This window comes from Paraburkholderia sp. UCT70 (assembly GCF_050434085.1).
GTDB lineage: Bacteria > Pseudomonadota > Gammaproteobacteria > Burkholderiales > Burkholderiaceae > Paraburkholderia > Paraburkholderia tuberum.
Map to the genome: position 1 here is coordinate 171257 of NZ_JBNPVZ010000002.1, position 56441 is coordinate 227697.

A 56441-nucleotide genomic window follows, 5' to 3' on the forward strand; every position below is an offset into this window, starting at 1 on the left:
GCTTCGTTGAGACGAAAAAAAGCCCTGTTCCGCGAGGAACAGGGCTGACAGGATGGAACGGCCGAGCAGGCGCGTGGATGCCTGCCAACCTATAACCACCTAACCTGCAAAGCTATTGCTTACGTGTACTGCACCGGCAATTTCTACCGCTCGACAGGAAACTTCAAACTGCCGATTCAAACTACCACTTCAATTGCGACTGCATGTGGGCCGGTCCTCGCTATCTGCTACTTCTGGCCGCTACCCCTGTTGCTTCGCGCTCGTGCTCGATGCATTGCGCGCTTGTATTGCGTCAACTGCGGACTGCCAACTGCCAGATACGCACTGCGAACTGCGAACTGCAGACTACTTATCAACGGTACGGTTCAAATCCGACACGAGGGGAAGATCGCATCGATGGAGGTCGATGATTCCTCGCTCCATGGAAAAGAGTGTATGCGCGCACATGCGAAAGCAATTGAGCGAAACGAAGCGCTTTGGTGGGTTAATTTGGCGAATCGATGTAACAGCGGGCCTACGGAGCGCTCGATGTGAAAATCAGCGATTGCACCGAAACGGTGCTGCGAAAACCTGAGAGAAAAACGGGAAGTGCGAAGCCGGCCGGGTTCAGGCCGAGCGGAGCCAGTGCCGTCGCGCCCGCCGCGTCATCGCATGTGCGGCGTCGAGCGATAACGCGCGCCACGCCACGCACGTCAACCGCGTGTGGAGAAATCGTCGATCGTCAGCAAGACCTTCTCACCGGGACGCGCGAGCATTTTTCGTTCGGCGATCGCCGTAATACGTTTGCGCCCATCCGCGAACGTCTTCAGAACGCGCGCCTCACCCGCGCCGCGTTGCAGCCAGAAGTGCTGCTCGAGCGCCTCGCGCGTGACCGCGCATTCAAGGTCTCGTCCCTGCGACGAAAGCTGGAAAATCACCGCGCGTCCATCTGCCGAGACGCTGGGTACCACCTCGATCATCGTCATAGCCCACCTCGCAACGTTGATTACGACGTTCGCCACATAACGCGAACGTCCCCGGATAATCATCTGGACGCTCGCCGCAGCGGGTGACGCGGGAAGCGGACGTTCGCGCGCCAATCGTCGGAGGCCTCGTCTTGTCTGTTCGTACGGTGGTGCGGATAGCGCGGCCGCGATGGGTCGACGACCGTGCCCGCGAAAAGCGAATCAACCTGGAGCAAAGCGCATGCCACACAACGCAGCAAGCGGCGCCTCGCCGCATCGAGCGTTCGCCCTGCATCGCAAAGTGAGAAGACTGCAACATAGCCGCGTGGTAAAAAAGCGCAGCCGGCGCGACAATCGACGACAATTCTTACTCGCGCTTCGCACGTTCATCGCGCGCCACCACCTTGCCGACATGTCCGCCCAACTCCCCGACCAACGATCCGGGTTGACCTTGCGCCCCGCGCAACCCGACGACGAAGCCTTCCTGCTCGAACTGCGCAAGACGACGATGACCGAACACCTGGCGCGCGCCGGCGAGCCGACCGACGACGACGCCCATCGCGCGCGCCTGTTGCATCGCTACGACGCGGCGCAGGTGGTCTGCATCGACGGCGCGCCCGCGGGCTTGTTGAAGGCGCATCGCAACGACGTCGAATGGTTCGTCGTGCAGTTGCAGATCGCGCCGGCGCTACAGGGTCGCGGCATCGGCGAGCAAGCGCTGCGCACGATCCTGCGCGCCGCCGCGGCCGAAGCGTTGCCGGTCAGCTTGCAGGTGCTCAAGGGCAATCCCGCCAAACGGCTGTACGATCGTCTTGGCTTCGAGATCGTCGGCGAGGATCAGACACAGTTTCACATGCGCCTTGCAGCGCGCGCGCCGGCGGAAAGCGAAGCAGAACGAATGTCGGATAAAGACTGATACGGAACGAGCCTGGCAATGAACCCTGATATGACTTTTCGCGCTGCTTCAGCGATACAAAGCTGGCACGCGCACATCTACTTCGACCCGGCGAGCCGCGACGCCGCCTGGGCGTTTCGCGAGCAGATCGACGCGCATTGGGGCGACAAACTGCAGATCGGGCGCTTCCACGAACGGCCGGTCGGGCCGCATCCGATGTGGTCGTATCAACTCGCCTTCGCGCACACGCAGTTCGCCGACGTGGTCGGCTGGCTCACGCTCAATCACGGCGCGCTCGATGTCTTTCTGCATCCGAACACCGGCGACGCGCTGCGCGATCATCGCGACGCCGCCGTGTGGATTGGCCACTCGCACGAACTCGTGCTGAAGGCGCTGCTATAGCACCGCTGCGAACGCTACGGCGGCGTGCTCAAATATTCGTATACGCGCTGCACCAGCCGCGCGACGCGACCTGTTTAGTGCCGAACAGCGTGCAGCCGCCGTATGCGTCCGATGCCTTGCCCTGGAACAGCGAGCAGTTCGCGCACGATTGCCCGGCCGCGAAGTTCGGAAATCTGGCCTTGTCGACCTTCGACGCATCTTCGGTATAGCCGACCGCCTGCGCCTGGGGATCGCTCTCGCTGAGCGCATTGGGAACGGTCGCGGCGAACGCGACCCGAGACAGCGCGAGCGACGAGCCGACTCCCGCGCTGACCAACAGGAAATGGCGCCGCGATGTTTTCATTTTCGTTTGCCTCTGGGTGGGGACTGAGGGATGCGTTCAATCGAGAAAGCGCGCGAAGCGCTCGACCGGTTCGCGCTCGGGGCGCAGCGTATTGACCGGCGCGTTGGGGTCGCCGAAACCGAGCGACATGCCGCACACAAATTGCTCGTTTTCGGGCATGCCGAGATGTCCGGCAATCAGTCGATGAAACTGCATGAACGCGGCCTGCGGGCAGGTGTCGAGACCGCGTCCGCGCGCGGCCGTCATGATCGCCTGCAGGAACATGCCGTAGTCGAGCCAGCTGCCGCGCTCGAGGCTGCGATCGATCGTGAACAGCAGGCCGACGGGTGCGTCGAAGAAACGGAAGTTGCGCGAGTGCTGTTCGTGCATGCGCGCCTTGTCGCCCTTCTCGATGCCGAGCAGGCTATACATGTCCCAGCCGATCTTGCGACGCCGGTCGATGAACGGCGACTGCCACTGGCGCGGATAGTACGCGTACTCCTCCTGGTAAAGCTCGTCGCGCTGCGGATCGTCGTAGGCCGCGAGCAGATCGCGCGACAGACGCGCGAGCGATTCGCCCGTCAGCACGTACACCTTCCACGGCTGCGTGTTGGTGCCCGACGGTGCGTGGCTGGCGGCTTCGAGAATCGCTTCGATGTCGGCGCGCTGCACCGGTGTCGGCAGAAAGGCGCGCACCGAGCGCCGCGTGGTCAGCGCGGTGTCGACGGGGTTCGCGGGAGAGGTCATCGGCGAATGGCGGCAGAGCCTGCGGAGTAGGTCTGCGACGATTCTAGCGCGGACCGCTCAAAGCCTGCCCGCCAGCGCGCAGGCGTCGCCCGAAGCGTTGCGCTGCGCCCTTACATCGTCCCCAACACCACCGCCGCCGCAATCGATCCGACCACGAGCGCGAGCCCCACCGTCTTGCGCTTGTTCAACTCGGTCCACAACAGCACGCCCGTCAACGATAGCAGGATCAGGCTGCCCGCGAGCGTATCGATCAGCAGCACCCAACCGACGCTCAAGCCCACACCCTTGTGCATGTTCGTCAGCATCGCGAGAAAGGTGTTCGCGCTGCGCTTGATCGTCACGGTGTTGTTGCCGACCCAGTATTCGGCCGACGTGTTTTCCTTCGGCGACGCGAAATTCAGTTGCCAGTGCTCGGGCTGCACGACGCTGCGATCGCCCCACGCCACCGGATGCTCGGTTTCCTTCTGCACGCGCCCCGGATTGCCGGCGATCTTCAGCTCCTGCTTGAGCCACTTCGCGAGCTCGCGCGGCGATTGCGGCGCCGGTTGCGGCAGCGGCACCTGCATCACCGACACCTGCGGCTCGCCGGTCGAGACGCGCAGCGGACCGCCGCGATGATTCAGAAAGAGGCCCGTCGTGCCGAACAGCAGACCGAGCGCCGCGCCCCACAATCCGACCCAGCCATGCACCTTGCGCAGCCACTTGATGAAGGTCGCGCGACGCGAGCGCTGCTGGCGCGATTTCAGTTCATGGTCATCGAGCCGACGCGGCTCCTGCGCGTCATGTTCGCCGGGCGCGGGCGGTTGAATGTCGAGGGTGTCCGATACGCTCACGTTTCACTCCAGGTGCGCAGCAGATTGTGATAACAACCGACGAGGTTGCGTCGCGCAGCTTCGTCGGCATGGGTGGCATTGAGCCGTTGAATCGCGGTGTCCATGTCGAACAGCAGCGCGCGATGCGTGTCGCTGCGCACGAGGCTCTGCACCCAGAAGAAGCTCGCCACCCGCGCGCCGCGCGTGACTGGCGTCACCTGGTGCAGACTCGTCGCCGGATAGACGATCATGTCGCCGGCCGGCAGTTTCACCTGCTGCACGCCGTAGGTGTCCTCGATCACGAGTTCGCCGCCGTCGTATTCGTCGGGCGCGCTGAGAAACAGCGTCACCGACACGTCGGTGCGCAGCTTCACGCCGTTCGGCAGCACGCGCACCGCGCCATCGACGTGGCTGCCGAACTGCATGCCGCCCTCGTAGCGGTTGAAGAGCGGCGGATAGACCTGATTGGGCAGCACCGCGCTGATGAACAGCGGATTGCGTTCGATCGCCGCGAGAATCACATCGCCGAGTTCGCGCGCGAGCGTCGAGTGCTCGGCAATCTGCTGATTGCGCTTGACCGGCGCGCCCTGATAGCCCGCGGTCGCGCGGCCATCGACCCACGCGTCGCCGGCTCGATCGAGCCGCTCGCGCATGAAGCGCAATTGCCCGGCGTCCAGTACCTTCGGAATGTGCAGCAACATAGTGTGTCCTTCGCGTCGGCTTGCCGTTTGCAGAAGCGGCAAGCCGTACGCATGCGCTCAGTGCGTATCAAAAGCGCGTATCAAAAGCGGTAGTTGAACGTCGCGAGCAGCGTGCGGCCGATGCCCGGCACCGAACGTCCGCCGTCAGACGGAATCAACGCGTCGTAGTAGTACTTGTTGGTGAGGTTCAGCAGGTTCAGGCGCACGTCGTACTTCTTCGCGTGATAGGCCGCGGTCGCGTCCCAACGCGTGTAGCCCGGCACCTTCACGTAGTTCGTATTCGACGCATAACGTGGCGACATGTAGATCGGACCGCCGCCGATTTCCCAATGCGGCGTGATTGCGTACGTGGTCCAGAACGTCAGCGTGTTGCGCGGCGTGTTGGCCGGCGTGTGGCCCTGCGTGCCGTCGGCCGCTTTCAGGATCGTCGCGTCCATGTACGTGTAGCCGCCGAAAATCTGCCACTTGTCGGTGATGTGCCCCGTCACGCCCGCCTGGAACCCGTCGACGCGAATGTTGCCGGCCAGCTGGTACTCGGTCGGTGACACCTGCGTGCGCGCGTTGTCCTTTTCCTCGCGGAACAACGCCGAGGTCACCGACATGTTGCCGCCGAACAGATCCCACTTGCCGCCGATTTCATACGACTTCGTCGATTCCGGCGCGAGGTTCTGAGTGAGGTTCGTGACCGTCAGGTTTTCGAGCGCCGGGTTGAACGATGTGCCGTACGACACGTAATACGACTGCCAGTCGGTCGGCTGATAGATGACGCCGGCGCGCACGCTCGTGAAGTAGTTGGTCTGGCTCGCGTAAGCCGGCGCGCTAATCGTATTGCGGATTCCCGCCGAGAAACGATCCCAGCGCACACCGCCGATCAGCTTCCAGTGCGGCGTCAGCGTGATCGTGTCGTTCAGGTAAGCGGCAATTTCGTTCGCGCTCGAATCGGCGTAGTTGCCGACCGTCGTCGTCACGTTCGACGGCGTGCCCATGATCGGCGGATTGAGCATCGGCACGATCGGCAGGTTGTTGCGCGTGTACGCCTGGTTCGTATAGCTGTCGTGGCCCACTTCGACACCGGCGATCAGGTCGTGCCTGATCGGTCCGGTGTCGAATTTGTATTCGAGCATCGTGTCGTTGTAGATCGCATGATTCTGGATCACGCGGTCATGACTCTGCAGCTTGATGAACAGCTGCGACGGCGACAGCGTCGTGAAGTTGCCGTTGGTCAACGCTGTGCTGGACGACAGCGGTCCGGTCAGCACCGCTTGCGGCGCCGTTTCGCGCGCGTCGGTCATGGAGTGCGAGATCTGCGTCTGGTTCGTCAGCGTCAGGTCCTCGGAGAACTTGTGCTTGATCGCCGCGGTAAAGATCTGCACGTCCTGGATCGTGCGGTCGCTGGTCAAACCGTAAAACGTGTTCTTCGGTACCGGCGACGGGCGGCCGTTCAGCGCCTGGATGCCGTAGTCGGGCATGTCGTGGTTGCGCTGGATCAGCGCCGACAGCGTGATCTCGGTCGGCGTGCCGATGCCGAAGCGCAGTTCCGGCGCGACGCCGAAGTCCTTGTTCTTCATCACGTCGCGCGTAGAGCCGAGGCTCTGGCCGAATGCATTGAGGCGGATCGCCGAGGTGTCGGTGAGCTTGTGATTCACGTCGACGGTGGAGCGGTAGCGATCGTCGGTGCCGATCATGCCGGAGACTTCCGCCGAGTCCGTCAGGTTCGCCTTCTTGCTGACCTGGTTGATCACGCCGCCGGTCGAGCCGCGGCCGAACAGCATCGACGACGGACCGTACAGCACTTCGAGCGATTCAAGATTGAACGTGTCGCGGTAGTACTGATTGCGGTCCCGAAAGCCGTCCAGATAGATGTCGTTCTGCGCGGTAAAGCCGCGCAGATTGATGTTGTTGCCGATCTGGCCGCCTTCGGCCGCGCCGATCGTCACGCCGGGCGCGTTGCGCAGCGCGTCCGTAAACGACGTCGCGCCCTGCGAGGCGAGCAGGTCGCGATTGATCACGGTGACGGTCTGCGGAATGTCACGCAGCGCGGTCGGCGTCTTCGCGCCGACGGTCGCCCGGTCGGCCTGGAAGTCCTGCTGAACGGCCTGAGCCTGCACGCCGATGGTCGGCAGCGTCTGCGCGGCGGCGGGTGTGTTGTTCCGGGCGTTGGTTTGTGCGTTCTGCGGCGCGCTTTGCGCGAGCGCCGGGGTCGCCAAAGGAATGGCAAAAGCGAGCGCTAGCGCTGTCGCGAGCGGCGTGTGATTGAGCATGGAAATCCCGTCAGAAATGCGTTTGTCAAATTCGCATCACTGACGTCGAATTCATGACAAAGCCGCAAATGGCTGGCTGCCGCTCTCCGTAGTGTGAGATGGAGATGACGGGATGGCTGGCTAGGTTTAAATGAGAATCGCTATCATTTCATATCTACTGGAAGTCAGCAATCCCGGCGTGCGTCAGGCACACCGAATCGCGACTCGGTTTATCCTTTTTACAACAATGTAGTTTCATCGCTTCGGCAGCGCTTTCCTTCCTTCAGGAGTCGACTTTATGCAATATCGCCAATTCGGCCGCACCGGCCTGACCGTTTCGCGCCTATGCCTCGGCACCATGACCTTCGGGCTGCAAACCGAGGAAGCCGCATCGCACCGCATCCTCGACACAGCCGCGGACGCCGGTGTCAATTTCATCGATACCGCGAACGTCTATCCGCTCGGCGGCGACGAAAATCTGGCCGGACGCACCGAGGAAATCGTCGGACGCTGGCTGAAGGGCAAACGCGAGCGCTTCATCGTCGCGACCAAGGCGGTCGGCAAGATGGGGCCCGCCGCGTGGGACCAGGGCGCGTCGCGCAAGCACCTGCTCGATGCGATCGACGCGTCCTTGCAGCGCCTCGGCACCGACTACGTCGACCTGTACCAGCTCCATTCCGACGACGCGAAGACCCCGCTCGACGAGACGCTCGAAGCGCTCGATGCGATCGTGCGCTCGGGCAAGGCGCGCTATATCGGCGTGTCGAACTTTCTCGCGTATCGGCTCGCGCGCGCACTGGGGCGCGCGGACGTGCTACGCGTCGCGCGCTTCGTGTCGGTCCAGCCGCGCTACAACCTGCTGTTTCGCCAGATCGAGCGCGAGCTGCTGCCGCTGGCCGCCGAGGAGCAACTGGCCGTGATGCCGTATAACCCGCTCGCGGGCGGGCTGCTGAGCGGCAAGCACCGTCTCGACGCGACGCCCGCCGAAGGGCGCTTCACCGAAAGCGTCGGCAAGGCTGGCGCGATGTATCAGGAGCGCTACTGGCATGAGCGCGAGTTCGACACGATCGAAAGGCTGAAGGCGATCGTCGCGCCGACCGGCGAATCGCTGACGAAGGTGTCGCTTGCGTGGGTGCTCGCGAATCCGCTGATTACGTCGGCGATCATTGGTGCGAGCCGCGTGGAGCAGTTGAGCGATACGCTCGCGGCGGCCGAGTTCACGCTCGACGCCGCGATCAAGACCCAGCTCGATGAAGCGAGCGTGCAGTATCGTTGGGGGGACGCGGCGCGGTAGGCGCCCGCCGGCAGATCAAGCGCGGCCCGGCGTTCGGCCGCGCGTCTTCATCGTCCGTAGCGCAGCACGGTGCTCGTCGCGGCGAGCACGTGATCCTTGATCGCGGCGTGGAACGCGTCGCGCGTCAAGCCGGCCGGCAATGCGTCGGGCGGCAGATCGAGCGCATAGACCTGCGCCACGTAGTGATGCGGTACCTCGCCGACGGGCGGACACGGGCCGTAATAGCCGGGGCCGCCGGTGCGATTCGTGCCGGCGACGCTGCCCGCCGGCGCGGCTTCGCCTTCGGCGAGTCCGGTCGTGGTAGGCGCGATGCCATAGACGATCCAGTGCACGATGCCGAGGCCTTTCGCGCCGTCGGGGTCGAAGATCGTCACCGCGAAACTTTTCGTCCCGGCCGGCGCGTTATGCCATTGCAGCGCCGGCGACACGTTGCCGCCGCCGCAATTGTTCGCGCTCGCCGCGTGGCTTGCGTTGAGCGTGCCGCCATCGGCCAGTCCCGGCGACGACACCGCGAAGGCCTGTGCCGTATACGCATGCGCGCTCGCGTAAGCGAGCAGCGCGCACGCGCCGACGGAGAGGAGGCGCCGCGCGAGGGTCAGGTGGATGCGAGTCATTGGGAGTCTCCGGGGTTGGATGTGCCGTTGAGAGCTTTGCAGTTCAGAGAGCAACTATAACGAGAATGTTGTTTTGAGATGGAAGAGGCGGCATATTGCGCATGGGGCTACGCGAATCAAACAGATAGCGATCCTACGTGATCGATTGATTAATTCGTTCTCCCCCTTTGTCGTTCAAAGAAAGAAATGGAGTTGCCTGAATGTCTACAAAACACGCCCACTCGCATCGCCCGACGAAAACTGCGCCGCCGCAATGGAAAGAGAAGCCGGCAAGCATTGTGCCGCTCACGGTTCAGAATGCGCTGAAAGGCGCCATGCGCACCGAGCGCATTCCAGACACGGATTTCAGCGTCTGCTATGGATCATGGCTCAGGAAGCCGCCGGTGTCGTCGATGCGCGCAACGGGACTTCAACAGCACGTAGCCTGTTTCAACTGCTGCGCGCGCAATACAGCTTGAACCCCCGCGGAGAGGCATCATTCGGTAATGCGAAGGAGGAGTGCCAAGGCGGCATCCGTTACATTTATGGCCGCTACCATTCCGCAAATATGGCCAGAGGATTCTGGCAACAACACCACTGGTATTAAAACGATGCGTCTTTCGTCCTGACTTATTGCCACATTGATGTTCGGCGCAGTATCCGGTTTGGCCCTTGCGGAATCGGTTCTCAGGTTTGAGGATTGTCCCGCCAATGTCGAGTCCAGGCACGCTGCGATGCCACGCATGATATTCACGGACGAGACGGCACGTCATTACCGCAGCATTCTTCGTGAAGCCGCAAAGGAGCCGATTAACTTCGCGGGCCACTACGTTCTCGCTACGTGGGGATGCGGTGCTGGCTGCGTCATGGCGGCGGCAATCGATACAAACTCGGGCCGCGTCACTTCGCTGCCGTTCACGGTTTCCGATTGGCCGCTGGACATCACGGATCCGCTTGCCTATCGCGCAGACAGTTGCCTGCTGATCGCTCACGGTAGCCGCAATGAAAACGCCGAGCACGGAACCTACTACTACGCGTTCGACGGCAAAACATTTACCTTGCGCGCGAGTACGACAAACGTCGGGCGTTAGACAAACCGCGGAAGCAGTGAACGAGACCGTCACCCCGTGCACTGTCTCTGAGTTTGCGGCAGCCACAGATATGCAACGACAATAGATTTCGTCACAAGACTCGGTTCACTCGCTTGCGTGTGAACCACTTGAACGTTGACGGATGGGCATCTACGGCGAGAGGTGTATCAAACTTTACTTGATCAGAATGGACAACTGGATTGCGCGAAAACTACTGTTACGACCACTGCTATTTCAACGAACCTGAGGCGAAGTATCGCACTGACCGTGCGAACTTCTGGAGTTTGCCGTGAAGAAGGTCGGGGTTGGCATCCTAACTGGTTTTGCCCTCATCTTCGGCATGTCTGCTTGCTATGCAAAAGGCGATCAACGTGCGACTCCACAAGCTGAAGCTCGTACTTATGCACAGAATTACAAAGACATGGTTCTGGCTACTTGTATAGCGAACGCCTACAGGAACGACAAAGATGGTGCTATGGATGCGGGAAGCAGCGTCAGTGCATTGCGAGACTGGACTTACTACGACTTGGAGAAGGCTCCAGACGCGATCAAAGCCTTGGTGGACAATTATTTGGCGCGAAATTATCAAAATCCGCTGGTTGAATCGGAAACTGAAGGTGTCCGTTTCGATTTCCTGAAGTGTCTGGACCTGTATCACAGTAAGGAATTAGACGCACAGGTCAAGCGTTTGGTCATTAACCCCAGGCGCACTTACAGACAGGATAATCCGTTGCCAGCAAAGCCGAAGTAGTTATGAGCACGTCCAGCGTCGAAGCGCTGACCAGTGCTCAGGCACGGATCGCCTTGGCAATCGTTGATGGGTTGATATGAACCCTTGGACGTGGAGCCGCGGCACTGGATACGTGATGGCAGCGGCAATCCACCGCCTCACTTCGGCTTGAACCGCCCCGTCTTCTGCGTCGCCTCCGGATACTGTCGCGTCTCGCGCACCGAAAGCGGATGCCACAATTTCGCGCCGCCCTCGATCCCCGCGTCGTTCGATACGGTCGCCACGTTCGCCGGCAGCGAAAACTTGATGCGCGCCGCGTTGCCGCCGCCGATCCACAGCTTGTCGTAATTGACCAGTGACTCGAGAATGCCGATCACCTTCTCGACACGCCGGCTCCAACGCTTGTTGCCGATCTGCTCGCGCGCGGCTTCGCCGATGTATTCGTCGTATGCGACGCCCTTCTTGCTGACCGGATGATGCGCGAGCTCCAGATGCGGCATCAGCTCGCCATCGCGAAACATCGCGGTGCCGGCGCCTGTGCCGAGCGTCAGCACGAATTCGAGGCCGTGGCCTTCGATCGCCGCGAAGCCTTGCATTTCGGCGTCGTTGATCATCCGCACCGGCAGTCCGCCCAGGCGCTGCGCGAGCGAATCCGCGAGCGCAATGTCGTGCCATCCTTCGATGCCGAAGTGCGGCGCGGTCAGAATGCGGTTGTTGCGCACGACACCCGGAAACCCGATCGAGATACAGACTGGCCGCACCTGCTCGATGAGCGGAGCTACGAGTTGCGCGAGCGCGTCCACCAGCTGATCCGGCGTGCACGGATGCGGCGTCGCAACGCGCACGCGCTCCGTTTTCATCTGCCCGTCGGCGTCGATGATCGCGGCCTTCAGGCCCGTGCCGCCGACGTCGATCGCGAGGATGTGCCCGCTGCCGCTTTTCGGCGCATTCCCTTTCACTGCGTACTTGTTGCGTGTTGCCACGATGTCTCCAGATTGTGTTGAGGCGGTTGTGATGCGGGTCTGCGGGTTGCTTCAAAGGTGCCGCTACGACTTGCCACCGGGCGCTTTCTGCTGCAACGGGCGCCACGCGTGGCCATCGCGCGCGAGCAGCGCGTCGGCTTCGGCCGGCCCGTCGCTGCCGGCCGCATAGCCGCGCACGGCAACCGCGCCGCCACTCCTCGGATGCAGCACGTCGTCGACCGCGCACCAGCTCGTCTCGATGCTGTCGGCGCGCTGAAACAACGTCGCATCGCCATGCATGCAGTCGTACAGCAGCGTCTCGTAGCCGACGTTCGCGCTTTCCGCAAAGAAGTCGCCATAGTTGAACGACGACTGTACCGGACCGACCTGCATCACCGGCCCCGGCACCTTCACGTTGAAATCGAAACTCGAGCCGTGCTCGGGATCGATGCGAATGGTCAGCACGTTCGGCGTCAATGCGTTGACCGGCGTATCGCGGAACAGGCGGAACGGCACCGGCTTCAGCTGCACCGAAACCTCGGTGCGGCGCACCGCGAGCCGCTTGCCGGTACGCAGATAGAACGGCACGCCGGCCCAGCGCCAGTTCTCGACGAACACGCGCGCCGCCGCGTAGGTTTCCGTCGTGCTGCCGGGCGCGACGTCGGGCTCCTCGCGATAGCCCACGCCGGCGGGCCCTTTTTCGTACTGGCCGAAGACGACGTCGGCGGGCGTCAGCGGCTGGATTGCGTCGAACAGCTCGGCCTTCCTGTTTCGCACGGCTTCGGCGTCGAACGAATTCGGCGGCTCCATCGCGACGATGCCGAGCAGCTGGAACAGGTGGTTGGGCACCATGTCGCGAAACGCGCCGGTCTGCTCGTAGAACCTGCCGCGCCCCTCGACGCCGATCGTTTCCGCCGCCGTGATCTGCACGCAATCGATGTACTCGCGCCGCCAGACCGGCTCGAACATCGCATTCGCGAAGCGCACCGCGAGGATGCTCTGCACAGTGTCCTTGCCGAGAAAATGATCGATGCGGTACACCTGCGACTCCCGCGCATACGACAGGATGTGCCCGTTCAGATCGCGCGCCGATGCGAGATCGGTGCCGAACGGCTTCTCGATCACGAGACGCCGAAAGCCGCCGTTCGCGCCGTCGCCTTCCTTCAGCAGGCCGGCTTTGCCGAGCCGGTCGGCGATCGGTTTGAAAAAACGCGCGCCGACCGCGAGGTAGAAGATCGCGTTACCGCCTTTCGACTGATCGAGCTTCTGCTTCAGCTTCGCGAACGTATCGTCGGATTCGAACTCGCCCGCCATGTATTCGAGGCGCTGCGCGACCCAGTTCCATGCGTTGTCGTCGAGCTTGCCGGCGTGAAAGGTGCTGGCCTTGTCGGCGGCGAACTTCTGCAGCGAGGTATGCAGTTCGTCGCACCATTCGCGCGTTTCGCGCTCGCCGTGATTGACGCCGATGATCTTCATGCTGTTGTCGAGCAGGCCATCGACCGCGAGGTTGTAGAGCGCCGGCATCAACAGACGCTTGGTCAGATCGCCGCCCGCGCCGAAGATCACGAGCGTGCATGGCGGCGCGGGCTTCTTGCCGGCCGGCGACGACAGGGTGTCGTACCGGCTCGCGCTGAGCTTGCAGCTCAGGGCGGGCGTTGCGTTGTGTTGATCGGGAGAAGCGGAAGGGTTCGGTGTGGTCGACATGGGATTCACTTGGACCTTGGTAAGCCGATAGAACGAACGCGGCGATACATGAAAGACCACGGGCGCTGCCGCACAGTTCAATCGCGTTCGCGCGTTAGCGCGCGGCGTGCCTACTTCGTCGTCGTGGCCGCGAGCGACGGTACCGGTTCTTTCGCCACCGCCGGCGTTACCGCGGATGCAGAAGCCGCCGGCACCGGAATCGGCGCGGGCGCCGGCGCCGGTTCCCCCGCCAGCGGCACGTTGCCCGATGCCGCCATCGCGCGCGGCTGCAACAGCAACGCGACGAGCCCGGTCCAGCCGGTCTGATGCGAAGCCCCGACGCCACGACCGTTATCGCCATGAAAATACTCATGGAACAGGATCAGATCCTGCGAACGCGGGTCCGCCTGCAGCAGCGGATACGCACCCATCACCGGCCGCTCGCCGTTTCTGTCCTTCAGGAACAGCGTGGTCGCGCGGCGCGCGAGTTCGTCGGCGATTTCGCTCAACGAGAACTTCTGGCCCGACCCGGTCGGATACTCGACGCGGAAATCATCGCCGTAATAGCGATGAAACTCGTACAGCGATTCGATCAGCAGATAGTTGACCGGCATCCACACCGGCCCGCGCCAGTTCGAATTGCCGCCGAACACACGGGAATCGGATTCGGCCGGCAGATACTTCACGCAGAAGCTGTTGCCGTTATGCTGGTACACGAACGGATGATCGCGATGGCAACGCGACAACGCCCGCACGCCGTGATCGGACAGAAATTCACTTTCGTCGAGCGCGCGCCGTAACAACGCCTTCATCCGATGCCCGCGCAGCAGCGACAGCAAAAGCGCGTTGCCCTTGCCGGGCTCGTTCCAGCGCGACACTAGCTTCGCGAGATCGGGCCGATGCTCGAGAAACCACACGAGGCGCTCGCGCAAGTTCGGCAAGCCGCCGTGCAGACGCTCCTCGAGCACGTGCACGGCGAATAGCGGTATCAGTCCGACGATCGAGCGAACGCGCATCGGCATGCTGCTGCCGTCGGGCAGGCGCAGCTTGTCGTAGAAGAATTCGTCCTCGCTGTCCCACAGGCCCGTGTCGCAGCCGTCGTCGCAACTGACTGCTTCCGCGATGTACAGGAAGTGCTCGAAGAACTTCACACCAATATCGACGAACACATGGTTCGCGTAGGCGAGTTCGAGCGCGATACGCATCAGGTCGAGCGCATACGCGGCCATCCACGCGGTGCCGTCGGCCTGGTCGATGTGGCCGCCGGTGGGCAGCGGCGACGAGCGGTCGAAGATGCCGACGTTGTCGAGCCCGAGAAAACCGCCCTGAAAAATATTGTGGCCGTCGGCGTCCTTGCGATTCACCCACCACGAGAAATTCAGCAGCAGCTTGTGAAACACGAGCTCCAGAAAATCGCGGTCCGCCTTGCCGGTCAGCGCGCGGTCGATCTCGTACACGCGCCACGCGGCCCATGCATGGACCGGCGGGTTCGCGTCGCTCAACGCCCATTCGTAAGCGGGCAACTGGCCGTTCGGGTGCTGATAGCGATCCTTCACGAGCAGCAGCAACTGCTTCTTGGCGAACGCCGGATCGATCAGCGCGAACGCGGCCGCGTGAAACGCGAGGTCCCACGACGCGTACCACGGGTACTCCCACTTGTCCGGCATCGACACGATGTCCGCGTTGCACAGATGCCGCCAGTCGGTGTTGCGGCCGTGCTTGCGCGCGGCGGGCGGGCTCGGTTGCAGCGGATCGCCGTCGAGCCAGCGCTGCACGTCGTACTGGTAGTACTGCTTCGACCACAGCATGCCGGCGAGCGCCTGACGTTGCACGAGACGCGCATCGGGGTCGGTGATCTCGTGTTGCAACGCGCCATAGAATTCGTCGGCTTCGGCGAGGCGGCGCGCGATCAACGCGTCGGCATCGAATGGCGCTTCATCGGTTGCAGATTGCGGGTGCCAGCGCAGATACACGACCGCGCGTCCGTGCGGCCCGAGCTCGAGCGCCGCATGCGCGGCGGCCCGGGTGCCCGCGTCGTGACGGATCGCGTTCGCCTCGCCGTGCACGAGGTAGTCGTTGAAGCCGTCCTTGAACGGGCCCGCGCCGTCCATGCCGAACAGCCGCTTCACGTTGGTGTCGTTCTCGCAGAACAGCCACGCGAGTTCCGGCGCGTCCTTCGACCACGCGCTCACGACGATCGGTTCGTGCACATGGTGATGGCCAAGCAGACGCACCGCGCCATCATGACCGGTACCGGCGACGAGCTTCGGCTTGTCCTTGTTCTCTTTCCACGACCACGAGTTTCGCGCCCAGATTTGCGGCAGCACATCGAGCGACGCCGCTTCGTCCGCGCGATTTTCGATCGTCACGCGCATCACGATGTCGTCGGGCGTCTGCTTCGCGTATTCGATCTGGACGTCGAAATAGCGCTGATCGTCGAACACGCCGGTATCGAGTACTTCGTACTCTGGCATATCGCCGCCGCGGCGCGCGTTTTCGTCGATCAGGTCCTGGTAGGGATAGGCCGCATGCGGGTATTTGTACAGCATGCGCATGTAGGAATGCGTGGGCGTGCCGTCCAGATAGAAGTACAGCTCCTTGACGTCCTCGCCGTGATTGCCCTGCGAGTTCGTCAGGCCGAACAGGCGCTCCTTGATGATCGGGTCATTGCGGTTCCAAAGCGCGAGCGACACGCACCAGCTGAGCCGGTCGTCGCCGAAACCGGCGATGCCGTCTTCGCCCCAGCGGTAGGCGCGGCTGCGCGCATGGTCGTGCGGAAATGAGTCCCAGGCGGTGCCGTTCGCGCTGTAGTCCTCGCGCACCGTGCCCCACTGGCGCTCGCTCAGATACGGCCCCCAGCGCTGCCAGTGGCCGCATTCGGGCGAATGCAGTCGGGAACCTTCGATCGTGGCGAGCAGATTGGCAGCGCGCAGCGGTGGCATGAGGACGTCCTTGCAACGGGCCTGGCGGACCCACATCGTAGCGTGGTTTACGCGCCGTTGTCCTCGAACCGGGCAAGCAGACTTTCGACGCGCAGCAATTCGCCTAGCGACCAGGCCTGGAACGGCGTGCCGGCGGGCGCGTGCGGCGCGTCGCCGTCGGCGATCTCGGACAGGTGATCGAGGCCCGCGTGATCGAGATGCGCGTACAGCGGGGCGAGAAAACGCGCCCTCGCCTGCCCGAGATTATCGGCACTCGCGCCATTCACTCGCAGCCACGCTTCGACGAACGGGCCGATCAGCCACAACCACGCGGTGCCCTGATGATAGGCGCCGTCGCGTTCGCGCGGCGCGCCGCCGTAGCGGCCGCGATAGGCGGGATCGGACGGCGCGAGCGTGCGCAGGCCGAGCGGCGTCAGCAATTGCGCTTCGACCTGACCCACCACCGCGCGCGCCGCCGCGCCTTCGAGCAGCGGAAACGGCAGGCCACCGACCGCGAAGATCTGATTCGGCCGGATCGAGCGGTCGACCGTGCCCGGCACATGATCGACGTCGACGTTATCGAACAGCGCCTGGGTCGCCGGATCGACGAAGCGCCGGCGAAACGCGAGCGTCGCGCGCTCGGCAGCTTTCCGCCACTGCGGGTTCCATGCTGACGCGATTCGCAGCGCGTTGATCCACAGCGCCTGCACTTCGACCGGCTTGCCGATGCGCGGTGTGACGACCCAGTCGCCGACTTTCGCATCCATCCACGTCAGTTGCACGCCGGGGATGCCGGCGCGCAGCAGGCCGTCGTCCGCGCACATGCCGATGTTGAAGCGCGTGCCGTTCGTGTAGCCGGTCAGGATCGTTTCGGCGGCCTGCTGCAGATGCGCGCGCGTTTGCGCGCCCGCATGCGGCGTCGCCAGATAGTCGTGAACCGCGACGATGAACCATAGCGACGCGTCGACCGAGTTGTATTCGGGCGCGTCGCCGTAGTCGGGGAAGCGGTTCGGCAGCATGCCTTCGGACAGCGTGCCCGACCATTCGAGCAGGATCGCTTCGGCATCGTCGAGACGGTTCGACTCGATCAGCAGGCCGCGCATCGCGATGAACGTGTCGCGGCCCCAGTCGGTGAACCACGGAAAGCCCGCGAGGATCGTGCGGCCTTCGTTGCGCGTGACGACGTAGGCGTCGGCCGAACGTTGCAGGCGCGAGCCGAGTGCGGCGCGGCGTTGTTGTTCGGTGTGGGCGAGTTGGGCGGCGTGGGCGGTGGTTTGGGCTTTGTCGTTCGCGCATTCGGTGGCGGACGTGCTCGACGCGCTCAGAATCATCACCGCGTCGCCCTCCGCGAGATCGAAGCTGAACACGCCGGGCGTCGCGAGATCTTCGCTGCAATCGAGACCGCGCTCCTGCTCGCGCACGTAGCAGAAGTTGCGATACCAGTCGGGCGCATGCGTATACGCGCCGTTCGTCGCCGCTCGCACGACCGGCAGTCCGCCATACGGTTGCCAGCTCGCGCACGATTGATCGGCGCTGACTTGCGCGCCGAAGTTGAAGGCCGGATTCTCGTGATGCAGCGCATGATAGTCACGGCCCGACAGCAACGGTCTGATCTTCAGCACGGGCGCATCGAGTTCGCCGCCTTCGAGCCGCCAGCGCAATACCGTTTCGCACGTCGCTTTGCTGACGAACACGTCGGCGATCATCGCCGCGTGCGCACCGAGTTGAATGCGCCACGTCGGCCACGGCGCCGTGTCGAAGCTGGCAAGGCGGCCGCGCAGATCCGGATAGATCACGTCAGGCCCATAGCGTTGCATGGTCAACGCGAAGCGCTCGCGCCCCGCCTCGACCCACGCCTCGATGCCGTTGACGAGCACCAGGCGCCCGCCCGGCGCGCGCGTCGCGGCTAGCAGCAGCGCATGGTAGCGGCGCGTGCGCAACATGCCGACCGTGCCCGAAGCAAAGCCGCCGAAGCCGTCGGCTTCGAGCCATTCGTCTTCGAGTTGCGAGATGTCGATGGGTGAATCGATGCGAGTCATTGAATCGTGCTCATGCGCGAACGATGAAGCAGCAAACATAGCGCAGATGGCAGCGCCATGAACATTGACCTTCCCGATACTTTCCATTTTCTTTCGATCAACCGACGATTTATCTAAAGTTATGCCCGGCGCAAACGTTTCACAATTATTTCTTGAAAGGAATGGAGACTGCACCCGCTTTCATCGAACCGGATGCAGACATGAGAAAAATCAGTTGCATCGCGAGCGCCGCATTGCTGGTGCTTGCCACGATAGCGTTGAACGGTTGCGGCGCGGACGACTCCTCTTCCACGAGCAACGCGACGACCACGACCCTTGCGCCGAACGACGCGGCGCAACGTCCCGCAATGGCGGCAGCGGCAGTGGCGACTCCCAACGCCTCAGCGCCATTCGCGGACAACACGGCGAGCAACGCGGCGAGCAACTCGGCAAGTGGCGCAGCCGCCACCGACGCGATCACGGAAAACATCCAGGCCAGTCTGGCGGCCGACGGCCAGCAGGTCGCGCCGGTCATGCGCTACGCGCCCGGCGACAGCGCGAACAACTAGTTCGCAACTGATCAGCAAGAGCAACGCGTAACCGACAACGAAACACCCCAAAGCGCGCTCACGCGCGCCATTCTTCCCCTACGCAGAAGGTGATATTCGATGACATCAACTAGCCGTCGCCGTTTCCTGCAAACCGTGGCGTCATCCGCGGGCGCCGCCGCCGCGATGACCGCATTGCCCGAGTCGATCCGCAACGCGCTCGCCGTGCCCGCGTTTTCGCGCACGGGCACGATTCGCGATATCGAGCACATCGTCGTGTTCATGCAGGAGAACCGCTCGTTCGACCACTACTTCGGCCATCTGCGCGGCGTGCGCGGCTACAACGACCGCTTCCCGATTCCACTGCCGAGCGGCCTGCCGGTGTGGAATCAGCCGTCGAAGGAAGACCCGACCAAGCCGGTGCTGCCGTTCCATCTGAACACCGCGACGACGAGCGCGCAGTGCGTCGGCGATCTCGATCACACGTGGTACAAGACTCACTACGCGATCGACGGCGGCCGCTACGACCAGTGGCCCGCCAACAAGACCGACATGACGATGGGCTACCACCTGCGTAGCGACATCCCGTTCCACTACGCGCTCGCCGACGCCTTCACGATCTGCGATGCGTACTTCTGCTCGTTGCCGGGACCGACGCACCCGAACCGCGCGTATCTGATGACCGGCATGGTCGACCCGACCGGCACGATGGGCGGCCCGCTGCTCGACAACAACGACTGGGTCGACGGCGATGGTCCGCCGAACTATCAGTTGCTGTCGTGGACCACGTATCCGGAGCGTCTTCAGGCCGCGGGCATTTCGTGGCAGATCTATCAGCAGGGCACGTCGGGCGTCGATCCGCTGAACGGCAATTACGGCACCAACATCCTGCAGAATTTCACGAACTTCATCAACGCGCAGCCGGGTTCGCCGCTCTACGAGCGCGCGCAAACCGTGCGCACGATCGACGACCTGAAAGCCGACGTGCTCGCGAACCGGCTGCCGCAGGTGTCGTGGCTGTGCCCGCCGGCCGCCTACTCGGAGCATCCGAGCTACACGCCCGCGTACGGCGCCGAATACACGTCGCAGATTCTCGACGCGCTGACGTCAAACCCCGAGGTGTGGAGCAAGACCGTGCTCTTCATCATGTACGACGAGAACGACGGCTTCTTCGATCACCTCGTGCCGCCGCAACCGCCGACGACGTCCGCGCAGGGCAAGTCGACGGTGACGACCGACGGCGAGATCCACAATGTCGTCAATCCGCTGCGCGGCGGCAGCTACACCGCCGACGGCTATCCGTACGGCCTCGGCCCGCGCGTGCCGATGACGATCGTGTCGCCGTGGACCAAGGGTGGCTTCGTGTGCTCGCAGGTGTTCGATCACACGTCGGTGATCCGCTTCATCGAAACGCGCTTCGGCGTGCATGAGCCGAACATCACGGCATGGCGTCGCGCGGTATGCGGCGACCTGACCACCGCGTTCGACTTCCGCACGCCGGATGCGCAGATGCCGTCGCTGCCGGACACCAGCAACTACATGAGCATGGCCGACAACCAGTGCAAGACGCAACCGAAGCCGACCGTGCCGACGACGCCGACTCCGGTCGATGCGCAGGAAGCGGGCATCCGTTTCGCGCGGGCGTTGCCGTACGAACTGCATGTGAACGGCGCGGCGAACGCGGGCAACGACACGTTCGAAATCACGATCGGCAACACCGGCGACCAGGGCGCGCACTTCTACGTGTACGCGACGAATCGCACCGACGGTCCGTGGCGCTACACGGTCGAAGCGGGCAAGTCGCTCAGCGACACGTTCGACCTGAGCACGACGAACGGCGTGTATGCATTCGACGTGTTCGGCCCGAACGGCTTCGTGCGCAAGTTCGCGGGCAACACCCAGGCGAGCACGCAAAGCACGCAGAATGGCCATGGCAACGGTCATGGCGACAACCAGCCGGCGCGGCCTGAAGTGACCGCGCAATACGACGTCGCGAATGGCAACGTGTTCCTGAAGTTCACCAACAGCGGCGGCGGCATCGCGCATCTGACGGTGATCGACAACGCGTACGGCGCGCGCCCGCGCACCGTGGTCGTGCCGGCCAATGCGCGTATCGAAGAAGGCTGGGTGCTTGCGTCGAGCCATCACTGGTACGACCTGACGGTGACGAGCAGTGACGACGCGAGCTTCTCGCGCCGCTTTGCCGGTCACGTCGAGAACGGCCGGCCGAGTATCAGCGATCCGGCTGCGGTTGCGCCGGTGCTGAGCGCGAGTTGAGGCAACAACCGGCAGCCCCGCTTACTTGCGGTCTGATTCGGCTTCCCGTCCCGCCTACGTGGCGGACAGGGTGCCGATGTTTCTTGAGGCTCGTATTGAAACGCGGTGCTTAGAGACCGACGTCCGGCAGCGCCGGACGCGTGGCGAGCGCCTTGGCGACGATGTCTTTGACTTCGGCGAGCGCGTCGCCTTGCAGCGCGAGGCGCGGCGGACGCGTGACGGCGCTACCGCGGCCGAGCAGTTCCTCGCACAGCTTGATGCATTGCACGAGGTCGGGGCGCGCGTCGAGGTGCAACAGCGGCATGAACCAGCGGTACAGCGACAGCGCTTCATCGAAACGCTTCTGCGTGGCGAGGCGGAACAGCGTCTCGCCCTCCTTCGGGAACGCGTTCGACATGCCCGACACCCACCCTTGCGCACCGACCGCGATGCTTTCGACGACGACGTCGTCGAGGCCGGCGAACAGCACGAAGCGGTCGCCCACCGCGTTGCGCAGATCGATGAAGCGTCGCGTATCGCCCGACGAATCCTTGAAGCAGACGATGTTCTCGCAGTCCTGCAGTGCGATCAGCACGTCCGGCGTGACGTCGTTCTTGTAGATCGGCGGGTTGTTGTAGATCATCACCGGCAGATCGGTGCTGCTCGCGACCGAGCGGAAATGCGCGGCGGTTTCGTGCGGCTTCGCGGAATAGACGAGCGCCGGCATGACCATCACTCCGTCGACGCCGACACGCGCGGCTTCACGCACCGTCTGCCGCGCGAACTCGGTCGTGAACTCGGCGACACCCGCGACGACCGGCACCTTGCCGCCAGCCGCGTCGCACGCGGCCTCGATCGCCTGCAGTTTTTCCGACGTGCTCAGCGAGGTATTTTCGCCAACCGTGCCGCAGACCACCAGACCCGACACGCCGTCCCTGACGAGATTGCTGACCACGCGGTGCGTCGCGTCGATGTCTAGCGAAAAATCCGGCTTGAACTGGGTGCTGACGGCGGGAAACACCCCGCTCCATTGGATAGCCTTGCTCACTTTGTCCGTCTCCTTCAAAAAGCCGGCCGCGCCGACACACGTTGAGTATGACGACGAGTATCGGCTTTTATCCGGAGGCGGGCTTGGGCTTTTTCGTGGCTGAAAGAGATTAAATCCGCACAACAGGCGAGGCGCCGGATCGCCGGCCGGGCGGCGCCGGCTACTTCGCGGCAAGGCGGCTGAGGCGCACGTCAGCACCGTCGCGCGAGGCGTCGAGGTGGCCCCTGGATGCCGAGTCCGGCATAGCCGTTACGCGATCAGGCGCCCAGCAACACGCCCGTTCGGATCGGCCGCGTGCCGGTCACGCGACCGAGCGGCGCACCGGCCGTCACGAAACGGATCGCGCGCCGCATGTACAGCACCCCTTCGGTCTGGCTCGCGATCGTGGTCGTCTCGTCGGTCAGCGGATCGACGATATCGAACAGCGGCTGGCCGACGCGGATCTTGTCGCCGATCTTCGCGCGGTGCACGAGAATCCCGCTCACCGGCGCAGAGAACTGCTCGCTGCCCGCGAGCGGCGTCGCCGGCGACAGCAGCGGCGGCAACGGCTTGGCCTCGCCCCGAATCGCGCCGCGCCACATCAGATAGTCGACGAGCGCGTCGGCATCCTGCTGCGCGACTTCATACGACACGTCGCGCTGGCCGCGGCATTCGACCGTCACCGCGATCGAGCCGGTCGGCACCGGCTTGCTCGCCGGCATCTGCTGCTGCAACGTCCACCACAGCAGGCTGTGGGTTTCGTCGAACGCGCCGCCGCCCGAATCGGTCGCGAGCAACGACGCCTCTGCGCCGAGATAGCACGACAGCGGCTCGAACTCGGCCCAAGCGGCTTCGCTCGTGTACACATGCATCGCCGCTTCGAGCGAGCAATGCAGATCGATCACGACGTCCGCGTCGCACGACAACTTCAAGAGCGCCAGTTGCAGCGACTCGAATTCGGTCAGCGGCTTCTGTTGCGCGAGTTCGGCCGCAAGCAGCTCGCGCACGATGCGGCGGTTCTCGTTCGCGTCTGCGCCGAGCGCCTCTTTCGCATTCGCGACGAGCTTTGCGAACTGCACGAAATGCCGGTTGAAGTTCTTGCCACTGCCGAGATCGAATCGGCCGATGAACTGCCCGAGCACGTATTGACTAAGCCCGACCGGATTCGACACCGGCACGAGCACGATTTGAGCGCTCAGCGCGCCGGCTTCCTCGAGCTCCCGCAGACGCCGCTTCAGCAGCACCGTGGTCAGCATCGCCGGCGTTTCGTCGGCGTGCAGCGACGCCTGGATATAGATCTTCTGCCAGCTATTGGCCGGGCCGAAATGAAACGACACCAGTTCGCGGTGCGTGCCGATTGCTGGCGACAGAAGCGGAATCGATTGCCTGTTCATGAATGGAAAGCCGTGAAGATAATGTTGGAAATCTGGATCAATTGCCGTACGGATCGAAGTCGAAGTACTTCTTCGCGATCTGCGCATAGGTGCCGTCTTTGCGCATCGACGCGATCGCCGCGTCGATCGATGCCTGCACCGCGGTTTCGTCCTTGCGCAAGCCGATGCCGACGCCGCGATCTCCCATCGAAAGCGGCTCGCCGACAAACGCGAAGCCCTTGCCCGCGGGCGTGCGCAGGAAGCCGTAATCGGCCTCGACGGTGCCGAGCAACGCGCCGTCGAGCCGGCCGTTCTGCAGATCGGCGAACACCTCGTCCTGGCTTTTGTAGGCGACCACGTTCGCGCCGAGCGGCGTCCAGTTCTTCAGCGCGTAGCCTTCGAACTGCGTGCCCGACTGCACGCCGATCTGCTTGCCGGCAAGTCCGCTCGCCGTAGGCGCAAGCGACGAGCCTTGCCGCGCGATCAGCCGCGACCTGAACTGGAACAACTTCGACGAAAACAGAATCTGCTGCTCGCGCTTCTCGGTGATCGCCATCGACGACACCACCGCGTCGATCTTGCGCGCCTGCAGCGCCGGAATCATGCCCGAAAACTCGAGTTCGACCCACTGACAATGCGCGTGGATGCGCCGGCAAATCTCGTTGCCGAGATCGACGTCGAAGCCCTTCAGGCTGCCAGCGGGCGCCTTCGAGTCCATCGGCGGATAGGTCGGATCGTTGCCGAGGCGCAACGTGTTGGCGTCAGCGGCGAACGCGCCGCTGCTGAAAGCCAGCGCGGCGCAGAGAGTCATCAGTGGAGTTTTCATGGAAGGCGACGATGAGCGGATCAGGACAGCGTGATCGTAAGCCGCGGTGGCGCCTCAAAGAAGTCTCGTTCGGACTATCATGATCACTTTTACCGATCACCAGACCCTGTCGCCATGGCATTGACGATTTCCCAGCTGCGCGCGTTCACGGCGGTCGCCGAGCATGGCAGCATCCGCGCGGCGTCGCGCGCGCTCGGCATCGCGCAAAGCGGCATCACGCAGCAGTTGCAGAACCTCGAATCGATGCTCGGCGCAACGCTGTTCACGCGCACCAATCGCGGCATTGCGCTGACCGCGCTGGGCCAGCGGCTGCTGCAGCGGGCCGGCGCGATCCTCGGTGAATGCGAGCGTGCCGAGGAGGACGTGCGGCAACTGCGCGGCGACTACGTGGGCGAGGTCACGTTCGGCATGACGACAGAGCCGCTCGTCGACGCGTTCGCGCCCGTGTTGATGGAATTTCGTGCGCGCTTCGAGCGCGTCGCCGTGCATCTGCGCACGGGCACGTCGCGCATGATGATTTCGTGGATCCGCGAAGGAACGCTGGATTTCGCTGTCGCGCTCGTATCGAAGCAGACCGACACCGCCGATCTGTCGGTCACGCTGCTCTATCCGTCTGACCCGGTGATCGTGTGCCGGCGCGGTCATCCGAAGGCGCGCGCGAAGTCGCTCGCCGAACTCGTCGATTGCACGTGGGTGACGACGCGCTCGCCGAATCTGACCGAGGAGCCGCACGTCAACCGGTTGAGCCATCTGTTCGACAGCTACGGCTTGCCGCCGCCGAAGATCGTCGCGACCGTCGAGGGCTTGTACGAGACGCTGCACCTGGTTGCCGCGACCGATTGCCTGTCGCTCGAATCATCGGTCATCGCGAAGCGGGGGCCGTTCGCGGACGTGCTGACAACGATCCCCGTGCGCGAGCGCGCGTTGCAGCAGAACGTCTGTCTGCTGCAACGCGCCGCGATTCCACTGACCCCAGCCGCGCAGGAGTTCGCGACGATGATCGCGTCGTACACGCGCGCGGTGCGGGCGCATTGAGCGTTGAGCGTTGAACTCCAACGCGCCGCTCAAGCCGCCGTTGCTTCGAGCGCTATCAATTCTTCGATGCGCTGCCTGCGCCGGATCAGCCGCGCGTTGCCACGCTCGATCAGCACCTCGGGCGCGAGCGGCCGGCTGTTGTAGTTCGATGACATCGACGCGCCGTACGCGCCCGTGTCATGGAACACGAGCAGGTCGCCCACTCGAGGCGCGGGCATCGACCGGCTCGTGACGACACCGCCTTGCGCCTGGGTGAACACGTCGCCGGCTTCGCACAGTGGCCCCGCCACGCTGAACGAGCCGGCCGGCGCATCGCTCGGCGTGCCGTTGCGCCGAAGCACGCTGATCTCGTGATAACTGCCGTAGTACGACGGCCGCACCAGGTCGTTGAAGCCCGCATCGAGCAACGCGAATTGCCGCGACGGCCGCCGGTTCAGCGCGTGCACTTCGGCGACGAGTACACCTGCCTGCGCGACCAGAAAGCGCCCCGGTTCGATTTCGAGTCGCACGCGATGCCCGACGCGTGCTTCGATGCGGCGCCGCGCGTCGTCCCACAGCCGGAAATAATGCGCGGTATCGACACTCAGCTCGCCATCGCGATACGGCACCGACAAACCACCACCCGCGGAAATCGCCTCGATATCCTGATCGAGTTGCGACACCGCATCGACCATCGCATCGCATACTTTCGCGAGATGCGCGTAATCGACACCCGAGCCGATATGCATATGCAGCCCGACGAGCTTCAACCGATAGCGCCGCACCAGTTCGAGCGCGCGTGGCAGGTCATCGCGCCAGATGCCGTGCTTGCTGTGCTCGCCGCCTGTGTTGGTCTTGCTGCTGTGGCCGTGACCGAAGCCGGGATTGATGCGCAGCCACACGCGATGGCCTTCGCTCGCGTGTCTCCCGAGCCGTTCTAGCATGTCGGGCGAGCCGGCGTTGACCGTGATTCGCTCGTCGAGCACGGTGGCAAGCGTCGCGTGGTCGAGCACGTCGGCGGTGAAGACGACGCCTTCGGGCCCCCCGTTCGATGCGGGTTGAGCCGCATAGCCCGCGGCAAAACTGCGCGCGAGTTCACCCAAAGAGACCGCATCGAGCATCACGCCTTCGTCGCGCATCAGCTTCAGGATGTGCACGTTCGAACAGGCCTTCTGCGCGTAGCGGATCGTGTCGAAACTGCGCAACTGCGCGATGCGCTGGCGGATCGTGTCGGCGTCATAGGCCCATAGCGGCGTGCCGTGCTGGCGCGCGAGGTCGGCGAGTTGACGGGAGTCGAATGGCGTCATGGTCGGTTGCATGTCGAAGCTTTGCGAAAGCGATAGCCGACATGATGATCCGCGGCGATCATTCAGTAAAATACCAGTCTATTGCTCGCCTATTCACTTTTGATATACCACGGACCCGCCATGGCGCTCACGCACCGGCACATCGAAATCTTCCGCGCGCTGATGACGGCCGGCAGCGTGACCAAGGCAGCCGAGATGCTGTTCACGTCGCAGCCCACCGTGAGCCGCGAACTCGCGCGCATGGAACAACGCATCGGCTTCGCGTTGTTCGAGCGAGTGCAGGGCCGGCTGCGTCCCACGCAATCCGCGCTGACGCTGTTCGACGAGATCAAGCGCGCGTACGTCGGGCTCGAACGCGTCGCGTCGACCGCGGCCGCGCTGCGCGAATTCAAGGGTGGCCAGCTGTCCGTGATCGCGCTGCCGGTGTTTTCGCATTCGATCCTGCCAGGCGCCGTCAAACGCTTTCACGATGTGCAGCCGGGCGTCAGCGTATCGATCGCGACGCAGGAGTCGCCGTTTCTCGAAGAATGGCTGACCGCGCAGCGCTACGACCTCGGCCTCACCGAGCACGACGCGCCGCCGCCCGGCACGCGGCTCACGCCACTCATCGCCGTCGATGAAGTGTGTGTGCTGCCCGACGCTCACCCGCTGCTCGCGAAACGCGTGATCGCATTGAAAGATTTCACCGATCAGGCGTTCATCAGCCTGTCCGCGAACGATCCATACCGCCTGCAAATCGACGAAGCGTTCGCGCGAGCCGACATCGCGCGCCGCCTGCTGATCGAAACGCCGACCGCGGTGTCCGTGTGCAGCTTCGTGCGGCAAGGGCTCGGCATTGCGATCGTCAATCCGCTGACCGCGCTCGATTTCGCGGGTCACAATCTGCATATCCGGGCGCTCGCGTTGTCGCTGCCGTTTCGCGTCAGCGTGATCCGTCCCGAGCACCGTCCCGCGCATCCGCTCGCGGACGCGTTCGTCGGCGCACTGCAAAGCGAAGCCGCCGCGCTCCGATTACAATTGAAGCGCCGCACCAGCCGCAAACGGTCATCGCATTCATAGCAGTCACGGCGGCGTCCCCGCTTCATCGCCCGGCGAATCCGCGCAGCGCCGCGCGCGTTCGCGCGGGGCCACCGCCCGAACCGTCCGCCGCGCGAACCGGGCACGCGTCGAGCTGACATCACCCGCATACCGATTATCGACGCGCCGCGCGTCTGCGCCGCATCGGGGCGCCGTTTTTAGCGCCGTTTTCCAGGCTTCACGTCAGAGACCCTCAACAGGAGTGTTCCAAATGATGAATCGAGACAATCCCGTCTGGCTGATCACAGGCTGTTCCACCGGCTTCGGCCGCGAGCTCGCGAAGCTCGTGCTCGAACGCGGCTGGCGCGCGGTCGTCACCGCGCGCGATGCATCGAAAGTGAAGGACATCGCAGAGGGGCACGGCGAGCGCGCGCTGGTGCTGCCGCTCGACGTGACCAATCGCGCGCAGATTGAAACCGTGGTCGCACAGGCGAAGCGCCATTTCGGCCGCGTCGACGCGCTCGTCAACAACGCGGGCTACGGTTATCTGGCCGCGATCGAGGAAGGCGAGGACAGCGAGGTCCGCGCGATGTTCGAGACCAACGTGTTCGGCCTCGTCGACATCACGAAGGCCGTGCTGCCGATCATGCGTGAGCAGCGCAGCGGTTTGATCGTCAACGTGTCGTCGATTGGCGGGATTGCGAGTTTCGCGGCGACCGGCTACTACCATGCGACGAAGTACGCTGTGGAAGGGCTGTCGGAATCGCTCGCGCTGGAAGTGAAACCACTCGGCATCGGCGTGCTGATCGTCGAGCCGGGGCCGTTTCGCACCAACTGGGCGGGTCCGTCGATCAAGCAGTCGGCAACGTTGATCGACGACTATGCGTCGACCGCCGGCGAGCGCCGCAAACAGACCGAAGCGCGCAGCGGCAAGCAGGCCGGCGACCCGGTGCGAGCCGCGCAGGCGATCATCGATGCGGCGTTGTCGGACGCGCCGCCGCTGCGTCTGCTGCTCGGCAAGACCGCGCTCGATCTCGCGTACAGGAAGCTCGACTTTCTGCGCGGCGATTTCGACACCTGGCGAGCGACGAGCGAGGGGGCGGATTATCCGGAAGGGACGGCGTAGAGCGGGTTTATCAGGCGAGCCTCGGCCCGCCGCTTAAAACTCCACCAGCGCAAAATCTTCCTTGCCCACATCGCACAGCGGGCAGCGCCAGTCGGCCGGCACATCGGCCCAGCGCGTGCCCGGCGCGATGCCCTCGTCCGGCACGCCGGCGGCTTCGTCGTAGACCCAGCCGCAGATCACGCAGACCCATTGCTTGAAGTCGTCGGCTGTGGCGACGTTCGCGGCCGACGGCGCATCGGGCGTACCGGTCGCAGCGGCATCCGGCGCGCACGTGCGCGCCGTCGCATCGAGGCTCACGACGAGCGGCGCGACCGTGCCGCAACCGGTTCCCGCGAGCCGCGCCTTCAGGCTGTCGAGCAGGCGCTGCGCTTCGTCGTGGGTCAGATCGATCCAGTACGGATCGCCGGCGCCGTCGTTGAGCCGCTCGGGGGAAAACTGGATTTCTACGGCTACGCCCTTCTTGTACATGGCAATCAAAAATCTCGAGAAAGCCGGCGACGCGCGCCGGCACAAGGCTGCCCGCGCGACGCGGGCGCTGCTTCAGTGCGCGTGGACCAGCAGATTCAGCGCGATCGAGGCGATCAGGCCAGCGGCGCCGATCAGGCCAAGCAACTGCAGCAGAGTGAGGGATTTACGCGAGTTGGTGGGGGTTTGTTGCGTGGTCACGAGCGAGTCTTGAAGTTCGGAAAAAGCGCAATGGTACACGGGTGCGGACGCGACGAATGTCGATTGGCGCAAACTCGCGTGCAATAAAAGTACCGGGCGATATTATCGCCGCTCGCGCGCCGCGCATTGTCTACCGTGGGGAGATGGATTAATTCCCGGCGAGGGGGAAAGCCGTGGCGGGACGGGGTGCGCGGCGCCGGTGAACACACCCGCGCCGCGCTCAGGTCTGGGCGAGCGGATTGCCGCTGCGCGAATCCCAGAAACGGATCACCGCCGTATCGCCGGTGCCCGCGCCGACCACCTGGTCCGGCGTGCCGCACTCGCGCAGCAGCGCGCGCAAGTCGTTGATGACCGGGAACACCTCATGATTCCAGTCCGCTCCCTGCGAATCGTGGGCGCGCTGCTCCGCCTCGACGATCTCGCGATCCTCCTTGAAAATGCGCTCGGTGAACCACACCAGCAGCGGCCATGCGAGATTCATCACACCGGGAATGCCGGGCTTGCGGATCGACAGCAGCCCGAACGTTCGGTTGGTGCGCTGCTCACGGTCGAGCGGCACATAGACGATCCACAGGTCCATCACCAGAGTCTGCTCGTCGTTGCGGATTTGCAGGGTCTGGTATGGGTATTCGGTGCGGATCGTCATCACGTCTTTGTCGCCGGAGCCACCGGTCTTGCGCCTCTCGCCGAACACCATCGCCTCGCCTAGCGGCTGCTGCCCCTCCATGCGCGCAAACGTGTAGTCGACCTCGACCCAGCCCTCACCGCGTCGCCGCCCGAGCGAACGCGCGCGCATGCGCCCCATCTGGCGGCGATGCAGGAACTGATGATTCATGTCCATCAGGTTCTCGTGCATGAACGAATAATGACAGTTGACCGGACGGCCGAAGCGGCGCGTCTTGTACTTCGGGTCCGACACCGAGCGAAAGCCCGGCAACGGCCGCTCCTCCGCGAGCGCGGCGTCGCCGGGAAACACGAAGATCAGTCCCTCCACTTCCTGACACGGATACGAGCGCACACCGTTCGGTAGACGCTCGCGGCCGAGGTACGGCACGTCGATGCACTTGCCCGAGCAGTCGTAGGTCCAGCCGTGATAGCCGCAGCGAATCGATTCGCCGTCGACCACGCCCTGATGCAGCGGCACCTGCCGATGCGCGCAGCGATCTTCCAGCGAGAACACTTTGCCGCTCTCGGTGCGCGCGAGCACGATCGGATCGCCGGCGAAGGTCACGCCGAGCGTCTTGCCGCGCTTCACTTCATGCGACCACGCGAGTGGGTACCAGTAATCCGGATGAATGGCGACGCGGCGCAGATCGCGCACCGGCGCCTCGTGAGTGGCTTGAGCAGACGCGGCAGCGAGCGTTGCGCCTGCGGATTCCTGTTCCTGTTCGAGCGGGGGAACTGCATGCATAGGTCAAGCCTCCGTGCACCAGCTGATGGAAGGTTGCCGCGCTGCATGGCAGTGCGGCATCTTCACCAGTCTACTTGATGCAGCCGCCGCATGGCACTTTCGCCGGCATGCGCGATGCGTCGCAGCACACGTTGCGCAGCAGCGCGCATCAGGGTGAACGAGCTACCTTTACCACACCCGCCCTACAGAAACATTGACCTGCCCTTCGAGCTGCTCAATCCTCGTCGACCGCGACGAGCCCGGAGCGCCGTTGCACGCCCCACGCGCGGCCGCCGCGCAGAAAATGCAGCCAGCCGAGCGCGGCACCCAGATGACGCGCGAGCTGGAACGTGAACGGCTCCGCAACGGCCGCAAGCATCGCCATGCCGAGACTGTTGCCACTGCGCTCGCCGGTCCAGCGCCGGTAGAGATGAATGCTCCACAGGTAAAACGCCAGATCGATGGCCGTTTTCAGGCCGATCACGCTGAAGATCGACACGACGATCGCCCCGTGTCCGCCGAACAGAAAACCGAGTAGCAATGCGAATGCCGTGAGGCCGTAAATCGGCTGCATCGTGTCGACCGCCTTGACTGGCAGCATCAGCATGCCGAGCGTGCCGTAGCGCCGATTGCCGGTCATGTCGCGGTTCCAGTACTGGGTCTGCAGGAAACCCGCGAACCAGCGGCGGCGCTGGCGCAGAAAGCTTGCGAGGGTGTCGGGCGCATCGGTGCGCGCATGCGCTTCGCCGACCACGCGCACGTCCCAGCCGAGCTCGTGATCCACCGAATAGCGGCGCAGCCGGTGAATCAGTTCGTAATCCTCGACCAGACACTGCGGATCGAAGCCGCCGACCGCGACGAGCGCATCGCGCCGGAACGACGCGAATGCGCCCGAGATCAGCAGCAGGCTGTCCGCGCGCATCCACGCGAAACGCGCGATGAAGTTGCGCATGTACTCGTAGGTCTGGAACCACTGGAACACGCGGCCCGACAGCGACTTGCCACAGACCGGCACGAGAATGCCCGCTGCCGCGACGAGCGACGGCTCGCTCGCGAACGCGGCGCGCATCGCGTAGGTGGCGTCGTCGTCGAGCAGCGTGTCGGCGTCGACGGTCATCACGGTGTCGGTCGTCATCACGGTGATCGCGGCGTTCAGCGCGCGGGCCTTGCCGCCGTGCGGCACGCGCAGCCAGAACAGGTTCGGATGCAGCGAGCTCGGCGCGCTCAGCACGCCATCGGCGGCGGGCGTGAGGCCGAAGCGTTGCGTGAGCAGTTCGGCGGTGGCGTCGGTGGAGCCGTCGTCGGCGATCACGATCTGCGCGGGGCCGTGCGTTTGCCGCGCAGCAGCGCGGCGAGCGTGACCGGCAACACGGCCGCCTCGTTACGCGACGCGACGATGACACCCATGCCCGGCAACTCGCGCCGTTCGTGGTCGACTTCGAGCGGCGCCGCGCGGCGCGTGAGCGGCAACGACTTCCACGTGACGAACGCGAGCAGCAACGTGTCATATACGACATACGCAATACCGGTCGACCACGCGAGCGCGCCACGCAGAAAGAATGCTCGCGCGAACAGCAGTGCCCACAGCATGACGACGCTGGAATGGATCAGCGTGCTCGATAGCGTCGCGCGACGCGGCAGAATGCGCGGCGACGCGACAGCGAGTGCCTGTTCGAGAGTCTTCTTCAAGGCGAGTGTTTCAGGTTCAGCTGGGTTGCGGTTAGTTGGCGAAGCTGTGTTCGCGCGCCATCAAAAACACGCCGCGGCTTCACGGCGTCATGCGCTTCAACACCGATTTGCGATCGAGCCACTCATGCTTGAGCGCGCCGCCGATATGCATCGCCAGCAACGCATAGAGCGCATAACCGAGCCACGCATGCAGCGCGCCGAAGCGATCGTGCAACGTCTCTTTCAGTGTCGGGTCGAGATGCATCACATAGCCGAAGCGCGGCCATTGGAACAGGCCGAACCACTGCATCGGATGCGTGGCCGCGTCTTTCCACGCGGAATCGTGCAGCCAGCCGGACAGCGGCAACGCAATCATCAGCAAATACAGCGCGAAGTGCGCGAGGTGCGCGACAATCTTTTCCCACGACGGAAACTCGCGCGGCAACGGCGGCGGCTTGTGCGACACGCGCCACAGGATGCGCAGCAGCGCGAGCCCGAGCACCGTGATGCCGATCGATTTGTGTGTGTCGATCACCGGACGCACCCAGTCGTCGGGCAGCGAATCAGCGGACAGAGCGAGCACGACATTGACGCACATCAGCAACGCGATCAGCCAGTGCAGCGTCATCGCGGTGCGCGTATAGCGTGGCCGGCGAGAGGCATCGGTCGAATCGGTCAGGGAATTCGCTTGGGTGTTCATGGTTGTTCCGTTCGCGAGGGCGATGAATGCCGCGAAAGTTGTTTGAAAATCGACGCTACCGGTATCAGGCAAACGCCCAACTGTGCCGTTTTATTCCGCAAAGCGCTCAACCTGCGTGTTTCAGTTTGTTTCGGGCTTTGGATTGCGGGCACCGCCTCGTTTCACGCGACGCCGCGCCTCCTTGTCCCGCTCATCGCTCAACTGCCGCTCGCCCCACGCGCGCACCGCCTCGGCGAACAGACGCAGCGCGCTCGGCGGATGACGGTTGGCCGGGTAGTACAGGCACAAGCCCGCGAACGTCGGGCTCCACTCCGGCAGTAGTTGCACGAGCCGGCCGCTCGCGACATGTTCGGCTACATGGTCGAGCGGCACCCAGGCGATGCCGATCCCGGCCAACGCCGCTTCGACCATCAGGTTCAGATTGCCGAGCGTCATCGGCCCATCGACGTCGATGCTCACGCTCTTGCCGCGATGCGTGATGTCCCAGCGATACAGCGTGCCGCTTTCAAAGCGAAAGCGAATGCAACGGTGCAGCATCAGATCGTGCGGCGCCGTGGGCGCGGGATGACGCGCGAGATACTCGGGCGACGCCACCGCCGCGAGACGCATATCGCGCCCGAAGCGGATCGCGATCATGTCGCGCGGCACGTCTTCGAGCACGCGGATGCCCGCATCGAGTCCTTCGGCGACGATATCGACGAGCCTCGAATCGACCACGAACTCGACGTGAATCTCCGGATAGCGCGCGAAGAAATCCGGCAGCACGTGCTGCACGAGCTGTTTCGCGGACGCCTCCGAAGCGCTGATCCGGATCGTGCCCGACGGCCGGTTGCGCGCGGCCGTGACTTCCACCACCGCGTCGTCGAGGTCCGCGAGCGCCGGACGCACGCGTCGTAGCAATTGCTCGCCGGCTTCCGTCAAGGCGACCGAGCGCGTGGTGCGATTGAAAAGCCGCACGTCGAGCCGCGATTCCATGTTGCGCATCGCGTGACTCAACGCCGACGGCGACAGCCCGAGCACGCGCGCGGCCGCGCTGAAGCTGCGCTGCTCGGCGATCGTGATGAAGGCGGTCAGTTCGGCGAGGCCCGCGCGTGGCGGCCTGGAATTGGGCATTTGTGAATTCGATTCAATACCTCATGCAAGTATAGAGATATTGTTGAGTCACGCACAGCAACCTACACTCGCTTCCAGTGCCACGACCTGCGTGGCTCGTCCCGCATCCCAAGCGTCGTGGTCCCGGCAGCGGCCGGGGTTCGGCGCGTCAACTGGAGCATCGTATGCAAACACGTCAACTCGGCAAAAGCGGCCTTGAAGTATCCGCACTCGGCCTCGGATGCATGGGCCTGAGCTTCGGCTACGGCCCCGCTACGGAAAAATCGGCCGGCATCGAACTGATCCGCGCGGCCTTCGAGCACGGTGTCACGTTCTTCGATACCGCGGAAGCCTATGGCCCGTTCGTGAACGAGGAACTGGTCGGTGAGGCGATCGCGCCGTTTCGCGATCAGGTGGTGATCGCGACCAAGTTCGGCTTTCGTGACGGCGACACGAAAAAGGGGCTCGACAGCCGCCCGGAAAACATTCGCGCCGTCGCCGATGCCGCGCTCAAGCGCCTGAAAACCGACCGCATCGATCTGTTCTATCAGCATCGGGTTGATCCGAACGTGCCGATCGAAGATGTTGCCGGCGCGGTGAAAGATCTGATCGCCGCGGGCAAGGTCGGGCACTTGGGCCTGTCCGAAGCGAGCGTGGAGTCGATCCGCCGCGCGCACGCGGTGCAGCCCGTCGCGGCGCTGCAAAGCGAGTATTCGCTGTGGTGGCGCGAGCCCGAAGCAAGCGTGCTGCCGACCCTCGAAGAACTCGGCATCGGCTTCGTGCCGTTCAGCCCGCTCGGCAAAGGCTTTCTGACCGGCACGATCGACGAACGCACGACCTTCGACAAGAGCGATTTCCGCAATATCGTGCCGCGCTTCTCGGAAGAAAACCGCAAGGCCAATGCGGCGCTCGTCGACGTACTTGGCCGGATCGCGAACGGCAAAGGCACGACACGCGCGCAAATCGCACTCGCGTGGCTGCTCGCGCAAAAGCCGTGGATCGTGCCGATTCCCGGCACGACGAAGCTGCCGCGCCTCGAGGAGAACGTCGGCGCCGCGAGCGTCGTGCTGTCGCCGGCGGATCTCGCCGACATCGAAGCGGCGCTCGAGCAGATCAAGGTGACGGGCGAGCGCTATCCGGCGCAACTGCAGCAGTTCATCAACCGCTAGGCGATGCGCGGTCGCGGCGCCTTAGTCGTGAGACTTGCGCCGCCTTTTAGCTGGTGTTTTGGCCTATGTTCTGGCTGGCGTCCCGCAGATCAGCGCGGGACTCGCGGCAGCATCGAGTTCACCTTGCGCTTGCGCGCGTTCGAGCCGTCGCTCGAACGCGGTGTCGAACGTGACGAGGCCAGGCGCGATGTAGCGATCAAGCGTGTCCGATTTCTATCCGATCAATTCGCCAGCGCCCTTTTTAGCGCCTTCTGGTCACGTTCGAGCTGCATTCTCATGTGCCGCATGAACTGCCTCGCGGTTTCCGTGAGTGGGGTACCAGGGCGAAACACCAGCACTCCTGTGAACATTACCTCGATGTGTCGATCGGCTTCACGACGAGTCCCCGCTCTGCGAAGTCCAACGTCACGAGCGGATGAGCGATTCCTATACCGACTCCCGCGAGCGCCAGTTCGCAGATCGTGTGCGAATACGGCGTCTCGACGACCGGTTTGAGACGGATTTCGCGTGCCGTGAGTTGCGTGTCCAGGCGTAGCCTGGTGCTGTCTTCGGGATTCAACGCGATGAAAGGAAATTCAGGCAGGTCCGCAACAGCGATGACAGCACGCGTGGCCAAAGGATGATGTGAGTTCATCACTGCGACAGCCCGCATACGCGCGAACACCGAGTGTTCGAGGCCGGCCATCGACATCTCGTCGGACATCAGGCCGAAATCCACCTGTCCAGCCGAGACCTTCTCATGCACTTCGCGCGAACTCATCACCTGTAGCGAAATTTGCACGTTTCTGGACGGGGCATCGAACGCCGCAATGACACGTGGCAGAAAGCCTGTGCCCAGTGCCGGCAGAGAGGCGATCGCCATCCGGCCCAATCCGTAGGACCGCAAACTACGGATTCGATGCTCGATGACCTCAAATCCGCGAAAGTACTGGTCAACCTCACGCATCAGGGCGACGGCTTCCTGGGTGGGAACGAGCCGGCTGCGTATCCGCTCGAACAGGCCGAAGTCCGCCATGGTTTCCAGACGCCTGATGGCCTGACTGACAGCCGGTTGCGAAATGCCGAGCAGGGCCGCCGCCTTGCTCGTGCTTCCTGCGTTCATGACCGCCCTGAACACTTCAATATCCCTGATCCGCATAACCTAGACTTATTGGTCTAATTATTTCCGATGTTGATGCAATCCCGGGTGAAAGTAAACTTCGATCATCAATCCACCACGAGGCATCACCGGGAGCAAGATGACAAGCAATCCCCAGAAAGCGCCGCAGCCGTTCCGCAGCCTGTCCCCATCCGTCATACGGGCATCGACGGTTGTATTCGATTCTCTGGCCGAGTTTTCGCGCCGCAAGGAGCGGCAACCGGACGGTTACAGCTATGGCATCACCGGAACGCCAACGGCTCGTGAACTGGAGCACCGCATCGCCGAGCTCGAAGGTGGCGCGCATTGCGTGGTGACGCCTTCCGGTCAATCCGCGCTGATGACGACCGTGATGGGCTTCGTGCGCGGCGGCGATCACCTGCTGGTGTCCGCTGCCTGCTACGGCGCGCTCAAGACATTCGCGCATAAGTGGCTGGCACACTTCGACGTCGAGGTCGAACTGTATCCGCCGGCAATCGGGACTGCGATTCAAAAGTACATCAAGCCCAACACCCGCATGATCTGCATGGAGTCGCCGGGGACGGTGACGATGGAGATGCCCGACATTCCGGCGATCGTCGAAGTCGCGAAACGTCACGGCGTATTGACGATGATGGACAACACCTGGGCAAGCCCGCTCGCTTTCAAACCGCTCGAACATGGTGTGGATTTCAGCGTCGAAGCCGCAACGAAATTTTTTGGTGGTCATTCGGATCTACTGGTGGGCTGCATCAGCATGAACGACGCGGATTACTACGCGACCTTGCGCGAGACGCAGAGCGTTCTCGGCCAGCAGACCAGCCCTGATGACTGCTTCCTCGTCATGCGCGGCCTGCAAACCCTGAAGGTCCGCTTCGCCGCCCAGAGCGCCTCAACGCTGCAGATTGCGAGGGAACTCGAACGTCACCCGGAAGTGAGCAAGGTGCTGTTCCCGGCACTGCAGTCCGATGCCGGTCATGCCATCTGGAAGCGGGATTTTGCGAGCAGCGGGTGTCTCTTCTCCCTGATCCTCCAGCCCGCGGCGGAGGACGCGTTCAACGCATTCTTCGATACGCTCCAGTATTTCCCCATCGGGGCGAGCTGGGGAGGCGTGCATAGCCTCGCTGCCTACTACCCGGCCCCGTTGCAGGCCGAGCGTGCGTTCCCGCTTACCGACCAGCCTATCGTGCGCCTTTCGATCGGGTTGGAGGACCCGGCGATGCTGCTTGCGGATCTGAATGCCGGTCTTGACGCATTCGGACGCGCCCGAGCAACCGCCGCGTAGATTTTTCAATTCAATTTACCTGGATGAGTGAGTACGAGATGAAATCAATCAAGGGATGGGGACGCCTTGTCACGATAGCGAGTTTCGTGACGCTTTGCGCGGCATTCAGTTCACCCGCTACTGTGCAGGCAGCGGATCTTCTCGCGCAGATGAAGGCGAATGGCACATTGCGCGTGGCCAACACCCAGAGTAGTCCCCCATGGAGCATGCTTGACGAAAATAATCAACCTGTCGGCTATGACGTTGCAATTGCAAAGGAAGTCGGCAAGCGCATTGGCGTGCCGAACGTAGTATTCGTCGCCGATTCGTTCAAGAACTTCGTGGAAGGGTTGAAGACGGGCAAGTACGACCTTGTGATGAACGATCTCACACCTACACCTGAACGGCAACAACAGGTTGATTTCGGTGATCCATACGGCGTGGAGGATTTCCGCATTTTCGTACCTGCCGGCAACACAGACATTAAGGGCAAGGAAACCCTTAAAGGCAAGCGAGTGGGAGTGGTCACTGGCTCGAGCAATGAAACATGGGCACGAGCACACCTGCATGACTCCGACATCCGTTCGTACGATAACGGGGGACTCGTCTTCAGCGATCTGGGCAATGGACGCATCGACGCGGTGATCATTTCGCACTTCGGCGGCATGAAGTACGCCAACGTCAACCATTTACCGGTCAAGGAAGTGGGCGAACCCTTGATCTACCAGCTATCAGCGCCGGCGTTGATGAAAGACCAGCCCGCCCTGCTCACAGCGGTCGATAAGGCCATTGCAGAAATGATGGCTGACGGGACGATCGAGGCCATTGCCAGGAAGTGGGTCGGGCGGGATTACGATATGCCCGGCACGATCACCAAAGCGAAGGCGCACAAGGAGTAGTCATGATCGAGCTTTTCATGCGCTCGCTTCCGCTGTTAAAGAGTGCGGTGCTGATGACACTCTTTCTCGGTTTGTTGTCGTTTGTGCTCGGTTCGACGCTAGGGTTGCTGGTCGCCTTGGCTCGTATCTCCAGCATAGGTGCACTACGCGCGTTCGCATTCGCATATGTATCCATCTTCCGTGGCACGCCGCTGCTCGTGCAGATACTGCTGATCTATTTCGGTTTGCCCCGGTACGGTCTGACACTTGAACCGGTTCCCGCCGCGCTCCTCGCGCTCACGCTGTTTTCCCGGCCGCGTATCTGAGCGAGAACTTCCGTTCCGGCATCAACGCGGTGGACAAGGGCCAGTGGGAAGCTGCGATGTCGCTGGGCATGGGTTACTGGAAAGCCATGTCGCGGGTTATTCTTCCCCAAGGACTACGCATCGCCATTCCGCCTGTCGGCAGCCGCATGATTGCACTAATCAAAGATACATCCCTCGCTTCGACAATTACGGTGGTAGAACTGACCCGCGTCGCCGACCAGGTCGGCGCCTCCACCTTCCGCTACATGGAAATGTTCCTGATGGTCGGCCTGATCTACTGGGGCATCAACCAGATTCTCACGATAGTCCAGACCGTCCTCGAGAATCGCATTTCGAGGCGTTTTGTATGAATACTGATATCAGGTCGATTGAAGTCCGTGGACTTTCGAAGGCATTTGGCGACAACCAGGTCTTGCGCGGCGTCGATTTCAGCGTATCGAAAGGCGAGGTTGTCGTTGTAATGGGTCCCTCCGGGTCGGGCAAGACCACGCTGCTGCGCTCACTGAACTTCCTCGAGGTACCGGATGCCGGCAGCGTGACAGTATGCGGCATTGATGTCGAATGCAACGGTTTGTCAAAACCGTCACGCCAGAATCAGAAGAAGATCCGCGCGATCCGCCAGCGCACCGCGATGGTATTCCAGTCGTTCAACCTCTTTCCGCACAGGACAGCACTGGAAAACGTGATGGAAGGTCCGGTCAGCGTCAAGAGTGTCCCTCGTGCGCAAGCGTCGGAGCGCGCAATTCACCTGCTGACACGGGTTGGCCTGGCCGCAAAAGCCAACGAATATCCGGCACGGCTGTCCGGCGGTCAGAAGCAGCGCGTAGCGATCGCGCGGGCGCTCGCGATGGATCCAGAGGTCATCTTGTTCGACGAGCCCACGTCTGCTCTCGATCCAGCGCTGCGGGAGGATGTCCTGACCGTCATGCGCGACGTTGCCAAAGCGGGCATGACGATGCTGATCGTCACGCACGAAGTGCGGTTTGCGCGAGATGTAGCGGATCGGGTTGTTTTTATGGATGGCGGCGTGGTTGCCGAAGACACGACACCGCAAGCCTTCTTTGGTGAAGGCAGCAGTTCACGGGTAAGGCAGTTTCTGCATCTGATCGAGACCTGAGTATTGAGTACGCCGCGACACCGCCTTGAATCACGCGTAGGGCTTCCGTTGCAAAAGCGTTGGCGGAAGAGTTCGTGCTTTATCGCGAGGAGCAGGAGAGGCGGAAAGCGTCGGCGACGTAACACAGCCCGCTAGCTCAACCGCAAACTCCGCAATACGTCGAGCACATACTGAGTCGGACGCTCCACGGTACCCGCGCGAAAGGCCAGGCCCAGCTGTCGCCATAACGCAGGGCGCAGCGCACGTGTGACGATGCGCTCGTCGGCCGACGAGCGGCTCGGTTCCTGCGGCAGCAGCGCGGCGCCGTATCCCGCTGCAACGAGACTCTTGATCGCATCCGAGTAGTTGAGCTGGATGCGCGGCGTGGGGTGCTGCCCCGCCGCGCTGAACCATTCCGTCGTCAAACGCGAAAGCCGCGTGGTCGCGTCGTTCAGAATCAGCGGCTTCGCGGCGATCCATTGCGGCGTGATGCGAGCTGGACACGTCCACCCGGCCGGCATGAACGCGACCACCGGATCGCGGCGCCATGTTTCGATCGATAGCCCTCGTAGCGGCGCTTGCGGCAGCGCCACGATGCCCACGTCGAGCGACTCCTGGGCGAGTCGCGTCAGCGTTTCGTGCGAAGTCAGCACGGCGATTTGCACATCGATGCCGGGATGCCCGGCGGCCAGTCGTTCCAACGCCTGCGGCAGCAGATTCGCGATGGCCGCGGTGGAAGCGCCGAGCCGAACCCGTCCGCCGAGCCCTTCCACCTGTCGCCGCACGTCCTCCAGTGCCTGCTCGGCATTGGCCAGCATCTGACGCGCATAGGCCACCAGCGTCTCGCCGATCGCCGAGGCCCGCACCTGACCGCGTTTGCGCGACAACAGCGGCGCGCCGACGCGGCTTTCGAGATCCGCGATATGCAGACTGACCGTGGGCGGCGCGAGATGCAGAACGCGAGCGGCCTCGGCGAAAGAGCCGAGGTCGGCGACGACGACAAGGGTGCGCAGGCGGTCGAGACTGATTTTCTCTCATCGGAATGGGAATCGGAATGGCATTGGTCAGAAAAGCTGAATCACGCGGTCAGTAAACTCAACTTTTCCAATCTTACGTGCAGACGGAAGATGGTGGCGCTGGTTTTTTCAACGCTCACCATCGGGGCCATTGGCATGAACTCACCCTCAACCAGAAGTTGCGAGCCGCGGGAGGCTTCGCATCGGCTAGACGCAATATCGGACGACGCCAGGTCGTTACTGCTCGGGCTCGTCTTTACAGGCGTCGTGCTGGCTTTCGCCGTGATGGCGATGATCTGGACGGCGTCTCGCCCCCCGCTCAAAGGCAAGGACTGCTCCGGCCGCATCGCAAACGACGAGCATGCGAGCTTCGTCGCGTTCTTCCAGGACCCGGCAGACCAGGGCGCGTTGCTGCGCTCGATCGAGGACTGCGCGAAATGAGCCTCGTTGCGGCGGGATAGCGCGCTCGTCGGCCGCGCCATCCCACACCCCCGCCAGGGACTATCCCACTTCCTGCCATACCACGGGCACAATACCCGGCGATAATGCCGGGGGCATTCGCGCCTTTTCCGTTCGATATCCGAACGCACCGATGCCCGCGCCGCCAGTGTTCCCTTTCGATGCACCCATGAGCCACGCCACCGCCGACCACCCCGCTTCCGCCGACTCCGCCCCGAACTCGCCGCGCTTCCTGCTATTCCTGATCTGCCTGTTCGCGTCCGCCGGACAGCTCGCCATCGACATCTACGTGCCCGCGCTGCCCGCGATGGCGCGCTACTTCGGCACCTCGCCGCAGGCGATCCAGACCAGCGTCACCGGCTACATGGCCGCCTACGCGTTCGGTCAGCTGATCTTCGGTCCGATCGCCGACGCGTATGGCCGCAAGCGCGTGCTCGCGTTCGGTCTGACGGTCTACACGGTCGGCTGCCTGCTGTCGCTCGCGGCGCCCAATCTCGAGACGTTCATCCTCGCCCGCGCATTGCAGGGCTTCGGCATCGCGAGCACGAACCTGCTGGCGAAGGCGATCATCACCGATTCGTTCGCGGGTCAGGCCTTGCTGCATGCGTTCACGTACATGGCAATCGCGTGGGGGCTCGCGCCGATCGTCGCGCCGGTGATCGGCGCGCATTTGCAGACCGCGTTCGGCTGGCGCGCGTGCCTCGTGTTTTTGCTGATCTATTCGCTGGTGATGTGGGCGCTGCTATGGCGTTATCGCGAGACCTTGCCGAAGCCCGTCCATCTCGAACCGCGCACGCTGACCGCGAACGCGCGCAAAGTGCTCGCGAGCCCCGTGTTCCAGAGCTGCTTCCTCGCGCAGGGTCTGTGCTACAGCATCCTGCTCGTGTTCAACATCGTCGGGCCGTTCATGGTGCAGACCACGCTGCACAAGCCGCCGACCTTCTTCGGCTACCTCGCGCTCGGCATCGGCATGATGTACTTTCTTGGCGGTCTGTCGAATCGCCTGCACGGTCCGGGTCTGCCGAGCGCCGAGCAGCGGCTGCGCATCGGCGCACGGCTGATGGCGGCCGCGTCGCTTGCGATGCTGCTGCTCGCGCTGACGGTCGGTCTGCGCGTGTGGACGCTCGCGACGCCTGTGCTCGTGATGGGCTTCTGCGCCGGCGCGATGTATCCGACGCTGATGGCAAAGGGCAACTCGCTGTTCCCGCACATCGCGGGTCTGACGAGCGCGATTCTCGGCTGCGCGCTGCTGCTGGTGTCGTCGGCGATGATGGGGTTGGCCGGCTTCGTGTCGGTGCAGGTGCTCACACCGCTCGCGCTGTTCTTCGTGGTCCTCGCGTTCGTCGTCGTCGTGATGGTGACGAAGCTCCTGCGCCATCTTGAGCAGGTACAGCCTGCGGCCGCGGCGACCGCGAGCGGCAAGGCAGCGTGAGCCGGCACATGAGCTCGACCGAACGCCAGACCTTCATCTGTACACGCGCGGACCGATGAACGGCATGCGCGAGCACGCCTCCGCATCCGCTTCCACGCGGATCGATCCGACCATGTGGAAAGTCGCGGCGGTCGTGTCGATCGGCTCGTTCATGTCGCAGATGGACTCGACGCTGGTCAACGTGTCGCTGTCGGCGATCGGCCATACGCTCGATGCGTCGATCGCTACCGCGCAGTGGATCGTCAGCGGTTACCTGCTCGCGATGGCGTTGATGTTGCCGCTCAACGGCTGGCTGGTCGACCGCATCGGCGCGAAGCGGCTGTACCTGTTCTGCTTTTCGACGTTCACGATAGCGTCGATGCTGTGCGGCGCGGCGCAGACGATCGGCGAGCTGATCGGCGCGCGCATCTTCCAGGGCCTCGTTGCCGGTGTGCTCGTGCCGATGGCACAAATGATGATCGGACGCGTGGCCGGCAAGAACCTCGAGCGGGTGATGGGCTACACCGCGCTACCCATTCTGCTCAGTCCGATTCTCGGCCCGGTGCTGGCCGGCCTCGTGCTCGCGCACGCGAGCTGGCCCTGGCTGTTCTTCATCAATGTTCCGGTGGGCGCTTTCGGCGTCGCGATGGCGGTGTTGCTGCTGCCGCGCGATGCCGCCGAGTCGCAAAAGCGACCGTTCGATTTCACCGGCTTTGCGTTGATCTCCCCTGGGCTCGTCGCGCTTGTCTATGGACTTCAGGACGCGCCACGAGCGGTGGGCTTGGCGTGTCTGCTCGCGGGCGTCGCCTTTCTCGCCGGCTTCGTGCTGTACGCGGCGCGCAATGGCCATACCGCGCTGATCGACGTGCGCATGTTTGCGACACGTACGTTCTCGGTCGCCGCACTCGCGCAGTTCTTCGCGAACGGAATCATGTATGGACGGCAGCTCGCAGTGCCGCTTTTTCTGATCGCGGGCTGCGGTTTGTCGGCCGCGCACGCGGGCGGCCTGCTCGCGGCAACCGGCGTCGGCATGATGTGCTCGTTTCCGTTGCTCGGATGGTTGACCGAGCGGCTCGGCTGCCGCGCGCTCGCGGCGGGCGGCGCACTGCTGGCGTTTCTGAGCACGCTCGGGTTTCTGTGGCTGAGCGTTGATTCGTTCTCCGCCGGATGGGCCGCGGTCGGTCTGTTCTTTGCGGGCGTCGGTCAGGGGACGATCAGCGTGCCGTCGATCTCGGCCGCGTATTCGTCGATCGGGAGAGAAAGGCTGGCGGTTGCGAATACTGCGTTGAACATCGCGCAGAGAGTGGGCGGTCCGTTCGCGACGACGCTGCTTTCGATGGTGATAGCGTCGACGTTGCACGGTGTTTCGGGTGCACAGCCCGGCCGCTTTCTGCCGACGTTCGTGCTGCTGGCCGGCCTGCATTTATTGTGCTTCGCGGTGGCGATGTTTCTGCCGGTTCGCGTTCAGCGGGCGAAGAACGCCTGACCACGCATTCCCGCGCCCGTGCTTCACAGTAGCCGCAAGCCGCCGTCACACTCGATCACCGCCCCCGTCATAAACGTGTTCTCCAGCAGAAACTGCAGCGCGTGCGCGACATCGTCGGCCTGCCCGACGCGCCGCACCGGTAGCGTTTCGCTCTGCTGCCGAAACAGCTCACTCTTCACGCTCGCGGGAAATCTGTCCCACCACGGCGTATCGATAACACCCGGCGACACCGCGTTCACGCGCAGCGGCGCAAGCTCGCGCGCCAGCGTGCCGATCATGCTTTCGAGCGCGCCGTTGATCGCACCCAGACCCGCCGTGCCCGGATTCGCGATGCGCGCCGAAATCGCGGTCAGAAACGTCAGGCTGCCATCGCGACGCAGCGTGGGTAGCGCGGTCTGCGCGGCTTCGAGCTGCGGCCAGAACTTGGCCTCGAAGCCACGCCGCAGCGCGGCCAGATCCAGTTCGGCAAACGGCCCCGCGCCTTCGCCGCCCGACAGCGTCATCACCAGATGATCGATCCGGCCGAGCCCGCCGAAGAAGTGTCCGAGCGCCGCGCGATCGGCGCAATCGAGCGCCTCGCCTGTCACCTGTCCACCGATGCCAATCAGCGCATCGTCCAGTTTGGCGCGGTCGCGCCCCACCGCGACGACGCTCGCGCCAGCCGTCACGAGCCGCTTCACCAGCGCGAGCCCAATGCCCGACGAGCCACCTAGCACCACGACCTTCTGATTTTGCCAGTCCATGTCATTGCTCCTGAGTGTGAACGGAAGACCCCGTGGCAGTAGAATGCGCGGTGCGAGCCCATCACTCAAATCGTTTAATGTCATGGCCAACATCATTGAAAATGATTTTCGCCGCTTCGACCTGAACCTGCTGCTGACCTTCCGCGCGCTGCTGGAAGAGCGCAGCGTCACGCGTGCCGCGCAGCGGCTGTTTCTTGGGCAACCGGCCGTCAGCGGCGCGCTGAAGCGCTTGCGCGAGACGTTCGGCGACGAGTTGTTCGTGCGCACGCCGCAAGGCATGACGCCGACGCCCCGCGCGCTCGAACTCGCGCGGCAGATCGAGCCGTTCCTGCAATCGCTGCATCAGGCGCTCACGCAGCCGTCCGTCTTCGATCCAGCCCGCGCGCAGCGGGTGTTTCGCATCGGCCTCAGCGATTCGCTCGAACTGCTGCTGATGCCGGAGATCATTGCGCGCCTCGCCGACACCGCACCCGGCGTGAAGCTGATCGCGCGCTCCACAGATTCGACGCGCGCCGCCGCGATGCTCGACGATGGCGCGATCGAACTCGCGGTCGGCGTATTCCGCGAATGCGTGCCGTGGCAGCGACTCACGCCGCTGTTTTCATGGCGCTTCGTGAGCGTCTACAACCCCCAACTCGTCAGGACGCGCCGCAAGCATTTGTCGATGGACGAGTTTCTGCGCCACCGCCATGTGCTGACTTCGTTCAGCGCCGAGCTGCGCGGCTTCATCGATGAACGACTCGAGATGCAGGGACTGAAGCGCGACGTCGTGTTTTCGAGCTCGAACTTCGCGACCAGTCCGTTCATCGTGCAACGCACGGCGGCGATCGCGACGGTGCCGGAGTTCATCGGCCGCGTCTGGCGCGATACGCTCGGTCTCGCGCTGAGTCCGCTGCCATTCGAGGTGCCGGACTACGAGGTTTCGCTGATGTGGGCCGCGGCGCACGACCAGGACCCGGCGCTCGCGTGGTTGAAGCGCGAGTTCGCGGACGCGTTCGGCACGAGCGACGGCACTGCGCGTGCAGCGCCCTGACAGCGACGTGTGCTACGGTTCGGAAGCGTCACGTTTCGTTTCGCCGCTTCGCCGTCGCCCGTTCAAGCCAGGAGGAAATCCCGATGACTCACCACGTCGCAAAAGGCACCTTCATCGTCTCCCTTCAACCGATGCCGTTCGAAAACGCGGAGGCCGAATCGAAGCTCGGCCGCATGTCGATCGACAAGCAGATCTCCGGCGATCTCGCCGCGACCACTCAAGGGCAAATGCTGAGCGCGATGACGAACGTCAAAGGCTCGGCCGGCTATGTCGCGCTCGAACGGGTCACTGGCACGCTGGCGGGCAAGCAGGGCACGTTCGTGCTGCAGCATATCGGCGTGATGAATCGCGGCGCAGCGGCGCTGGCGGTGACGGTCGTGCCGGATTCAGGCACGGGCGAGCTGAGCGGCATTGAAGGCGAGTTCAAGATCGACATCGTCGACGGCGCGCATTCGTACGAGTTCGCTTATCGTCTGCCCGGCCACTGACATGCCGAACGCGTGCCGGCGGGATACGGCGCTCGACCCCGTACCCCGCTACCAGGCTTTCCAGTTCAAAACCTCAGCGCTCAATGCCCCGCAATCGTCACCGCTGCCGTCAACGCATTCGGATCGCGCGAAGAAGCCCCCGCGATCATCTGATAGACGCCGCCGTTGAGCTTCCACACGTGGTTGGTCGCGTCCCACGTCGACAGCAGCTTCGGCGCAATCGATAAGCTGACCTGCTGCGACTCCCCCGCCTGCAGCGCGACCTTTTGCCAGCCGACCAGACGCTTCGGCGGTTCGCCCAGACCGCTCGGCGACGCGGCATAAACTTCGGCGATTTCCGCGCCGGAGCGCGAGCCCGTATTCTTGACGATAAAGGTCACCTTCACGTTGCCAATCGCATCCACTTGCGCGTTGAGGCCCGAGTAGCTGTAGCTCGTGTAGGACAGCCCATAACCGAACGGGAACAGCGGCGCGATCTGCTTGCCGTCATACCAGCGATAACCCATGAAGAGCCCTTCGCTGTAGGTAACGGTGGTATCGGTGGCCGAGAACGTCGGTTGCGGGAGATCCGCGTCCTGCATCGGGAACGTGATCGGCAATTTGCCGGACGGGTTCACGGCGCCGAACAGCAGATCGGCAATCGCCTGGCCGCCCTGCACGCCCGGATACCACGCTTCGAGCACGCCGTGCACGTTGGATAGCCACGGCATCAGGACCGGGCTGCCGTTCTCGAGCACGACGATCACGCGCTTCGCTTGCGCCGCGACCGCGCTGATCAGCGCGTTCTGTTCGTAGCTCTGGTTATAGCTGTCAGTCGTATTGCTCGGCAGGCTCAGGCTCGGCAGATCCGCGCCCTCGCTTTCCCATTGCGTCGCGAACACGATCGCCACGTCCGCCTTCGCGGCGGCGGTCGCCGCTGTCGCCGCGTTCGTGCCGTCGACGAAGGTCACGCTCGCGTTCGGCGCCTTCGCCTGGATCGCGGCCAGCGGTGCCGACTTGTACCACGTCGCGCAGGTGCTCAACAGCGGCGACGGCGACACGCAACCGGACACCGCGTTGCCCGCGGCCGCCGGCACCGCGCCCGAGCCTCCGCCCGACAGCACGCCCGCATCCGCGTGACCGCCGATCACCACGATCGACGATAGCCCCACCGCGTTCAGCGGCAGCACCGGTTGCGAATCGCCGCTCGCCACCGCGTTCTTCAGCAAGACCGACGATTGCTGCGCGACCTGCAACGCGAGCGCATTGCCCGCGGTTTGATCGACGCTTCCTCCGGTGGTTGGCGGCGAATCGAAGACGCCATAGCGAATCATCGTGCGAAGCTTGCGCTGAACCATGTCGTTGAGTCGCGACATCGGCACGCTGCCGGCGTTGACCGCGCTCGTCAGCGCGGTGTTGAAATACGACGTCAGCGTAAAGCCCGGAATCGACGCTCCGCCGCCGAGATCGCCGGGCTCTTCTTCATCGAGGCCGGCCAGCGCCGAGGCGACGGTACTATGCGTGGCTGTCCAGTCCGACTGCACCACGCCCTTGAAGCCCCACTCGTTCTTCAACACGGTGGTCAGCAGATACGGGTTTTCGCACGAATAAACGCCGTTCACCAGGTTGTACGAACACATCACGTTGCCGGGCGTTCCCTGCGTGACGCCGAGTTCGAACGCGAGCAGTTCGGTTTCGCGCATCGTGCGTTCGTCGACGACCGAGTTGCTGGTCATGCGGTTCGTTTCCTGATCGTTCATCGCGTAGTGCTTGATCGTCGCGATGACGTTCTGCGCCTGCGTGCCGATCGTGCGCGCGGCGCTCAGCGTGCCGGTCAGTACCGGATCTTCGCCCATGTACTCGAAGGTGCGGCCATTGCGTGGTTCGCGCGCGAGATTGACGCCGCCACCGAGACCTTCGCCATAGCCGAGCACGCGCAGCTCGGTCGCGATACGCGCGCCGTATTGGTTCGCCAGCGTGGGGTCCCAGCTTGCCGCGAGCGCCACCGGCGCGGGCAGCGCCGTCGCGTTCGAGTTGACGACATTGACGCCGCCGGCCGAATCGGCCATTGCGAGGCCCGGAATGCCGAGCCGCGCGATGCCGGGAATGTAGCCGGCTCCGTTGACGCCGGCCGGATACGGACCGCCGAGTCCCGCGTTGGGGATGCCCACGCCGTGCACGAGCTGAATCTTTTCGGCGGTCGTCATCTTCTGGACGAGCGCGGCGGCACGCGCATCGGCGCGCGCATCGGGGTCGGACGGCAACGGCGGGTCACTGATGTTGCTGCCATTGCCGCAGGCGGCGAGTACCAGCGCGACACCGCAGGCGATGGCGCTTGCGGCAAAGGGTATCGTCAGCTTCCTTCTCATCATCTCGCTCCGTGTTGTCGTTGTCGGTCATGTGATTTGCATTGCGCAACGTTGTATCGACGCGCTACCGGCACGTGACGCGTCCTGTTACGCTAAGCGCTCGTGGTAATGCGCCGAAAGAAATTCTAGGGATGCGCCCGAAACGCGCTTGACCGATAGGTGCAGCACTTGACCGATGAAGAGTCAGGAAAACCCGCAGACAGGTTTCGACCGGAGGATGCAAAGTGGATTTGCGTCAGAAGTCCGTTTCAGCGCGCATCTATCGAGGGTTGCTCGACGCGGCGGAGCGCGAGGGGCTCGATCGCACCAAAGTGGCCCACGATATCGGCATCGACGAGGCCGACATCGCCGCGGCCGAGGCGCGAGTGCCGGGCGACAAGCACGTCGCAATGCTCCAGCTTGCGGAAAGCTGCCTGATGCGCGGCGCGCCCGAGGGCGACGTGCTCGATGGTCTGCTGTATTTCCCCGAGCTTGCGGGCGTGCTCTGCAATAGACCGACGCTGCGCGATGCATTGCGCAATTACGTCACGTACCGCGACCTGATCGGTAATGTCGACTGGCTCGTCATGCAGGAGCACGGCGACGAAGTCGCATTCGAATACGTGACGGAAGGCGAAGGGCGCAACGCATCGAGCGCGCTCGGCAACTTCGCGCTGATAGCGGGTGTGGCAAAGCTCTACGACGTGCGACTGCGCGTGCGGGACGCGGGTATCACCGATGCGCGGCTCGGTGCGATCGCGGCGCTGAGCGGGACGTTGGGCGTGCGCGTTCAACTCGATCAGACGTGCAATCGGATGTTGTTGCAGTCGTCCGCGCTGGATCGCGCGTTCGAGGTCTACAACGCGCCGCTCGCGAAGATTCACATGCATGCCGCGTATGGAATCTTGCAGCGGATTCGCGAGCAGGGCCGCTTTTCTCCGACGGTCGAGCGATGTCTGCGTGACGTGCTGCGCGAGCACGCGGATGCGATCGAGCCGAAGAGCCTGCAGACGATCGTCTGCGAGCGGCTGTCGCTGACGCGCTGGACCTTGCAACGCAAGCTCGCGGCGGAGTGCAAAACCTTCAGCGACGTGCTGATGCAAATGCGTATCGACGAAGCACGCATGCTGCTCGCGCATACACCGATGTCGATCAGCGAGATTAGCGAACGGGTCGGCTTTGCCTCGACGACGGCGTTTACGCGGTTTTTTACGCGTGCATGTGGGGCGCCGCCGGCGCGGTATCGGGGGCGATGCCGGGTGTGATCGTCCTATGATGAGCATCGATCAGGACATGACTCGACTGTTCGGTGTCGTGGGGGCGATCGTTTCGCTAGTCGCGTTTCTGCCTTATGGCCTTGCGATCTGGTGCGGCACCGTACGCCCGCATCTGTTCACGTGGCTAATCTGGTCGGTCGTCACGGCGATCGCCTAGGTTCTGACGGCCGCTGCGACCTGTATCACCGCACGGACTATCGGGGAGCGTCCAGCAAGGCCCACGTCGACGCCTTCTTGCGGGCCCCACTGTCGGATCTTGCGCCGACACGCGGGGATAGTATGGCGCGCCACAATGCGCTGAGTTTCATCCAGTTTCACCGGCTTAGTACGGCCGCCGATGACTTGGCGAGCGTGCTTAAAGATGTAGTGCGTTCCGGCGAGGTGATCGCCGTCATCGAGCCGCCCCGCGCAGAGCTGCCACCGGAAGTAGCTGACGCGAAGAAGCCGGGAACGGTTGATCAGCTATGGGCCGAGCTCGATGGTCGGATAAAGGACCAGCCTGAGGCGCTGCAGGACAAGCTGCGGGCAGTTTTCTCCGACCGTGTGCTGGCCCTTTACCAGCGCGAGGTGGTGCGCGAACAGGCGGCTTACATCGCCGAGGCAGTGGCCGGACGCGAACAGGCCGCCAAAGACGCGCGGCACTCGCTGGCCGAGCACGACGAGGCCCGCCCGTCAGCATTGCGGCGTCTCGTCAGTGACAAGTGGGAGCAGGAGCGCAGAGCGCTCGCGATCGAGGCAGATCGGGCGGACGCTGCGCTCGGGGCGATTTGCAAGCGGGCCGAGGCGTACGGCACGGGCGACACCGCCTGGGTCACGAGTCTGCCGTTCCCGAACACGGTCGCCCAGGAGCGCGTGCAGGCCCGACAGCCCGAACTGGCGAGGGCAGCAGTCAAGGCTCAACGACAGGTCAACGAACAGGCCAGTGCCGCGCAGTCTCGTCAGTTCGAACAGCAGCGTCAGCGGGACCGGGGCCGGGATCACGACGAGCCCGAACGCTAGGGCTGAATGGGCTTCTGCGTAGCGCTCATGTACTGCTTGATTTCTGACGTTCCAAAGGCGATCAGGTTAAGCATCGCAACGCCGAGGCGCCTCGCAAACTCACTCGTCCAGCTCGAGTTTCAGCACATATCCCGAAAACATAGCCTTCCGATGATCTGCTAGGTTTACGCCGTCACACGGATAGAGACCATCGTATGCCCTGGAACACGCTAGAAATTCCGCTGGAGTGCAGCTGGCAGTGCACGCTGCATGCCGCCAGCCAGAATCACAGAATGGCGCGAGAACGGCGCAGCAGCCTGTTTTGGGATCGAGATAGCAGCCGCTCGCGAGGCTGGTCGTCGTTCATGAGGGACGACAGGCGGGACGAAGAAGAAGACGCGCGCAGGCAGCTTGAACAGGACCGGAAAGACTTCGATCGGTATTTCCGGCCACGCTGGGATCTGCGAACGATCACGGGCGGTCAGGCTCTACGCGAAATCCAGACCTATGTCAGGGATGCGCTGGGTCTCGCGCACTGGAACCTGCCGACCGACAACGCGAGTATCGAGCGCGTTCTCAGGCGGGCGGTGAAAGATGGGCAGCTCGTCCCGGTGGTCCACCGTGACCGGCGTTCCGCGCTGGGGCGTGTGTACAGCCCCACCCCTGCACCGCTGCGCTGGCCGTCATCAGGGGGTGGAGGTGGAACCTACTGGAGCCGCTCACCCAATCTGTTCCCGCCCGGCATCCCGTCATTCAACGGCGAGCCTGTCCTGTCAGGCCCGTACGATCCGGCCACGTGGGAATCGCGACTGGTCGCCGCGCGCGCTGCGATGGGCGGCAGTAGCAGCGGCGGTGCCCTGCTTGGGGTAGTCGAGGCCGTGGTCGGTGCACTTGTCGGCGGCAACGCGGACATGGGCGAAGGTGACGGTGTGGCCGAGGGGTTCGCTGAATCGGCCGAGGGTACATCGACGCCGTTCAGCGGTGCGCATCCGTTCGAGTACGGCGACGACGCTGTGTCCGGTGATTCCTTCGATCTTGCGGGCAACCTGACGCCTAACAAGGGCGCGGCCGGCAGCTGGTACACGAACCCCGGCAGCGGCCAAATGCGGATGTACGGGCAAGACGGTTTTCCAGTCGTTGATTTTGATTTCGACCACGACCACGGGCAAGGCATCCCGCATGCCCACAACTGGGAGGACGCGGGCGGCCCCTTTCCCATTCGTGGGCCGGGGGTGCGGGTTTCGCCGCTACCCTAAAAACTGCCCCAGTCGACCATCCTGCAAGCGATCACACCCTTTCCTACCTTTGCCACTCATGAAAACCAGACATAGCTATCACGACGCCGAGCTGGTCGGCTGCGCATACTCGCGCACGGATTCCTCTCTGCTGCTCAGTTTCGAATGCGCAGACGGCGCTGTGCCGAAACTATTGTTCTCCGGAGTCTCGGCCGTACGTATCAACGATTTCTGCCAGCAGAATGTAGTGTCGCGCCTGCTCATTTCGCCGTCGCATGCGTTCGCGCCCGATCAGATTCGCGCCTATGTAAATTGGGCAAACAGCCAGCACGACTATCGCGCAGCGATGACGGACGAGAAGGCGCAGACAATCGATGCAGCCATTGCTGCAAAAAAGTCCATCCTGTTCGTACTGGAGCCGTCCGTCGGTGCGGAAGTCGTCGCGGTGTGCCACGGGATTCAGGAGAGTGATTGACCTCCCTCGCGTCGCGAGAGGGCGGCGCTGCTTCGAACCGGGGAAATCCCGCTTCTAAAGATCAAGCGCGCCGCCGGCCGGGTCCGAAACCGCTTCGATGCCGACATCACGCAGCATGACGAGCAACAAATGCAGACCTAACCGGCAGCCCATGGCCGCATGGCGCGCCTATGTCCTTGCCGCCACCCTTTTATCGTTGATCGCTATCGGCGCGATTCTGGCCGAGGGGTGGGCATCGCTGGGCGAGTGTCGATAGCGCGTCATCTATACAGGAAGGGCCCGCCGGAGCGATCCGCGCGGGCTTTTTGCTTTGTCGGAAGCGATGGCACACAAGATGGTATACAGCAGCGCCCCTGACATACACCTCAAGACCCAAGCTGGATAAGGACTTTGGAAGTTTTCACTAGATTTTGGTCTACGGCTTCCGGTAGTGGGGTACTGACGTATCGGATGAATTCGCGGTTGCCGCCGGCTTTTCAACCGGCGGCGCGCTCGCTTCATCGGTGCTTCGCTCAATGCCCCGGCCGTTCGCCCACTGCGACCGGCGCATGCTTCGTCTGCCGGCTCAACATCAGCGTAACGACCGCCGACACCGCCAACGTCGCCCCGACCACATAAAGCCCTGCCGTATAGCCGCCCGTCACGTGCTTGAGCCAGCCGATCGCAAACGGCCCGACGAAGCCGCCGAGATTGCCGATCGAGTTGATCATGGCAATGCCCGCCGCCGCCCCGGCGCCCGACAGGAACACGCTCGGCATCGCCCACAGCGGCGCCTTCGCGGCGCTGATTCCGACGTTCACGACGACGAGCGCAAGCACGATCATCAACGCGGTGGTCGCATTACCGGCGAACACGAAGCCAAAGCACGCAAGCGCACACGGAATCACGACGTGCCACGTCCGTTCGTCGGTGCGATCCGAGTGCTTCGCCCATAGCACCATCGCGATCACCGCGAGCACGCTCGGCACGCCGGCGAGCAGCCCGGTTTCGAACGTGCCGAAACCGTATTGGCGGATGATCAGCGGCGCCCACAAGCCGAGGGTATAAAGTCCCGCCGACGTGCCGAAGTAGATCAGCGCGAGCGCGAGCACGCGCGGATCGCGCAACGCGCTGAGCGCGCCGGCCGTGTGGCCCGCATGCGCGTGCCGCGCGTCGGCTTCGAGCTTCAGCCTCGCGATCAGCCAGTCGCGCTCTTCGGGCTGCAGCCACTCGGCTTGCGCGGGCTTGTCGGTCAGATACTTGAGCACGCAGAAGCCGAGGATGATCGCGGGCAATGCTTCGAGTATGTAGAGCATTTGCCAGTCGACGAGTCCGGCAATCGGCGGCAGCTTCATGATCGCGCCGGAGATCGGCGAGCCGATCGCGGTCGAGATCGGCGCGGCGGCCATGAACCACGCCGCCGCGACCGCACGCTGCCGCGCCGGAAACCACAGGCTCAGATACAGGATGATGCCGGGAAAGAAGCCCGCTTCCGCGACGCCGAGAATGAAGCGCAGCGCGTAGAAACTGGTCGGCCCGACGACGAACGCCGACGCGAGCGACACGAGCCCCCACGACACCATCACGCGAGCAATCCAGCGCCGCGCGCCGACCTTGTGCAGGATCAGGTTCGACGGCACTTCGAACAGAAAATAGCCGATGAAAAAGAGCCCGCCGCCGAGGCCGAACGCGGTCGGCGAAAGACCGATCGCCTTGTTCATCGACAACGCGGCGAAGCCCACATTCACGCGATCGAGAAAGCTCACGAAGTACAACAGCATGACGAACGGGATGATCCGCAGCATCAGCTTGCGGGACACCCGGCTTTCGAGTTCCGAAGTCATTGTCTCCTCCTGCGGCGCGCGGCAGTGGACCGCGCGCGAGCCTCGCGCCGGCCGACGTTGGGCCGAGCTAGTCGAGTCAAGGTTGGGTGCCGGCCACGTGATGGCCGGGTTGTAGACCGCGCGCCTGGTTTGCGCCCGGTTCCCGCTCAGTCCTGTTCAGTTCACGCGGAGCCGGCGCTCAAGCCGCGTTTGCCGCGGGCGTCGCCGCCCGCTCGATGAACGCGCACACGGCCGCCGTCACCTGCGCGGTCGTGGCCGTGCCGCCGAGGTCGCGTGTATGCAACGCGTTGTTCGCGGTGACCGCCTCGACGGCCTGCATTACGCGCCTGGCCGCGTCGAATTCGCCGAGGTGTTCGAGCAGCATCACGACCGACCAGAACGTGCCGACCGGATTCGCGAGCCCCTTGCCCATGATGTCGAACGCGGAGCCGTGGATCGGCTCGAACATCGACGGATAGCGGCGCTCCGGATCGATGTTGCCGGTCGGCGCGATGCCGAGGCTGCCGGCGAGCGCAGCCGCGAGGTCGCTGAGAATATCGGCGTGCAGATTGGTGGCGACGATCGTGTCGAGCGTCGCGGGACGATTGACCATGCGCGCGGTCGCCGCGTCGACGAGTTCCTTGTCCCACGTGACGTCCGGAAACTCCTTCGAGATTTCGACCGCGATTTCGTCCCACATCACCATCGCATGACGCTGCGCGTTGCTCTTCGTGATCACGGTCAACAGCTTGCGCGGGCGCGACTGCGCGAGGCGGAACGCGAAGCGCATGATGCGCTCGACGCCGGCGCGCGTCATGATCGACACGTCGGTCGCGGCTTCGATCGGATGGCCTTGATGCACGCGGCCGCCGACGCCCGAATATTCACCCTCCGAATTTTCGCGGACGATCACCCAGTTCAGATCCTCGGGCTTGCAGTACTTCAGCGGTGCGTCGATGCCGGGCAGGATGCGCGTCGGGCGCACGTTCGCGTATTGGTCGAAGCCCTGGCAGATTTTCAGTCGCAGACCCCACAGCGTGATGTGATCGGGAATGTCCTTGTCGCCCGCCGAGCCGAACAGGATCGCATCTTTGTTGCGGATCGCGTCGAGCCCGTTGGCCGGCATCATCACGCCGTGCTGGCGGTAGTAGTCGCCGCCCCAGTCCAAGTTCTCGAACTCGAACGTGAAGGCGTGCGTGGTCTTCGCGAGCGCCTCGAGCACCTGCGCGCCGGCCGGCACGACCTCCTTGCCGATGCCGTCGCCGGGGATGGTTGCGATGCGATAGGTCTTCATGTCTGCGTCCTGTGCTTGGGGAATGGCGTGAGTGGACTCTAGCGCGATCCCACGGGTAAAAACCGGTGCTAAACTCAAAGCATCTTTAACTTGCATTCACAAATGCGAAGGCGCGGAAAAGACGATGCGCGACACCGTCCAGCCAGCCGATCTGGGCTTTTTCTCGACGCTCGCCGCGAGCGGCAGCCTCAGCGCGGCCGCA

General features: G+C 63.6%; 54 protein-coding genes and 2 pseudogenes (1 of these 56 cut by a window edge). 28 read left to right on the forward strand and 28 right to left on the reverse strand.

Going from position 1 to position 56441, the window contains the following annotated elements; genetic code table 11:
* Positions 1 to 692: 692 nt before the first annotated feature.
* The gene (locus OKW41_RS03060) at positions 693 to 965 is read right to left on the reverse strand and encodes a DUF1488 domain-containing protein (protein WP_090807933.1); all 273 of its coding nucleotides are present in this window, start codon (positions 963 to 965) and stop codon (positions 693 to 695) included.
* A gap of 391 nt (positions 966 to 1356) precedes the next feature.
* Between OKW41_RS03060 and OKW41_RS03065 the strand changes: the two genes are divergently transcribed.
* Together OKW41_RS03065 and OKW41_RS03070 are read left to right on the forward strand one after the other, a co-directional pair.
* Positions 1357 to 1860: a GNAT family N-acetyltransferase gene (locus OKW41_RS03065; protein ID WP_184052875.1), complete on the forward strand. Its 504-nt coding sequence runs from the start codon at positions 1357 to 1359 to the stop codon at positions 1858 to 1860.
* A gap of 30 nt (positions 1861 to 1890) precedes the next feature.
* Entirely contained in the window at positions 1891 to 2241 is a 351-nt protein-coding gene (locus OKW41_RS03070; RefSeq protein ID WP_090810310.1) for a DOPA 4,5-dioxygenase family protein, read from the forward strand.
* A gap of 28 nt (positions 2242 to 2269) precedes the next feature.
* Here OKW41_RS03070 and OKW41_RS03075 read toward each other — a convergent pair whose 3' ends face one another.
* From OKW41_RS03075 to OKW41_RS03095, 5 genes are all read right to left on the reverse strand, one after another.
* Positions 2270 to 2584 carry a high-potential iron-sulfur protein gene (locus tag OKW41_RS03075; RefSeq protein ID WP_429444583.1) on the reverse strand — a complete coding sequence of 105 codons (315 nt, stop codon included), beginning with the start codon at positions 2582 to 2584 and terminating at the stop codon, positions 2270 to 2272.
* A gap of 36 nt (positions 2585 to 2620) precedes the next feature.
* Complete coding sequence (locus OKW41_RS03080; protein ID WP_429444585.1) at positions 2621 to 3310, reverse strand: nitroreductase; 690 nt, start codon at positions 3308 to 3310, stop codon at positions 2621 to 2623.
* Positions 3311 to 3420: 110 nt separating this feature from the next.
* Complete coding sequence (locus OKW41_RS03085) at positions 3421 to 4143, reverse strand: PepSY-associated TM helix domain-containing protein (protein ID WP_429571542.1); 723 nt, start codon at positions 4141 to 4143, stop codon at positions 3421 to 3423.
* Positions 4140 to 4823 (reverse strand): Fe2+-dependent dioxygenase, encoded by a 684-nt coding sequence (locus OKW41_RS03090; protein ID WP_429571543.1) that lies wholly within the window; start codon positions 4821 to 4823, stop codon positions 4140 to 4142. The genes OKW41_RS03085 and OKW41_RS03090 overlap by 4 nt, the downstream gene beginning before the upstream one ends.
* 80 nt (positions 4824 to 4903) lie before the next feature.
* Positions 4904 to 7084, reverse strand: coding sequence for a TonB-dependent receptor (locus tag OKW41_RS03095; RefSeq protein ID WP_429571544.1), 2181 nt, complete (start codon positions 7082 to 7084; stop codon positions 4904 to 4906).
* Positions 7085 to 7361: 277 nt separating this feature from the next.
* Between OKW41_RS03095 and OKW41_RS03100 the strand changes: the two genes are divergently transcribed.
* Positions 7362 to 8357, forward strand: a complete 996-nt coding sequence (locus OKW41_RS03100) for an aldo/keto reductase (RefSeq protein WP_429571545.1) — start codon at positions 7362 to 7364, stop codon at positions 8355 to 8357.
* Positions 8358 to 8404: 47 nt separating this feature from the next.
* Here the strand turns inward: OKW41_RS03100 and OKW41_RS03105 are convergent, their stop codons facing one another.
* The gene (locus OKW41_RS03105; RefSeq protein WP_429571546.1) at positions 8405 to 8971 is read right to left on the reverse strand and encodes a YbhB/YbcL family Raf kinase inhibitor-like protein; all 567 of its coding nucleotides are present in this window, start codon (positions 8969 to 8971) and stop codon (positions 8405 to 8407) included.
* A gap of 145 nt (positions 8972 to 9116) precedes the next feature.
* Here OKW41_RS03105 and OKW41_RS03110 point away from each other — a divergent pair, with 145 nt between their 5' ends.
* The 3 genes from OKW41_RS03110 to OKW41_RS03120 all read left to right on the forward strand — a co-directional run bounded on the left by OKW41_RS03110 (position 9117) and on the right by OKW41_RS03120 (position 10792).
* Positions 9117 to 9557 carry a hypothetical protein gene (locus OKW41_RS03110; RefSeq protein WP_429571547.1) on the forward strand — a complete coding sequence of 147 codons (441 nt, stop codon included), beginning with the start codon at positions 9117 to 9119 and terminating at the stop codon, positions 9555 to 9557.
* A 37-nt stretch (positions 9558 to 9594) separates the two neighbouring features.
* Positions 9595 to 10041 carry a hypothetical protein gene (locus tag OKW41_RS03115; RefSeq protein ID WP_429571548.1) on the forward strand — a complete coding sequence of 149 codons (447 nt, stop codon included), beginning with the start codon at positions 9595 to 9597 and terminating at the stop codon, positions 10039 to 10041.
* A gap of 340 nt (positions 10042 to 10381) precedes the next feature.
* Positions 10382 to 10792, forward strand: a complete 411-nt coding sequence (locus OKW41_RS03120) for a type VI secretion system amidase immunity protein Tai4 (RefSeq protein WP_429573338.1) — start codon at positions 10382 to 10384, stop codon at positions 10790 to 10792.
* A gap of 137 nt (positions 10793 to 10929) precedes the next feature.
* Here OKW41_RS03120 and OKW41_RS03125 read toward each other — a convergent pair whose 3' ends face one another.
* The 4 genes from OKW41_RS03125 to OKW41_RS03140 form a co-directional block, all read right to left on the reverse strand.
* Complete coding sequence (locus OKW41_RS03125; protein ID WP_429571549.1) at positions 10930 to 11754, reverse strand: ROK family protein; 825 nt, start codon at positions 11752 to 11754, stop codon at positions 10930 to 10932.
* Between the two features lie 63 nt (positions 11755 to 11817).
* Complete coding sequence (gene zwf, locus OKW41_RS03130) at positions 11818 to 13437, reverse strand: glucose-6-phosphate dehydrogenase (protein ID WP_429571550.1); 1620 nt, start codon at positions 13435 to 13437, stop codon at positions 11818 to 11820.
* Between the two features lie 110 nt (positions 13438 to 13547).
* On the reverse strand, positions 13548 to 16358 hold the full coding sequence (locus OKW41_RS03135; RefSeq protein WP_429571551.1) for an MGH1-like glycoside hydrolase domain-containing protein: 2811 nt from the start codon (positions 16356 to 16358) through the stop codon (positions 13548 to 13550).
* Between the two features lie 47 nt (positions 16359 to 16405).
* Positions 16406 to 18376, reverse strand: coding sequence for an amylo-alpha-1,6-glucosidase (locus tag OKW41_RS03140; RefSeq protein ID WP_429571552.1), 1971 nt, complete (start codon positions 18374 to 18376; stop codon positions 16406 to 16408).
* A 200-nt stretch (positions 18377 to 18576) separates the two neighbouring features.
* On the opposite strand from OKW41_RS03140, the gene OKW41_RS03145 reads away from it, so the two are divergent.
* Both OKW41_RS03145 and OKW41_RS03150 read left to right on the forward strand, forming a co-directional pair.
* Positions 18577 to 18924 carry a hypothetical protein gene (locus OKW41_RS03145; protein WP_429571553.1) on the forward strand — a complete coding sequence of 116 codons (348 nt, stop codon included), beginning with the start codon at positions 18577 to 18579 and terminating at the stop codon, positions 18922 to 18924.
* Between the two features lie 99 nt (positions 18925 to 19023).
* Positions 19024 to 21180 (forward strand): phosphocholine-specific phospholipase C, encoded by a 2157-nt coding sequence (locus tag OKW41_RS03150; RefSeq protein ID WP_429571554.1) that lies wholly within the window; start codon positions 19024 to 19026, stop codon positions 21178 to 21180.
* A gap of 109 nt (positions 21181 to 21289) precedes the next feature.
* Here the strand turns inward: OKW41_RS03150 and OKW41_RS03155 are convergent, their stop codons facing one another.
* The 3 genes from OKW41_RS03155 to OKW41_RS03165 all read right to left on the reverse strand — a co-directional run bounded on the left by OKW41_RS03155 (position 21290) and on the right by OKW41_RS03165 (position 24385).
* Entirely contained in the window at positions 21290 to 22207 is a 918-nt protein-coding gene (locus tag OKW41_RS03155) for a dihydrodipicolinate synthase family protein (protein WP_429571555.1), read from the reverse strand.
* Positions 22208 to 22464: 257 nt separating this feature from the next.
* Positions 22465 to 23580, reverse strand: a complete 1116-nt coding sequence (locus OKW41_RS03160) for a succinylglutamate desuccinylase/aspartoacylase family protein (protein WP_429571556.1) — start codon at positions 23578 to 23580, stop codon at positions 22465 to 22467.
* Positions 23581 to 23617: 37 nt separating this feature from the next.
* Positions 23618 to 24385 (reverse strand): transporter substrate-binding domain-containing protein, encoded by a 768-nt coding sequence (locus OKW41_RS03165; RefSeq protein ID WP_429571557.1) that lies wholly within the window; start codon positions 24383 to 24385, stop codon positions 23618 to 23620.
* Positions 24386 to 24499: 114 nt separating this feature from the next.
* On the opposite strand from OKW41_RS03165, the gene OKW41_RS03170 reads away from it, so the two are divergent.
* Positions 24500 to 25420 carry a LysR substrate-binding domain-containing protein gene (locus OKW41_RS03170; RefSeq protein ID WP_429571558.1) on the forward strand — a complete coding sequence of 307 codons (921 nt, stop codon included), beginning with the start codon at positions 24500 to 24502 and terminating at the stop codon, positions 25418 to 25420.
* Between the two features lie 29 nt (positions 25421 to 25449).
* Here OKW41_RS03170 and lysA read toward each other — a convergent pair whose 3' ends face one another.
* Positions 25450 to 26706 (reverse strand): diaminopimelate decarboxylase, encoded by a 1257-nt coding sequence (lysA, locus tag OKW41_RS03175; protein ID WP_429571559.1) that lies wholly within the window; start codon positions 26704 to 26706, stop codon positions 25450 to 25452.
* A 120-nt stretch (positions 26707 to 26826) separates the two neighbouring features.
* Here lysA and OKW41_RS03180 point away from each other — a divergent pair, with 120 nt between their 5' ends.
* Positions 26827 to 27765: a LysR family transcriptional regulator gene (locus OKW41_RS03180; protein ID WP_429571560.1), complete on the forward strand. Its 939-nt coding sequence runs from the start codon at positions 26827 to 26829 to the stop codon at positions 27763 to 27765.
* A 229-nt stretch (positions 27766 to 27994) separates the two neighbouring features.
* Positions 27995 to 28849: an oxidoreductase gene (locus OKW41_RS03185; protein ID WP_429403929.1), complete on the forward strand. Its 855-nt coding sequence runs from the start codon at positions 27995 to 27997 to the stop codon at positions 28847 to 28849.
* A 33-nt stretch (positions 28850 to 28882) separates the two neighbouring features.
* Here the strand turns inward: OKW41_RS03185 and OKW41_RS03190 are convergent, their stop codons facing one another.
* The 6 genes and pseudogenes from OKW41_RS03190 to OKW41_RS03215 all read right to left on the reverse strand — a co-directional run bounded on the left by OKW41_RS03190 (position 28883) and on the right by OKW41_RS03215 (position 34386).
* Positions 28883 to 29317, reverse strand: coding sequence for a rubredoxin (locus tag OKW41_RS03190; protein WP_429571561.1), 435 nt, complete (start codon positions 29315 to 29317; stop codon positions 28883 to 28885).
* Positions 29318 to 29389: 72 nt separating this feature from the next.
* Positions 29390 to 29515 (reverse strand): hypothetical protein, encoded by a 126-nt coding sequence (locus tag OKW41_RS03195; RefSeq protein WP_260327592.1) that lies wholly within the window; start codon positions 29513 to 29515, stop codon positions 29390 to 29392.
* A 220-nt stretch (positions 29516 to 29735) separates the two neighbouring features.
* Positions 29736 to 30926 carry a Rieske 2Fe-2S domain-containing protein gene (locus tag OKW41_RS03200; RefSeq protein WP_429571562.1) on the reverse strand — a complete coding sequence of 397 codons (1191 nt, stop codon included), beginning with the start codon at positions 30924 to 30926 and terminating at the stop codon, positions 29736 to 29738.
* A gap of 214 nt (positions 30927 to 31140) precedes the next feature.
* A pseudogene (locus OKW41_RS03205) lies at positions 31141 to 32594 on the reverse strand (glycosyltransferase family 2 protein).
* A gap of 79 nt (positions 32595 to 32673) precedes the next feature.
* Complete coding sequence (locus OKW41_RS03210; RefSeq protein ID WP_429571563.1) at positions 32674 to 33273, reverse strand: cytochrome b; 600 nt, start codon at positions 33271 to 33273, stop codon at positions 32674 to 32676.
* 120 nt (positions 33274 to 33393) lie between these two features.
* Complete coding sequence (locus tag OKW41_RS03215) at positions 33394 to 34386, reverse strand: LysR substrate-binding domain-containing protein (RefSeq protein WP_429571564.1); 993 nt, start codon at positions 34384 to 34386, stop codon at positions 33394 to 33396.
* A gap of 164 nt (positions 34387 to 34550) precedes the next feature.
* Here OKW41_RS03215 and OKW41_RS03220 point away from each other — a divergent pair, with 164 nt between their 5' ends.
* The gene (locus OKW41_RS03220; RefSeq protein WP_429571565.1) at positions 34551 to 35534 is read left to right on the forward strand and encodes an aldo/keto reductase; all 984 of its coding nucleotides are present in this window, start codon (positions 34551 to 34553) and stop codon (positions 35532 to 35534) included.
* 349 nt (positions 35535 to 35883) lie between these two features.
* On the opposite strand, the gene OKW41_RS03225 is transcribed toward OKW41_RS03220, so the two are convergent.
* On the reverse strand, positions 35884 to 36549 hold the full coding sequence (locus tag OKW41_RS03225) for a LysR substrate-binding domain-containing protein (RefSeq protein WP_429573339.1): 666 nt from the start codon (positions 36547 to 36549) through the stop codon (positions 35884 to 35886).
* Positions 36550 to 36672 (reverse strand): annotated as a pseudogene (locus OKW41_RS03230) (LysR family transcriptional regulator); the annotation flags it as partial.
* A gap of 100 nt (positions 36673 to 36772) precedes the next feature.
* Between OKW41_RS03230 and metC the strand changes: the two are divergent.
* Genes metC through OKW41_RS03255 form a run of 5 tightly spaced genes read left to right on the forward strand, consistent with a single transcriptional unit; the run spans position 36773 to position 40236 of the window.
* Positions 36773 to 37936: a cystathionine beta-lyase gene (gene metC / locus OKW41_RS03235; RefSeq protein WP_429571566.1), complete on the forward strand. Its 1164-nt coding sequence runs from the start codon at positions 36773 to 36775 to the stop codon at positions 37934 to 37936.
* A gap of 38 nt (positions 37937 to 37974) precedes the next feature.
* A complete protein-coding gene (locus OKW41_RS03240) occupies positions 37975 to 38814 on the forward strand; it encodes an ABC transporter substrate-binding protein (RefSeq protein ID WP_429571567.1) in 840 nt (279 codons plus the stop codon).
* 2 nt (positions 38815 to 38816) lie between these two features.
* Complete coding sequence (locus OKW41_RS03245; RefSeq protein ID WP_429571568.1) at positions 38817 to 39119, forward strand: ABC transporter permease subunit; 303 nt, start codon at positions 38817 to 38819, stop codon at positions 39117 to 39119.
* Positions 39120 to 39148: 29 nt separating this feature from the next.
* Entirely contained in the window at positions 39149 to 39469 is a 321-nt protein-coding gene (locus OKW41_RS03250) for an ABC transporter permease subunit (protein WP_429571569.1), read from the forward strand.
* The gene (locus tag OKW41_RS03255; protein WP_429571570.1) at positions 39466 to 40236 is read left to right on the forward strand and encodes an amino acid ABC transporter ATP-binding protein; all 771 of its coding nucleotides are present in this window, start codon (positions 39466 to 39468) and stop codon (positions 40234 to 40236) included. The genes OKW41_RS03250 and OKW41_RS03255 overlap by 4 nt, the downstream gene beginning before the upstream one ends.
* Positions 40237 to 40367: 131 nt before the next feature.
* Here the strand turns inward: OKW41_RS03255 and OKW41_RS03260 are convergent, their stop codons facing one another.
* Positions 40368 to 41243 carry a LysR family transcriptional regulator gene (locus tag OKW41_RS03260; RefSeq protein WP_429573340.1) on the reverse strand — a complete coding sequence of 292 codons (876 nt, stop codon included), beginning with the start codon at positions 41241 to 41243 and terminating at the stop codon, positions 40368 to 40370.
* Here OKW41_RS03260 and OKW41_RS03265 point away from each other — a divergent pair.
* The 3 genes from OKW41_RS03265 (at position 41166) to OKW41_RS03275 (ending at position 44587) form a co-directional block, all read left to right on the forward strand.
* Positions 41166 to 41672 (forward strand): hypothetical protein, encoded by a 507-nt coding sequence (locus OKW41_RS03265; RefSeq protein WP_429571571.1) that lies wholly within the window; start codon positions 41166 to 41168, stop codon positions 41670 to 41672. The two genes, OKW41_RS03260 and OKW41_RS03265, sit on opposite strands and share 78 nt — an antisense overlap.
* Positions 41673 to 41859: 187 nt before the next feature.
* Positions 41860 to 43122 carry a multidrug effflux MFS transporter gene (locus OKW41_RS03270; RefSeq protein WP_429571572.1) on the forward strand — a complete coding sequence of 421 codons (1263 nt, stop codon included), beginning with the start codon at positions 41860 to 41862 and terminating at the stop codon, positions 43120 to 43122.
* Positions 43123 to 43177: 55 nt separating this feature from the next.
* Positions 43178 to 44587 carry a DHA2 family efflux MFS transporter permease subunit gene (locus OKW41_RS03275; protein ID WP_429571573.1) on the forward strand — a complete coding sequence of 470 codons (1410 nt, stop codon included), beginning with the start codon at positions 43178 to 43180 and terminating at the stop codon, positions 44585 to 44587.
* A gap of 23 nt (positions 44588 to 44610) precedes the next feature.
* On the opposite strand, the gene OKW41_RS03280 is transcribed toward OKW41_RS03275, so the two are convergent.
* Positions 44611 to 45330 (reverse strand): SDR family oxidoreductase, encoded by a 720-nt coding sequence (locus OKW41_RS03280; RefSeq protein WP_429444648.1) that lies wholly within the window; start codon positions 45328 to 45330, stop codon positions 44611 to 44613.
* Between the two features lie 82 nt (positions 45331 to 45412).
* Between OKW41_RS03280 and OKW41_RS03285 the strand changes: the two genes are divergently transcribed.
* Both OKW41_RS03285 and OKW41_RS03290 read left to right on the forward strand, forming a co-directional pair.
* Complete coding sequence (locus OKW41_RS03285; protein ID WP_429571574.1) at positions 45413 to 46363, forward strand: LysR family transcriptional regulator; 951 nt, start codon at positions 45413 to 45415, stop codon at positions 46361 to 46363.
* An 83-nt stretch (positions 46364 to 46446) separates the two neighbouring features.
* Complete coding sequence (locus OKW41_RS03290; RefSeq protein WP_429571575.1) at positions 46447 to 46851, forward strand: DUF3224 domain-containing protein; 405 nt, start codon at positions 46447 to 46449, stop codon at positions 46849 to 46851.
* Positions 46852 to 46931: 80 nt separating this feature from the next.
* Here the strand turns inward: OKW41_RS03290 and OKW41_RS03295 are convergent, their stop codons facing one another.
* Positions 46932 to 49199 carry a beta-glucosidase gene (locus tag OKW41_RS03295; RefSeq protein ID WP_429573341.1) on the reverse strand — a complete coding sequence of 756 codons (2268 nt, stop codon included), beginning with the start codon at positions 49197 to 49199 and terminating at the stop codon, positions 46932 to 46934.
* A gap of 224 nt (positions 49200 to 49423) precedes the next feature.
* Between OKW41_RS03295 and OKW41_RS03300 the strand changes: the two genes are divergently transcribed.
* From OKW41_RS03300 to OKW41_RS03320, 5 genes are all read left to right on the forward strand, one after another.
* Positions 49424 to 50443, forward strand: a complete 1020-nt coding sequence (locus OKW41_RS03300; protein WP_429571576.1) for a helix-turn-helix domain-containing protein — start codon at positions 49424 to 49426, stop codon at positions 50441 to 50443.
* 28 nt (positions 50444 to 50471) lie between these two features.
* Positions 50472 to 50612, forward strand: a complete 141-nt coding sequence (locus OKW41_RS03305) for a hypothetical protein (protein ID WP_429573436.1) — start codon at positions 50472 to 50474, stop codon at positions 50610 to 50612.
* Positions 50613 to 50734: 122 nt separating this feature from the next.
* Positions 50735 to 51454: a hypothetical protein gene (locus tag OKW41_RS03310; protein WP_429571577.1), complete on the forward strand. Its 720-nt coding sequence runs from the start codon at positions 50735 to 50737 to the stop codon at positions 51452 to 51454.
* A gap of 194 nt (positions 51455 to 51648) precedes the next feature.
* Positions 51649 to 52689, forward strand: a complete 1041-nt coding sequence (locus OKW41_RS03315; protein WP_429571578.1) for a hypothetical protein — start codon at positions 51649 to 51651, stop codon at positions 52687 to 52689.
* Between the two features lie 226 nt (positions 52690 to 52915).
* Entirely contained in the window at positions 52916 to 53143 is a 228-nt protein-coding gene (locus OKW41_RS03320; RefSeq protein WP_429571579.1) for a hypothetical protein, read from the forward strand.
* Positions 53144 to 53655: 512 nt separating this feature from the next.
* Here OKW41_RS03320 and OKW41_RS03325 read toward each other — a convergent pair.
* Both OKW41_RS03325 and OKW41_RS03330 read right to left on the reverse strand, forming a co-directional pair.
* Complete coding sequence (locus tag OKW41_RS03325; protein ID WP_429571580.1) at positions 53656 to 54966, reverse strand: MFS transporter; 1311 nt, start codon at positions 54964 to 54966, stop codon at positions 53656 to 53658.
* Between the two features lie 178 nt (positions 54967 to 55144).
* On the reverse strand, positions 55145 to 56239 hold the full coding sequence (locus tag OKW41_RS03330) for a tartrate dehydrogenase (protein ID WP_429571581.1): 1095 nt from the start codon (positions 56237 to 56239) through the stop codon (positions 55145 to 55147).
* A 124-nt stretch (positions 56240 to 56363) separates the two neighbouring features.
* Here OKW41_RS03330 and OKW41_RS03335 point away from each other — a divergent pair, with 124 nt between their 5' ends.
* Positions 56364 to 56441: the beginning of a LysR substrate-binding domain-containing protein gene (locus tag OKW41_RS03335; RefSeq protein ID WP_429571582.1), read on the forward strand. The gene runs 867 nt beyond the window's last position; the window shows 78 of its 945 coding nt (coding positions 1-78); its start codon is at positions 56364 to 56366; its stop codon lies beyond the right edge, outside the window.

Bases quoted from the DNA above. Each gene is read 5' to 3' on its own strand.
- OKW41_RS03330 (WP_429571581.1), bottom strand. From the start codon at position 56,239: ATGAAGACCTATCGCATCGCAACCATCCCCGGCGACGGCATCGGCAAG.
- OKW41_RS03170 (WP_429571558.1), top strand. From the start codon at position 24,500: ATGGCATTGACGATTTCCCAGCTGCGCGCGTTCACGGCGGTCGCCGAG.
- OKW41_RS03215 (WP_429571564.1), bottom strand. From the start codon at position 34,386: ATGCCCAATTCCAGGCCGCCACGCGCGGGCCTCGCCGAACTGACCGCC.
- OKW41_RS03140 (WP_429571552.1), bottom strand. From the start codon at position 18,376: ATGACTCGCATCGATTCACCCATCGACATCTCGCAACTCGAAGACGAA.
- OKW41_RS03255 (WP_429571570.1), top strand. From the start codon at position 39,466: ATGAATACTGATATCAGGTCGATTGAAGTCCGTGGACTTTCGAAGGCA.
- OKW41_RS03090 (WP_429571543.1), bottom strand. From the start codon at position 4,823: ATGTTGCTGCACATTCCGAAGGTACTGGACGCCGGGCAATTGCGCTTC.
- OKW41_RS03325 (WP_429571580.1), bottom strand. From the start codon at position 54,966: ATGACTTCGGAACTCGAAAGCCGGGTGTCCCGCAAGCTGATGCTGCGG.
- OKW41_RS03245 (WP_429571568.1), top strand. From the start codon at position 38,817: ATGATCGAGCTTTTCATGCGCTCGCTTCCGCTGTTAAAGAGTGCGGTG.
- OKW41_RS03080 (WP_429444585.1), bottom strand. From the start codon at position 3,310: ATGACCTCTCCCGCGAACCCCGTCGACACCGCGCTGACCACGCGGCGC.
- OKW41_RS03075 (WP_429444583.1), bottom strand. From the start codon at position 2,584: ATGAAAACATCGCGGCGCCATTTCCTGTTGGTCAGCGCGGGAGTCGGC.
- OKW41_RS03185 (WP_429403929.1), top strand. From the start codon at position 27,995: ATGATGAATCGAGACAATCCCGTCTGGCTGATCACAGGCTGTTCCACC.
- OKW41_RS03115 (WP_429571548.1), top strand. From the start codon at position 9,595: ATGTTCGGCGCAGTATCCGGTTTGGCCCTTGCGGAATCGGTTCTCAGG.
- OKW41_RS03240 (WP_429571567.1), top strand. From the start codon at position 37,975: ATGAAATCAATCAAGGGATGGGGACGCCTTGTCACGATAGCGAGTTTC.
- OKW41_RS03290 (WP_429571575.1), top strand. From the start codon at position 46,447: ATGACTCACCACGTCGCAAAAGGCACCTTCATCGTCTCCCTTCAACCG.
- OKW41_RS03310 (WP_429571577.1), top strand. From the start codon at position 50,735: ATGGCGCGCCACAATGCGCTGAGTTTCATCCAGTTTCACCGGCTTAGT.
- OKW41_RS03220 (WP_429571565.1), top strand. From the start codon at position 34,551: ATGCAAACACGTCAACTCGGCAAAAGCGGCCTTGAAGTATCCGCACTC.
- OKW41_RS03190 (WP_429571561.1), bottom strand. From the start codon at position 29,317: ATGTACAAGAAGGGCGTAGCCGTAGAAATCCAGTTTTCCCCCGAGCGG.
- OKW41_RS03100 (WP_429571545.1), top strand. From the start codon at position 7,362: ATGCAATATCGCCAATTCGGCCGCACCGGCCTGACCGTTTCGCGCCTA.
- OKW41_RS03275 (WP_429571573.1), top strand. From the start codon at position 43,178: ATGAACGGCATGCGCGAGCACGCCTCCGCATCCGCTTCCACGCGGATC.
- OKW41_RS03295 (WP_429573341.1), bottom strand. From the start codon at position 49,199: ATGAGAAGGAAGCTGACGATACCCTTTGCCGCAAGCGCCATCGCCTGC.
- OKW41_RS03225 (WP_429573339.1), bottom strand. From the start codon at position 36,549: ATGGCGGACTTCGGCCTGTTCGAGCGGATACGCAGCCGGCTCGTTCCC.
- OKW41_RS03285 (WP_429571574.1), top strand. From the start codon at position 45,413: ATGGCCAACATCATTGAAAATGATTTTCGCCGCTTCGACCTGAACCTG.
- OKW41_RS03165 (WP_429571557.1), bottom strand. From the start codon at position 24,385: ATGAAAACTCCACTGATGACTCTCTGCGCCGCGCTGGCTTTCAGCAGC.
- OKW41_RS03095 (WP_429571544.1), bottom strand. From the start codon at position 7,084: ATGCTCAATCACACGCCGCTCGCGACAGCGCTAGCGCTCGCTTTTGCC.
- OKW41_RS03180 (WP_429571560.1), top strand. From the start codon at position 26,827: ATGGCGCTCACGCACCGGCACATCGAAATCTTCCGCGCGCTGATGACG.
- OKW41_RS03105 (WP_429571546.1), bottom strand. From the start codon at position 8,971: ATGACTCGCATCCACCTGACCCTCGCGCGGCGCCTCCTCTCCGTCGGC.
- OKW41_RS03210 (WP_429571563.1), bottom strand. From the start codon at position 33,273: ATGAACACCCAAGCGAATTCCCTGACCGATTCGACCGATGCCTCTCGC.
- OKW41_RS03135 (WP_429571551.1), bottom strand. From the start codon at position 16,358: ATGCCACCGCTGCGCGCTGCCAATCTGCTCGCCACGATCGAAGGTTCC.
- zwf (WP_429571550.1), bottom strand. From the start codon at position 13,437: ATGTCGACCACACCGAACCCTTCCGCTTCTCCCGATCAACACAACGCA.
- OKW41_RS03280 (WP_429444648.1), bottom strand. From the start codon at position 45,330: ATGGACTGGCAAAATCAGAAGGTCGTGGTGCTAGGTGGCTCGTCGGGC.
- OKW41_RS03120 (WP_429573338.1), top strand. From the start codon at position 10,382: ATGTCTGCTTGCTATGCAAAAGGCGATCAACGTGCGACTCCACAAGCT.
- OKW41_RS03315 (WP_429571578.1), top strand. From the start codon at position 51,649: ATGCCCTGGAACACGCTAGAAATTCCGCTGGAGTGCAGCTGGCAGTGC.
- OKW41_RS03145 (WP_429571553.1), top strand. From the start codon at position 18,577: ATGAGAAAAATCAGTTGCATCGCGAGCGCCGCATTGCTGGTGCTTGCC.
- OKW41_RS03065 (WP_184052875.1), top strand. From the start codon at position 1,357: ATGTCCGCCCAACTCCCCGACCAACGATCCGGGTTGACCTTGCGCCCC.
- OKW41_RS03270 (WP_429571572.1), top strand. From the start codon at position 41,860: ATGAGCCACGCCACCGCCGACCACCCCGCTTCCGCCGACTCCGCCCCG.
- OKW41_RS03305 (WP_429573436.1), top strand. From the start codon at position 50,472: ATGACTCGACTGTTCGGTGTCGTGGGGGCGATCGTTTCGCTAGTCGCG.
- metC (WP_429571566.1), top strand. From the start codon at position 36,773: ATGACAAGCAATCCCCAGAAAGCGCCGCAGCCGTTCCGCAGCCTGTCC.
- OKW41_RS03060 (WP_090807933.1), bottom strand. From the start codon at position 965: ATGACGATGATCGAGGTGGTACCCAGCGTCTCGGCAGATGGACGCGCG.
- lysA (WP_429571559.1), bottom strand. From the start codon at position 26,706: ATGACGCCATTCGACTCCCGTCAACTCGCCGACCTCGCGCGCCAGCAC.
- OKW41_RS03150 (WP_429571554.1), top strand. From the start codon at position 19,024: ATGACATCAACTAGCCGTCGCCGTTTCCTGCAAACCGTGGCGTCATCC.
- OKW41_RS03200 (WP_429571562.1), bottom strand. From the start codon at position 30,926: ATGCATGCAGTTCCCCCGCTCGAACAGGAACAGGAATCCGCAGGCGCA.
- OKW41_RS03160 (WP_429571556.1), bottom strand. From the start codon at position 23,580: ATGAACAGGCAATCGATTCCGCTTCTGTCGCCAGCAATCGGCACGCAC.
- OKW41_RS03265 (WP_429571571.1), top strand. From the start codon at position 41,166: ATGCAGAACGCGAGCGGCCTCGGCGAAAGAGCCGAGGTCGGCGACGAC.
- OKW41_RS03070 (WP_090810310.1), top strand. From the start codon at position 1,891: ATGACTTTTCGCGCTGCTTCAGCGATACAAAGCTGGCACGCGCACATC.